The 53,277-nt window shown below is 63.2% G+C and carries 54 protein-coding genes and 1 tRNA gene; 32 read left to right on the forward strand and 23 right to left on the reverse strand.

The annotated features are described in order from the left end of the window. The first annotated feature begins 153 nt into the window (after window positions 1-153). The 9 genes from sseA to NCHOL11_RS11630 all read left to right on the forward strand — a co-directional run bounded on the left by sseA (window position 154) and on the right by NCHOL11_RS11630 (window position 7,891). On the forward strand, window positions 154-1,002 hold the full coding sequence (gene sseA, locus NCHOL11_RS11590; RefSeq protein WP_097092433.1) for a 3-mercaptopyruvate sulfurtransferase: 849 nt from the start codon (window positions 154-156) through the stop codon (window positions 1,000-1,002). Next, window positions 999-2,207, forward strand: a complete 1,209-nt coding sequence (gene metC, locus NCHOL11_RS11595) for a cystathionine beta-lyase (protein WP_097092434.1) — start codon at window positions 999-1,001, stop codon at window positions 2,205-2,207. Before sseA ends, metC begins: the two co-directional genes overlap by 4 nt. After that, the gene (locus NCHOL11_RS11600) at window positions 2,204-3,490 is read left to right on the forward strand and encodes a mechanosensitive ion channel family protein (RefSeq protein ID WP_097092435.1); all 1,287 of its coding nucleotides are present in this window, start codon (window positions 2,204-2,206) and stop codon (window positions 3,488-3,490) included. The genes metC and NCHOL11_RS11600 overlap by 4 nt, the downstream gene beginning before the upstream one ends. Before the next feature lie 134 nt (window positions 3,491-3,624). Next, window positions 3,625-4,371 carry a TorF family putative porin gene (locus tag NCHOL11_RS11605; protein ID WP_097092436.1) on the forward strand — a complete coding sequence of 249 codons (747 nt, stop codon included), beginning with the start codon at window positions 3,625-3,627 and terminating at the stop codon, window positions 4,369-4,371. A 107-nt stretch (window positions 4,372-4,478) separates the two neighbouring features. Then, a complete protein-coding gene (locus NCHOL11_RS11610; protein WP_097092437.1) occupies window positions 4,479-4,991 on the forward strand; it encodes a sterol desaturase family protein in 513 nt (170 codons plus the stop codon). Window positions 4,992-5,038: 47 nt separating this feature from the next. After that, window positions 5,039-5,668, forward strand: coding sequence for a nicotinate-nucleotide adenylyltransferase (locus tag NCHOL11_RS11615; RefSeq protein ID WP_097092438.1), 630 nt, complete (start codon window positions 5,039-5,041; stop codon window positions 5,666-5,668). A gap of 12 nt (window positions 5,669-5,680) precedes the next feature. Beyond that, window positions 5,681-6,070 (forward strand): ribosome silencing factor, encoded by a 390-nt coding sequence (gene rsfS, locus NCHOL11_RS11620; protein ID WP_097092439.1) that lies wholly within the window; start codon window positions 5,681-5,683, stop codon window positions 6,068-6,070. A gap of 80 nt (window positions 6,071-6,150) precedes the next feature. After that, a complete protein-coding gene (locus NCHOL11_RS11625) occupies window positions 6,151-6,573 on the forward strand; it encodes a 23S rRNA (pseudouridine(1915)-N(3))-methyltransferase RlmH (RefSeq protein WP_097092440.1) in 423 nt (140 codons plus the stop codon). A gap of 82 nt (window positions 6,574-6,655) precedes the next feature. After that, window positions 6,656-7,891, forward strand: coding sequence for a murein hydrolase activator EnvC family protein (locus NCHOL11_RS11630; RefSeq protein WP_097092441.1), 1,236 nt, complete (start codon window positions 6,656-6,658; stop codon window positions 7,889-7,891). Between the two features lie 162 nt (window positions 7,892-8,053). Here NCHOL11_RS11630 and NCHOL11_RS11635 read toward each other — a convergent pair whose 3' ends face one another. The 9 genes from NCHOL11_RS11635 to coxB all read right to left on the reverse strand — a co-directional run bounded on the left by NCHOL11_RS11635 (window position 8,054) and on the right by coxB (window position 16,608). Then, window positions 8,054-8,923 (reverse strand): class I SAM-dependent methyltransferase, encoded by an 870-nt coding sequence (locus NCHOL11_RS11635; RefSeq protein WP_097092442.1) that lies wholly within the window; start codon window positions 8,921-8,923, stop codon window positions 8,054-8,056. Then, window positions 8,920-10,320: a threonine synthase gene (thrC, locus tag NCHOL11_RS11640; RefSeq protein ID WP_097092443.1), complete on the reverse strand. Its 1,401-nt coding sequence runs from the start codon at window positions 10,318-10,320 to the stop codon at window positions 8,920-8,922. Before thrC ends, NCHOL11_RS11635 begins: the two co-directional genes overlap by 4 nt. 44 nt (window positions 10,321-10,364) lie before the next feature. Beyond that, window positions 10,365-11,006 (reverse strand): SURF1 family protein, encoded by a 642-nt coding sequence (locus NCHOL11_RS11645; protein WP_097092444.1) that lies wholly within the window; start codon window positions 11,004-11,006, stop codon window positions 10,365-10,367. 297 nt (window positions 11,007-11,303) lie between these two features. Further along, window positions 11,304-12,134: a cytochrome c oxidase subunit 3 gene (locus tag NCHOL11_RS11650; RefSeq protein ID WP_097092445.1), complete on the reverse strand. Its 831-nt coding sequence runs from the start codon at window positions 12,132-12,134 to the stop codon at window positions 11,304-11,306. A 43-nt stretch (window positions 12,135-12,177) separates the two neighbouring features. After that, window positions 12,178-12,753, reverse strand: coding sequence for a cytochrome c oxidase assembly protein (locus NCHOL11_RS11655; protein WP_097092446.1), 576 nt, complete (start codon window positions 12,751-12,753; stop codon window positions 12,178-12,180). Next, window positions 12,753-12,884, reverse strand: a complete 132-nt coding sequence (locus NCHOL11_RS18610; protein WP_255254778.1) for a hypothetical protein — start codon at window positions 12,882-12,884, stop codon at window positions 12,753-12,755. Before NCHOL11_RS18610 ends, NCHOL11_RS11655 begins: the two co-directional genes overlap by 1 nt. After that, a complete protein-coding gene (locus tag NCHOL11_RS11660) occupies window positions 12,881-13,801 on the reverse strand; it encodes a heme o synthase (protein ID WP_097092447.1) in 921 nt (306 codons plus the stop codon). The genes NCHOL11_RS18610 and NCHOL11_RS11660 overlap by 4 nt, the downstream gene beginning before the upstream one ends. A gap of 114 nt (window positions 13,802-13,915) precedes the next feature. Next, window positions 13,916-15,583, reverse strand: a complete 1,668-nt coding sequence (gene ctaD / locus NCHOL11_RS11665; RefSeq protein ID WP_097092448.1) for a cytochrome c oxidase subunit I — start codon at window positions 15,581-15,583, stop codon at window positions 13,916-13,918. A 17-nt stretch (window positions 15,584-15,600) separates the two neighbouring features. After that, on the reverse strand, window positions 15,601-16,608 hold the full coding sequence (gene coxB, locus NCHOL11_RS11670; protein WP_097092449.1) for a cytochrome c oxidase subunit II: 1,008 nt from the start codon (window positions 16,606-16,608) through the stop codon (window positions 15,601-15,603). Window positions 16,609-16,884: 276 nt separating this feature from the next. Here coxB and pyrE point away from each other — a divergent pair, with 276 nt between their 5' ends. The 5 genes from pyrE to NCHOL11_RS11695 all read left to right on the forward strand — a co-directional run bounded on the left by pyrE (window position 16,885) and on the right by NCHOL11_RS11695 (window position 20,639). Next, entirely contained in the window at window positions 16,885-17,466 is a 582-nt protein-coding gene (gene pyrE, locus NCHOL11_RS11675; protein ID WP_097092450.1) for an orotate phosphoribosyltransferase, read from the forward strand. Window positions 17,467-17,471: 5 nt separating this feature from the next. Beyond that, the gene (locus tag NCHOL11_RS11680; protein WP_097092451.1) at window positions 17,472-18,209 is read left to right on the forward strand and encodes a pyridoxine 5'-phosphate synthase; all 738 of its coding nucleotides are present in this window, start codon (window positions 17,472-17,474) and stop codon (window positions 18,207-18,209) included. Beyond that, on the forward strand, window positions 18,206-18,607 hold the full coding sequence (acpS, locus tag NCHOL11_RS11685; RefSeq protein ID WP_097092452.1) for a holo-ACP synthase: 402 nt from the start codon (window positions 18,206-18,208) through the stop codon (window positions 18,605-18,607). Before NCHOL11_RS11680 ends, acpS begins: the two co-directional genes overlap by 4 nt. A gap of 47 nt (window positions 18,608-18,654) precedes the next feature. Next, window positions 18,655-19,536 carry a signal peptidase I gene (gene lepB / locus NCHOL11_RS11690; RefSeq protein ID WP_097092453.1) on the forward strand — a complete coding sequence of 294 codons (882 nt, stop codon included), beginning with the start codon at window positions 18,655-18,657 and terminating at the stop codon, window positions 19,534-19,536. A 68-nt stretch (window positions 19,537-19,604) separates the two neighbouring features. After that, window positions 19,605-20,639 (forward strand): AI-2E family transporter, encoded by a 1,035-nt coding sequence (locus tag NCHOL11_RS11695; RefSeq protein ID WP_097092454.1) that lies wholly within the window; start codon window positions 19,605-19,607, stop codon window positions 20,637-20,639. Window positions 20,640-20,686: 47 nt separating this feature from the next. On the opposite strand, the gene NCHOL11_RS11700 is transcribed toward NCHOL11_RS11695, so the two are convergent. Further along, the gene (locus NCHOL11_RS11700; protein ID WP_097092455.1) at window positions 20,687-21,247 is read right to left on the reverse strand and encodes an FKBP-type peptidyl-prolyl cis-trans isomerase; all 561 of its coding nucleotides are present in this window, start codon (window positions 21,245-21,247) and stop codon (window positions 20,687-20,689) included. A gap of 72 nt (window positions 21,248-21,319) precedes the next feature. Further along, window positions 21,320-21,526, reverse strand: a complete 207-nt coding sequence (gene rpsU / locus NCHOL11_RS11705) for a 30S ribosomal protein S21 (RefSeq protein WP_004208618.1) — start codon at window positions 21,524-21,526, stop codon at window positions 21,320-21,322. A gap of 221 nt (window positions 21,527-21,747) precedes the next feature. Between rpsU and NCHOL11_RS11710 the strand changes: the two genes are divergently transcribed. The 13 genes from NCHOL11_RS11710 (at window position 21,748) to NCHOL11_RS11770 (ending at window position 32,800) form a co-directional block, all read left to right on the forward strand. After that, window positions 21,748-22,506 (forward strand): class II aldolase/adducin family protein, encoded by a 759-nt coding sequence (locus tag NCHOL11_RS11710; RefSeq protein WP_097092456.1) that lies wholly within the window; start codon window positions 21,748-21,750, stop codon window positions 22,504-22,506. A 66-nt stretch (window positions 22,507-22,572) separates the two neighbouring features. After that, on the forward strand, window positions 22,573-23,823 hold the full coding sequence (locus NCHOL11_RS11715) for a putative DNA modification/repair radical SAM protein (RefSeq protein ID WP_097092457.1): 1,251 nt from the start codon (window positions 22,573-22,575) through the stop codon (window positions 23,821-23,823). Window positions 23,824-23,899: 76 nt separating this feature from the next. Continuing rightward, a complete protein-coding gene (locus tag NCHOL11_RS11720) occupies window positions 23,900-24,256 on the forward strand; it encodes a hypothetical protein (RefSeq protein WP_441339502.1) in 357 nt (118 codons plus the stop codon). A gap of 60 nt (window positions 24,257-24,316) precedes the next feature. Continuing rightward, window positions 24,317-24,781 (forward strand): hemerythrin domain-containing protein, encoded by a 465-nt coding sequence (locus tag NCHOL11_RS11725; RefSeq protein WP_097092458.1) that lies wholly within the window; start codon window positions 24,317-24,319, stop codon window positions 24,779-24,781. 7 nt (window positions 24,782-24,788) lie between these two features. Beyond that, window positions 24,789-26,192, forward strand: coding sequence for a UdgX family uracil-DNA binding protein (locus NCHOL11_RS11730; RefSeq protein ID WP_097092459.1), 1,404 nt, complete (start codon window positions 24,789-24,791; stop codon window positions 26,190-26,192). 74 nt (window positions 26,193-26,266) lie between these two features. Next, window positions 26,267-27,118 (forward strand): D-amino-acid transaminase, encoded by an 852-nt coding sequence (locus tag NCHOL11_RS11735; protein WP_097092917.1) that lies wholly within the window; start codon window positions 26,267-26,269, stop codon window positions 27,116-27,118. A gap of 246 nt (window positions 27,119-27,364) precedes the next feature. Then, window positions 27,365-28,363 carry a winged helix DNA-binding protein gene (locus tag NCHOL11_RS11740; RefSeq protein ID WP_097092460.1) on the forward strand — a complete coding sequence of 333 codons (999 nt, stop codon included), beginning with the start codon at window positions 27,365-27,367 and terminating at the stop codon, window positions 28,361-28,363. 83 nt (window positions 28,364-28,446) lie between these two features. Then, window positions 28,447-28,522, forward strand: a tRNA-Val gene (locus NCHOL11_RS11745). A 71-nt stretch (window positions 28,523-28,593) separates the two neighbouring features. Next, entirely contained in the window at window positions 28,594-28,821 is a 228-nt protein-coding gene (locus NCHOL11_RS11750; protein ID WP_217991067.1) for a zinc-finger domain-containing protein, read from the forward strand. 62 nt (window positions 28,822-28,883) lie between these two features. Further along, window positions 28,884-30,326, forward strand: coding sequence for a metalloprotease TldD (tldD, locus tag NCHOL11_RS11755; protein WP_097092462.1), 1,443 nt, complete (start codon window positions 28,884-28,886; stop codon window positions 30,324-30,326). Window positions 30,327-30,381: 55 nt separating this feature from the next. Beyond that, complete coding sequence (locus NCHOL11_RS11760) at window positions 30,382-30,957, forward strand: DUF924 family protein (protein WP_097092463.1); 576 nt, start codon at window positions 30,382-30,384, stop codon at window positions 30,955-30,957. Window positions 30,958-31,113: 156 nt separating this feature from the next. Then, a complete protein-coding gene (locus tag NCHOL11_RS11765) occupies window positions 31,114-31,452 on the forward strand; it encodes a P-II family nitrogen regulator (RefSeq protein WP_097092464.1) in 339 nt (112 codons plus the stop codon). Between the two features lie 13 nt (window positions 31,453-31,465). Then, window positions 31,466-32,800, forward strand: a complete 1,335-nt coding sequence (locus tag NCHOL11_RS11770; protein ID WP_097092465.1) for an ammonium transporter — start codon at window positions 31,466-31,468, stop codon at window positions 32,798-32,800. Window positions 32,801-32,908: 108 nt separating this feature from the next. Here NCHOL11_RS11770 and NCHOL11_RS11775 read toward each other — a convergent pair whose 3' ends face one another. The 4 genes from NCHOL11_RS11775 to crtY form a co-directional block, all read right to left on the reverse strand. Next, complete coding sequence (locus NCHOL11_RS11775; protein ID WP_255254813.1) at window positions 32,909-33,808, reverse strand: phytoene/squalene synthase family protein; 900 nt, start codon at window positions 33,806-33,808, stop codon at window positions 32,909-32,911. 95 nt (window positions 33,809-33,903) lie between these two features. Then, the gene (locus tag NCHOL11_RS11780; RefSeq protein WP_097092467.1) at window positions 33,904-34,485 is read right to left on the reverse strand and encodes a TIGR00730 family Rossman fold protein; all 582 of its coding nucleotides are present in this window, start codon (window positions 34,483-34,485) and stop codon (window positions 33,904-33,906) included. Beyond that, entirely contained in the window at window positions 34,482-35,963 is a 1,482-nt protein-coding gene (locus tag NCHOL11_RS11785) for a phytoene desaturase (protein WP_097092468.1), read from the reverse strand. Before NCHOL11_RS11785 ends, NCHOL11_RS11780 begins: the two co-directional genes overlap by 4 nt. After that, the gene (gene crtY, locus NCHOL11_RS11790) at window positions 35,963-37,114 is read right to left on the reverse strand and encodes a lycopene beta-cyclase CrtY (protein WP_097092469.1); all 1,152 of its coding nucleotides are present in this window, start codon (window positions 37,112-37,114) and stop codon (window positions 35,963-35,965) included. The genes NCHOL11_RS11785 and crtY overlap by 1 nt, the downstream gene beginning before the upstream one ends. 90 nt (window positions 37,115-37,204) lie before the next feature. Here crtY and NCHOL11_RS11795 point away from each other — a divergent pair, with 90 nt between their 5' ends. The 3 genes from NCHOL11_RS11795 (at window position 37,205) to NCHOL11_RS11805 (ending at window position 40,096) form a co-directional block, all read left to right on the forward strand. Beyond that, window positions 37,205-37,477: a metal/formaldehyde-sensitive transcriptional repressor gene (locus NCHOL11_RS11795; RefSeq protein ID WP_097092470.1), complete on the forward strand. Its 273-nt coding sequence runs from the start codon at window positions 37,205-37,207 to the stop codon at window positions 37,475-37,477. Next, complete coding sequence (gene dmeF, locus NCHOL11_RS11800) at window positions 37,474-38,496, forward strand: CDF family Co(II)/Ni(II) efflux transporter DmeF (RefSeq protein ID WP_097092471.1); 1,023 nt, start codon at window positions 37,474-37,476, stop codon at window positions 38,494-38,496. Before NCHOL11_RS11795 ends, dmeF begins: the two co-directional genes overlap by 4 nt. A gap of 166 nt (window positions 38,497-38,662) precedes the next feature. Next, complete coding sequence (locus tag NCHOL11_RS11805) at window positions 38,663-40,096, forward strand: porin (RefSeq protein ID WP_097092472.1); 1,434 nt, start codon at window positions 38,663-38,665, stop codon at window positions 40,094-40,096. Window positions 40,097-40,114: 18 nt separating this feature from the next. On the opposite strand, the gene NCHOL11_RS11810 is transcribed toward NCHOL11_RS11805, so the two are convergent. From NCHOL11_RS11810 to NCHOL11_RS11825, 4 genes are all read right to left on the reverse strand, one after another. Continuing rightward, window positions 40,115-41,308: an NAD(P)/FAD-dependent oxidoreductase gene (locus NCHOL11_RS11810; protein WP_097092918.1), complete on the reverse strand. Its 1,194-nt coding sequence runs from the start codon at window positions 41,306-41,308 to the stop codon at window positions 40,115-40,117. 2 nt (window positions 41,309-41,310) lie between these two features. Further along, a complete protein-coding gene (locus tag NCHOL11_RS11815; protein WP_097092473.1) occupies window positions 41,311-41,739 on the reverse strand; it encodes a TIGR01244 family sulfur transferase in 429 nt (142 codons plus the stop codon). A 336-nt stretch (window positions 41,740-42,075) separates the two neighbouring features. Then, window positions 42,076-43,845, reverse strand: coding sequence for a DNA helicase RecQ (gene recQ / locus NCHOL11_RS11820; protein ID WP_097092474.1), 1,770 nt, complete (start codon window positions 43,843-43,845; stop codon window positions 42,076-42,078). A gap of 128 nt (window positions 43,846-43,973) precedes the next feature. Beyond that, window positions 43,974-44,294, reverse strand: coding sequence for a hypothetical protein (locus tag NCHOL11_RS11825; RefSeq protein WP_097092475.1), 321 nt, complete (start codon window positions 44,292-44,294; stop codon window positions 43,974-43,976). 38 nt (window positions 44,295-44,332) lie between these two features. Between NCHOL11_RS11825 and NCHOL11_RS11830 the strand changes: the two genes are divergently transcribed. After that, complete coding sequence (locus NCHOL11_RS11830) at window positions 44,333-45,460, forward strand: serine hydrolase domain-containing protein (RefSeq protein WP_097092476.1); 1,128 nt, start codon at window positions 44,333-44,335, stop codon at window positions 45,458-45,460. Between the two features lie 119 nt (window positions 45,461-45,579). On the opposite strand, the gene NCHOL11_RS18200 is transcribed toward NCHOL11_RS11830, so the two are convergent. The 3 genes from NCHOL11_RS18200 to NCHOL11_RS11845 all read right to left on the reverse strand — a co-directional run bounded on the left by NCHOL11_RS18200 (window position 45,580) and on the right by NCHOL11_RS11845 (window position 51,124). Continuing rightward, a complete protein-coding gene (locus NCHOL11_RS18200) occupies window positions 45,580-45,870 on the reverse strand; it encodes a DUF5818 domain-containing protein (protein ID WP_255254779.1) in 291 nt (96 codons plus the stop codon). 6 nt (window positions 45,871-45,876) lie between these two features. After that, entirely contained in the window at window positions 45,877-46,176 is a 300-nt protein-coding gene (locus tag NCHOL11_RS11840; RefSeq protein WP_097092477.1) for a hypothetical protein, read from the reverse strand. A gap of 94 nt (window positions 46,177-46,270) precedes the next feature. After that, window positions 46,271-51,124 carry an autotransporter domain-containing protein gene (locus NCHOL11_RS11845; RefSeq protein WP_097092478.1) on the reverse strand — a complete coding sequence of 1,618 codons (4,854 nt, stop codon included), beginning with the start codon at window positions 51,122-51,124 and terminating at the stop codon, window positions 46,271-46,273. A gap of 486 nt (window positions 51,125-51,610) precedes the next feature. Here NCHOL11_RS11845 and NCHOL11_RS11850 point away from each other — a divergent pair, with 486 nt between their 5' ends. After that, entirely contained in the window at window positions 51,611-52,342 is a 732-nt protein-coding gene (locus tag NCHOL11_RS11850; RefSeq protein WP_141397854.1) for a hypothetical protein, read from the forward strand. Between the two features lie 13 nt (window positions 52,343-52,355). Here NCHOL11_RS11850 and NCHOL11_RS11855 read toward each other — a convergent pair whose 3' ends face one another. Further along, window positions 52,356-53,144, reverse strand: a complete 789-nt coding sequence (locus tag NCHOL11_RS11855; protein WP_097092480.1) for a PhzF family phenazine biosynthesis protein — start codon at window positions 53,142-53,144, stop codon at window positions 52,356-52,358. Window positions 53,145-53,277 lie beyond the last annotated feature (133 nt).

Consider the following 53,277-nt stretch of genomic DNA (forward strand, 5'->3'; position numbering starts at 1 on the left):
TGACCTCAGGCCCCATCACTCCACCCCTCCCGAGATCCCAGCTGCCGCTGGAATGACGCCCGAACAACAGCCGATGCTAAAAGCCCCAACACCCTTCCCACACCCCGATCCCCCTCCTAAAAAGGCAGTCACGCACCACTGAAAGAGGCCGCATTGGACATTCTCATCTCCACCGATTGGCTCGCTGCGGAACTGGGCAAGGACGACCTCAGGATACTCGACGCCAGCCTGTTCCTGCCCGGCACCCCTCGCGACCCGCGCGCCGAATTCGAGGCCGCCCACATCCCCGGCGCGGCCTATCTCGATCTGCCGAGCCTCGCCGATGCCGATGATCCGCGCCCCGGCATGCTACCCAGCGACGCCTTCATGACCGAACGCTGCCGCGCGCTCGGCATCGATGCGGACAGCCGTGTCATCCTCTACGACAACAGCCCGACGCACAGCGCCGCCCGCGCGTGGTGGATGATGCGCCTCTATGGCGTCGGGCGCGAGGCCGCGATCCTGGACGGCGGCCTGCCCAAGTGGATCGCCGAAGGCCGCCCTACCGAAAGCGGCTGGCCTGTCGTCCCGCGCGGCGACGCCACCGCCCGCCGCGGGGAAAGGCAGGTCCGCACCAAGGAGGATCTGCTGGCCAATCTCGACAGTCATGCCGCGCAGGTCATCGATGCGCGCGGCGCGGCCCGCTTCACCGGCGAGGAAAGGGAACCCCGCCCCGGCATGGCCTCGGGCCATATTCCGGGCTCACGCAACATCCCTTCCGCTTCGCTATTCAACGCCGACAACAGCATGAAGACGGGGGCGCAACTGCGGCAATTGTTTCTCGACGCGGGAACCGACTTTTCGCGCCCGATCATCACGACCTGCGGCAGCGGCGTGACGGCCGCCATCCTGCTCGCAGGGCTGGAGCTGCTCGGCAAGACGGACGTCACCCTTTATGACGGCAGCTGGTCGGAATGGGGGCTTGACCCTTCCACGCCCAAGGCGACGGGTCCAGCCGCATGAGCAAGGACCGCAAGCCGCTCACCCAGCTGGCGCAGGCCGGGCGCAAGGCGGAATGGACCGGCATGCCCGGTCAGCCCGGCGCGATCGTCAATCCGCCGGTCTGGCGCGCCTCGACCATCCTTTATGACGATGTCGCCCATCTGCGCAGCGCCGCGCGCAGCAGCACGCATGAGCGGCTCTTCTATGGCCGCAAGGGGACGCCCACCGCCTGGAGCCTCGCCGATGCGCTGACGGAAATGGAGCCCGGCGCGGAAGGAACGATGCTCTTCCCCTCCGGCGTCGCCGCCATCGCCTGCGCTCTGCTTTCGGTCCTGAAACCGGGCGACCAGCTGCTGATGGTCGATAGCGCCTATGATCCCACCCGCAACTTCTGCGAACAGATGCTGAAAAGTTACGGTATCGAAACGATCTACTATGATCCACTCGCCGATTCCGTTTCAATTGACCATTTCATCAACGAAAACACCCGCGCCATTTTCCTGGAAAGCCCCGGCAGCCTGACTTTCGAGGTTCAGGACATCCCCGCCATCACCGCCCTTGCGAAGGCAAAAGGCATCGTCACCCTCCTCGACAATACCTGGGCGACGCCCTTCTTCTTCCCCGCCCTTTCCCATGGCGTCGACATCACCATCCTCGCCTGCACCAAATATATCGTGGGCCACAGCGACGTCATGCTCGGCTCCGTCACTGCCACGCCCGATCATTTCCCGAAGCTCCGCCAGACCGCCTATCTGCTCGGCCAGATGGTCAGCCCCGACGACGCCTGGCTCGCCAGCCGCGGCCTCCGTACCTTGGGCGTCCGGCTGAACCAGCATCAGGAAAGTGCGCTCCAGATAGCCCGCTGGCTCTCCGACCAACCCGAAGTCGCCCGCGTCCTCCACCCTGCGCTGCCGAGCTGCCCCGGTCATGAGAAGTGGGCGCGCAACTTTTCAGGTTCCAGCGGCCTGTTCAGCTTCGTCCTCAACGGCGGGGACGAAGCTGCTCGCGCAGCCCTGATTGACGGCCTCGCGCATTTCGGCATCGGCTATAGCTGGGGCGGTTTCGAAAGCCTTGCCCTGCCGGTCGATCCAGCACGCTATCGCACCGCCACCACATGGCAGGCCGAAGGCCCGCTCGTCCGGCTCCAGATCGGCCTTGAAGACCCCGCCGACCTCATCGCCGATCTCGATGCCGGTCTCGCCCGCTTCCGCAAGGCAAGGGGATGACCCAAGGCTTTCCCGGCCTGCTTGCCTTGCTGCCGGGCAATCCGGCGATCGTCCATCCTGTGGTCGCGCTGACGCTCACCGCCATCCTGTTCCTGATCGCGGACGGCATTGCGCACATAGCGGCCCCACGCCTGCGCCGCCGCGTCCGGCCATTGGGCGATGCGCTCGCGGGCCATCTTCGGCCCATCCTCCGCCACGCGCTCTCGAGCAGTTTGTTCGCCCTCGCCGCCGCGCTCTGGCCAATCAGTGCCCTTGCCCATCTTATCCTGGGGGCCGCGCTCGCCCTTTCCGTCGCCCTGCTAGCCACGCATATTCTGCGCGGCCTTGCCATTCCCCGCTGGGCGGTCGTGCCGCTTGCCCTGCTGTTGTTCGTCACGGTTCTTTCGGGCAGCAGCGGCGGCTTTGCTCCGGTGGCGGACATGCTTGACGGCATCGACCTCGGCAAGCGGCGTGTAACGCTGCTCGGCCTGTTCAGCACCGCAGCGATTTGTGTCCTCCTCTTTGCATTGGTACGGCTCGCCAACAGACTGTTCGCGCAGAGCATCGGGCGCGCAAAGGGGCTGGATGCCACGCAAAAACTTCTCGCGCAAAAGCTCGCCGCCATCGGCGCCGTAGTCGCCGCCTTCTTCATCGGCATCGACCTTCTCGGCATCGACCTTACCGCCTTTGCGGTATTTTCGGGCGCGCTCGGCCTCGCCGTGGGTTTCGGCTTGCAGAAGACCTTCGGCAATCTGTTCGCGGGGATCATCCTGCTCATGGACCGCTCGATCAAGCCGGGCGACGTCATCGTGGTTGGCGACAGTTTCGGCTGGGTCAACAAGATCGGCGTCCGCGCCGTCTCCGTCCTCACCCGCGACGGCAAGGAGCATCTGATCCCGAACGAAAATCTGATGACGCAGGAGGTGGAGAACTGGTCCTATTCCGACCGCAACGTCCGTGTGCGCATTCCGGTGGGCGTGGGTTATGACAGCGACCTTAAGCTCGCCCAGGACCTCATGCTCCGCGCCGCACAGGAAAGCCCCCGCGTCCTGCGCAATCCCAAGCCTAATGTATGGCTGACCAACTTTGGCGAGAACCGTGTCGAACATGACATTCTCGTCTGGATCAGCGACCCGGAAAGCGGCGTTGGCAACGTAAAATCAGACGTGTTGAACCGCGTGTGGCAGTTGTTCCGCGAGTACGGCATCACCATCCCCTACCCCCAGCGCGTCCTGCATGACCCGCATCGATCTTTGTTGCAGAGTAGCAACATTTCAGAATTAAAAGATAAGAAACAGCAATAATCCCTTGTGCAGCGCGGTATGCGGCGGCATGCCCTCACCTGTTCAGGTCATCCGATCCGGCCCATCGCGGGAATAGAGACTCCGGGATCCTGACGCAGGCGGGACCATCGCAGAACACCATCAAGGGGAATCCCATGCGTAAGTCCATTCTCGGCCTCTCGGCCGTCGCTCTCGCTGCTCTGTCCGTTCCGGCGCTTGCCCAGGACGAGCCCACGTCCGAACTCACCGTCACCGGCAATGCCGCCGTGGTCAGCGACTATCGCTTCCGTGGCATTTCGCAGACGGACAAGCGCTTTGCCCTGCAAGGCGGCATCACCGTTACCCATGAATCGGGCTTTTATGTCTCGACCTGGGGTTCTTCGATCGATGACTATGTTGCCGCTGGCAGCGACCAGGAACTCGACCTGATCGCAGGCTATTCCAGGACCTTCGGGGCCGCGACGGTCGATGTCGGCGTACTCTATTACTACTATCCCGGCTCGGGCGGCGCCAACACCGACTTCGTTGAGCCCTACGCTTCGATCAAGGGCACCTTCGGCCCGGCGACAGCGAAGCTCAGCGCAGCTTATGCGCCAAAATCCCGCGCACTTTCCGTCGATGGCGGCCTGACCCGCGAAGACAATCTTTATGTCGCGGGTGACCTCGCAGCCAGCGTCCCCAATACGCCACTGGGCGTTTCGGCGCATCTCGGCCACAGCTTTGGCCCAAGCTACCTGACCATCGGCGACGAATATACCGACTGGAGCATCGGCGCGACCTACACCTGGAGCCACCTGACCTTCGGCGTCAGCTATGTGGACACCGACAAGTCGCTCTACAGCCCCAGCGGCCGCAACGTCAGCAAGGCTGGCGTGGTGGGTTCGATCACCGCCTCATTCTGATTTCCGATCATCAGTGGGAAGGCCACGGTCCCGGCGGCCGTGGCCTTTTCCATCTTTGCAGTTTTACAGGCTCGCGCAGTTTTATCCGCGCGCCTATATAGGGCGCCATGTCCGCGCTCCTGCTGTTCCTGATCTTCTTCGCCACTGTCGCTGCGATGGAAGGCTTTGCCTATGTCATGCATCGCTGGGTGATGCACGGTCCGGGCTGGTTCCTCCATGCCAGCCATCATCGTCCCCGCACCGGGATGTGGGAAGCGAACGACCTTTATTTCGTGATCTTTGCGCTGCCTTCGATCCTGCTGCTGCTGGGCGGCGTTCAATGGGGCTGGGGCGATTGGGCCACCGCATGCGGCGCGGGGATCGCCGCCTATGGGCTTATCTATCTCGGCTTTCACGATATCCTCGTCCATCAGCGGATCGCCCATCGCCATGTCTCCCGCTCTCCCTATATGAAGCGGATCGTTCAGGCGCACCGGCTGCACCATGCGGTCGAAACCCGCGAGGGCTGCGTCAGCTTCGGTTTCCTGATTGCCCCCCGCCCGGAAGAGCTGAAACGGCAGTTGGCGCGAGAGGGCCGAAAGGGCGTTCGGAAAGCGCGGGCGCTCGTGCAAGCAGAGTGAGTAGTCTGCGCTTTTCCGCCTTGCCTGTAATTCGCGTGGCCAGCTGAATGGCGCGCATCGGCCTTCTGGGCGGCTCCTTCAATCCGGCGCATGGCGGCCATCGCGCGATTTCGATGTTCGCGGCGAAGGCATTGCGGCTGGATGAGGTCTGGTGGCTGGTCTCACCGGGCAATCCCCTGAAGCCGCGCGCGGGCATGGCGTCTCTCGCCGCGCGGCTCGCCCATGCCCGCGCTGTCGCGCGGAGAGCGCCCATCCGCCCCACCGCGATCGAGCAAGCGCTTGGCACCCGCTATACCATCGATTCGATTAAAGTGGTCAGGCAGCGCTTCCCCCGCAACCAGTTCATCTGGTTGATGGGCGCGGATAATCTTGCCCAGTTCGGCCAGTGGAGGGACTGGCGCGGTATCGCGCGACAGATGCCCATTGCCGTCATCGCCCGTCCCGGCTATGATAGCGTTGCCCGTGGCTCTGGGGCCATGGCCTGGCTGCGGCGTTTCGTCCGGCCCGCGCGCCAGAGTGCAGACTGGACGGATTGGAGACCGCCGGCGCTTGTGCTTCTGCGCTTTCGCCCTGATCCAAGATCGGCGACCCTGCTGCGGCAGGCGAAACCCCTCTGGCATCGCGAATATGAACATGCACGCGTGCGCGATCCGCTCACGCGCCGGTTGATTGTCTAGAATGGAGCATTTTTGACCAGACCTAATCCTGCCAACGACCCGGCCCATGATGCCGACAGCGTTGCCGCCCTGCACGACCTTGTCCTCAAATCGCTCGACGATGACCAGGCGCAGGAAACCATCTCCATCCCTCTTGAAGGCAAGAGCAGCATTGCCGACCATATGGTGATCGCCAGCGGGCGTTCATCCCGCCAGGTCGCGTCGATGGCGCAGAAGCTGGCCGAGCGCATCAAGCAGGCCACTGGCCGCTCGGCGCGGGTCGAGGGGCTGCCGGTCGCCGACTGGGTGCTGATCGATGCGGGCGACGTGATCGTCCACCTGTTCCGGCCGGAAGTGCGCAGCTTCTACAATCTGGAACGGATGTGGGGCTTTGTCGACGCGCCGGTGGCTGGCACGGCCTGAAGGCGCGCCGCATCGGCTTCGTTTCGCCGATGCATGCAGACCTTCGACAAGCGCGCGCTGACCCGTTAGGAGCCTGATCCATGCTCCTCCACATCATCGCGCGCGGAAAGATCGGGCGTTCGGCCGAAGCGGAATTGGTCGAACGCTATGTGAAGCGGCTGACCATGCCGCACAGGATCACCGAACTGCCTGACCGCGGCGGCAAGCTGCCCCTTGCCCCGGCGGGTACAATCACCGTGCTGCTCGATGAAAAGGGCCGCCAGCTCACTTCCATGGACTTCGCCAAACGGCTGGAGGGCTGGCGTGATCAGGGGGCCCGCGAATGCCGATTCCTGATCGGCGCGGCAGATGGCTTTGATGATGAGGCCCGGGCAAGCGCCGACCTGCTGATCGCCTTTGGCGCCATGACCTGGCCCCACATGATGGCCCGCGCCATGCTGGCCGAACAATTGTGGCGCGCCTGTTCCATCCTTTCGGGCCACCCCTATCATCGCGAAGGCTGATGCCGCCACTGCTCGACAGGGAAGGCCCTTTTCGCCTAATCATATGTAGCCGGTCGCCAACCGATCCGGCAGGGGGCAAGGGGTGAAAAGGTCAGCGGCCTTGGCAGCGATCATCGGTAGCGCAGCGGTCTTTGCCGCCGCGCGCCTGGCTGCCACGCCCGGAGCGGGCATCATCCTGAGCGGCACGGGCGAGACCAGCCTGCGCCAGGAACAGGCGGCGCTGAAAGCCGCACGCATCCAATCCGAACAAGCCCGAGACCGTTCCCGGCGCCTTGAGCAACAGGCAACTGCCGCACGCGACGAGGCCGAACAGGCACGCCGCCGCGCCGCTGCCATGGCCGCGCGCATTCAGCAGGCTGAGGCCGATATTCAGGCAGCGCAGGCGCGCATCGCCATCATCGCCCGGATGCAACGCGCCCAGGCGACGCGCCTCGCCGCCCGGCAGGACCCGGTCGTCCGCCTGACGGCGGCCCTGCAGATGATGGCGCGGCGGCCGATCGCCCTTGCGCTTGTTCAGCCTGGGTCGCTGAGTGACGCTGTCCACATGCGCGCCGTTCTCGGCCAGATCCTGCCTGTCATCCAGGAGCGAACCGCTGGCTTGCGCGCCGAGCTGGAGCGCAGCCGTGCCCTGCGCGCCACCGCCGAACAAGCGACCGCATCACTGGCGCAGAGCCAGTCAGACCTGCGCACGGGCCAAGCCGCCTTGCGGACGCTCGAAGCCCAAAAGCGGCTAGCGGAGAAGGACTATCGCTCCAACGCCAATCTGGAGAGCGATCGTGCTTTGGCGCTGGGCGAGCGCGCGCGAGACATCGTCGACCTGATGGACCGGCTCCAGGCTGCGGGCGACCTGCGCGAGGAACTGGCGGCGCTCCCCGGCCCGCTGCTGCGGCCAGCACGGCCCGAGCTCGCCATGGCATCTTCGCCCGCCCGGCAGCGCGATCCCGGAGGGCCGCCGCCCTATCGTTTGCCGGTCATGGGTCAACTCGTCACGGGCATGGGAGAATTGTCGGAAAGCGGCGTGCGGTCGCGCGGTCTTACCATCGCGACGCAATCCGGCGCGCTTGCCGTCGCCCCAACGGCGGGACGCGTGGTCTTTGCAGGACCTTATCGGGGCTACGGCCAGATCATAATCCTTGATCATGGCGGCGGCTGGACGACGCTGATCACTGGCTTGCAGCGCCTCTCCGCCGCAGTGGGCGACAGCGTGCGGCAGGGTGATCCACTGGGCAACGCTGCCAGTCGCCGCCCGAGCATCACCGTCGAACTGCGCCGCAATGGCCGCCCTGTCGATATCGTGCCGCTGGTCGGGCTTGGCTGAAGCTGCCCATACTACCCTTCGCTTGGAGTTGAGAGCCTTCAATCTGAATCACCCAACCCGTTCGGGCTGAGCTTGTCGAAGCCCTTTTCTTCCTCCGCAAGTCCAGTCTCGCCGAGGAAAACGGCATTAGCGAAACACAATGCCTATTTGGCCGGCTAAATCTCAACGCCGCCAGCGCGCCCAAATAGCCGTGGGCAGCTCCAACCCTCTCGCCTCTTCGCGCACCGCCAATTCGCCCGCTTCCACCTTACCCGGAAGGTCGGCAAAGGCCTGCTTCAGCAATTCCCCGATCGCCAAAGCCGACATGCGCACGGCATAGACGGTCAGGAACAGGAACCGGCTGTCGGCGTCCAGCAGGCGGCGGCAATCCGCGATCAACCGGGGCAGATCCTCTTCCAGCCTCCAGACTTCGCCATCCGGCCCACGGCCATATTTGGGGGGGTCGAGCAATATGCCGTCATAGCGCCGCCCCCGCCGGACCTCGCGGGCCACGAACTTGGCGGCATCGTCGACGATCCAGCGAACCGGGCGGTCTTCCATCCCCGATGCGACGGCGTTGGACCGCGCCTGGGCGACCGATTTCTTGGATGCATCGACATGCACCATCTGCGCGCCGCTGGCCGACATCGCCAAGGTGCCGACGCCGGTATAGCCGAACAGGTTCATGATCTGCGGCTGATCCAGCCCGGCTGTCTGCTCGCGCATCCAGTTCCACACCGGCGCCATGTCGGGAAAGAAGCCAAGGTGCCGGAAGGGCGTGCAACTCGCCTGGAACGTCACGTCGTTCCAGCTGAGCGGCCAACCTTCGGCAGGCACCGGCCGATCATAGAACCAACGGCCGCCCCCTTCTTCGTCCGATCCCGGCACGAATTCGCCATCGGCTTGCCAGTCGGCGCTTGCGGGGGCCCACATCGCCTGCGGCTCGGGCCGGATGAAGCGATAGCGGCCATAGCGCTCAAGCTTGCGGCCGTGGCCCGAATCGATCAGGCCATAGTCGGCCCAGGGCTCGCCTATGAGCGTGTCGAGCTTCATGCTCGCGGCGTAGCGCGCTCCGCGACATAGGCGGTGATCGCCTCGAAAGTCGCGGGCAGCTTGGCATAGGCCTCCTCACGGGCGAACAGGTCACCCATGCGCGTAGGCAGAGGCGGGCGAAGCCCGGTGGCACGCTCCACGGCCTCCCGGAATTTGGCGGGATGCGCCGTCGCCAGCGTGACGATCGGCACGCCTGCCTCGACCTCCATGCCGCGCGCGGCGGCTAGGCCGACGGCGGTATGGGGGTCGATGACCTGACCTGCTCCATCAAAAGCCCAACGAATGGCCATGTTCATCGCGTCGCCATCAACGCGTGCCGAAGAGAACAGCTTCGCCGCTCCGGCTCTCTGCGCATTGGTAAGGCGCATCGCCCGGCTCGTTTCGAACCCCTTCATCTGTTCGGCCAGGGCCGGGCCGCCACGCCCACCGGCATCAAACAGCAGGCGTTCGAAATTCGAACTGATCTGGATATCCATGCTGGGCGTGGACGTCTGAACGACCTGGCCCTGGCTATAGTCACCGTCGGCCAGCGCGCGGTGCAGAATGTCGTTCACATTGGTGGCGACCATCAGCTTGGCAACCGGAAGACCCATCTGCGCCGCGACATAGCCCGCGAACACATCGCCGAAATTGCCGGTGGGCACGGAAAAGGCGACCTGCCGCTCCGGCGCGCCCAGCCTTACGGCGGCGTAGAAATAATAGACCACCTGGGCCATCAACCGCGCCCAGTTGATGCTGTTCACCGCCGACAGGTTGAATTTCGTCGAGAAGGCCGGGTCGTTGAACATCGCCTTCACGAGCGCCTGCGCATCGTCGAAGCTGCCTTCGATCGCGATGTTATGAACGTTCGGCGCGCGCACTGTGGTCATCTGGCGGCGCTGCACGTCAGATACGCGGCCTTCCGGATGCAGCATGAAGATGTCGATCTTCTCACGCCCGGCAACGGCGTCGATCGCGGCAGAGCCGGTGTCGCCGGAGGTTGCGCCGACAATCGTCAGATGATCGTCGCGGCGGGACAGGAACCGCTCGAACAACTGCCCCAGCAGTTGCAGCGCGACATCCTTGAAAGCCAGGGTCGGGCCGTGGAACAGCTCCAGCAGCCAATGCTGATGATCCAACTGCACCAACGGCGTAACCGCCTTATGGCTGAAGCGGCCATAAGCGGCGGTGCACAGCTCGCGCAGCTCGTCTTCGCTGAGCGAGCCCGCGACATAGGGCGCCATGACGCGGACGGCCGTCTCGACATAGGAGAGCCCGGCGAGCGCCCTTATGTCCGCTTCCGAAAAGCGCGGCCAACTTTCCGGAACATAGAGGCCGCCATCGGACGCCAGCCCAGCCAGCGTCACATCCTCGAAACCCAGCGCAGGCGCGCTTCCCCTGGTGCTCACATATTGCATGATGGGGAAGCGCGGTAACGAGCCCGGGGCCCGGGAGCAAGCATTTACGAAGGATCGGGCGGCGGAGTGGGCGGTCTGCGGAGGGCAAGCACGTAGATAATCACCGCGACGGCGGCGAAGAAGAACCATTGGATCGCGTAGGCCAGATGATTATTCGGAACATCCTTGACACTTGGCGGAGCGATCGGCTTCAGGCCTTGCGGCGCGCTCCCGGCAATCAGCATCGGGCGCAGCGGCAAGGCGTTGGCGGTGAAACGTGACAGCAATGTGCGGTGGTCCGGCTCCTCCGATATCCAGCCTTTAACTTGCCCGCCGCTCCAATCGGGCTTCAGGTCCGGCTGCTTGGCGACGCCCAGGGCGACGAGCGCTCCTGGGCCCTCTGCTCCTGTCGAACATTGCGCGATATAGCGATAGCCGACCGATCCATCGGCCGCCCGGCCCGCTTCGGTCTGCCAGCCGACGACATTCAGGCAGTGTAGGGATGACCGCCGAAAGAGCAGTTCGACGGGAACAGGCGCCATTTGCGGGAAGCTGACGGTCGGCTTGGTTGGATTGGCCGAGGCAAGGGCCAGCATCGCTTCTTTCTCGCCGCGGCGCTGCAACTGCCAGATGCCGAGACCGATCATGACCAACACGGCGCCCGCAACGATGATGCTGGCGAAAAGGGGAATGCGGCGCGAGGTCATAGTGTTGGACACTCCCAAAACCCCCATAGGAAGAGCGAAGCGAGAGACGAAGGTGTTCGACCGGCTACCCGCCAGCAGCTCGCCTGCGGCATGGTTTGTTCGACCAACACCAACGGGCCAGCTTTTCGTACAGCAACTCCGCACACAGAAGACATCTGGTCCCAAAGCCGAGGCAGGCAAGATGGAGCGGGCGGAGCGGAGCCGGATGGAAGCATAAGGGTAGGCATAATTATCTTCCGCCCAAAAGAAAACGGCCGGGTGATACCGGCCGTTCGCTTGATGAATAAGGTGCAGTCCTTAGCCGCCGTGCATCGGAGCGCCCCAGCCGCCCCATACATAGATGGCGACGAACAGGAACAGCCACACCACGTCGACGAAGTGCCAGTACCAGGCCGCAGCCTCGAAGCCGAAATGCTGGCGCGGGGTGAAGTGGCCCTTATAGGCGCGCACGAGATTGACGATCAGGAAGATCGTGCCGACCAGAACGTGGAAGCCGTGGAAGCCGGTCGCCATGTAGAAGGCCGAGCTATAGGGGCTGCCGCCGAACGGGAACGGGGCATGCGCATATTCATAGGCCTGGATCGAGGAGAACAGCAGGCCAAGAATGACGGTCAACCACAGCCCCTTCTTGAGGCCTTCACGGTCGCCGTGGATCAGCGCGTGGTGCGCCCAGGTCACGGTCGTGCCCGAGCAGAGCAGGATCAGCGTATTGAGCAAGGGCAGCTCGAACGCGTTCATCACCTCGATGCCCTTGGACGGGAACATCCCTTCGATCGGCGCGAGCTGGCTCGGGAACAGCGAGAAGTCGAAGAAGGCCCAGAACCAGCCGACGAAAAACATGACTTCCGAAGCGATGAACAGGATCATGCCATAGCGCAGGTGCAGCTGCACGACCGGCGTATGGTCACCCGCATGCGCTTCCGCGATAACATTGGCCCACCAACTGTACATGGTGAACAGCACGCCCGCGACGCCGATCAGGAATACCCATCCGCCACCAGCAGGCATGGCGTCGGGGTGCATCCACATGATCGCGCCCATCGCCATGACCAGCGCCGACATGGAACCGAATAGCGGCCAGATGCTGGGCGGTAGAATATGATAATCGTGCTGCTTGGCGCCTGCCATGACGTACTCTTCCCTGTTCGCGTTCGCGTTATCGTGGATTGCCTTAGCTCGGCTTCTTGTCCTGCTCAACAGGATAGAAGGTGTAGCTCAGCGTAATTTCCTGCGTGTCTCTATTGTCGGGATCATTCAGGATTTTCGGATCGACATAATAAATAACCGGCATGCGCACCTGCTCACCCGGCTGCAAAGTTTGCTGGGTAAAGCAAAAGCACTGGATTTTCGTGAAATAAGCGCCAGCCTGCGTGGGCGTCACGTTGAAGCTGGCCGTGCCGGTGACGGGCTTGTCCGACATGTTCTTCGCGATGAAGATCGCCATGTCGCGCGCGCCCACGGTGACGGTATCGGTGCGATGCTCAGGATAGAATTTCCAGGGCATGCCGGGTTGAACATTGGAGTCGAAGCGGATTGAAAATGTGTGACCAGCAACCGGCTGCAACTTGACATCAGCGGCTGCTCGCTGGGTCGTCCCTCCGAAGCCGGTCTGCTGGCAGAATATCCGGTACAGTGGAACCGAAGCGAACCCAAGTCCCAGCATAGCCAATCCCACCCCGGCCATCACGACCAGTGTACGCCGGTTACGCCGGTCGCGATCGAATGGCGAGGGCGGCAGACTGGCCATCAATGCCCTCCGCCGATTTTCACAATCGTGATCGCGTAAAAGAGAATCACAAGCGCGGCCAGCAGTAGCCCCGTCACAAGGGCACGCGACTTCTGTCGGCTGCGGACCTGCTTTTCCTCTTCAGGCGTCATGCGAACACCCAACGGTCAACGACGACCGCGCCGAACAGCGCAAACAGGTAAAGGATCGAATATTTGAACAGCCGCCGTTCAGGTCCCATCCGGCTGGGGTCTGTTTCACGACGCCGAAACACGTCAAACGCAAATATCACGAACAAACCCGTCCCCAGCAGCGCCGTGAGCCCGTAGATCAAACCAGTAAGGCGCAGCAGAACTGGCGCCATAGCCGCAGCCGCCATGATAGCTGTGTAGAACCAGATTTGCCGACGCGTTGCGACCTCGCCGGATACCACCGGCAGCATCGGAATATTGGCAGCAGAGTAATCGGTCTTCACAAACAGCGCGAGAGCCCAGAAGTGCGGCGGAGTCCAGAAGAAGGTGAGCATGAAGAGCGCGACCGGCAACGCGCCCACATCACCCGTTACCGCCGCCGAACCGATCACCGGAGGAAAGGCGCCAGCAGCGCCGCCGATCACGATGTTCTGGGCGGTTCGAGGCTTCAGCCAAATGGTATAGATAAAAACATAGTAGAGGATCGACACGGCCAGAATGGAAGCCGCGAGCCAGTTGGTCGCCACACCCATCAGCAGAACCGAAAAGAATGAGAGGCCGACGCCGAAGTGAAGCGCCGATTGGCGATCCATCCGTCCGGCAGGTAACGGCCTGTTCGCAGTCCTCTTCATCTTGGCGTCAATGTCCGCCTCATACCATTGGTTGAGGCTGGCAGCCGCTCCCGCTCCGAGCGCAATGCAAAGAATAGCCGTGAAGGCCAGCACGGGGTGAATATGGCCTGGCGCAGCAAGGAGTCCGCACAGGCCAGTGAAGACCACCAAGGTCATTACGCGCGGCTTGGTCAACGCGACGAAATCCCGCCAATGTGCAGGCATCGTGGAAGCGGCGCTCCCGGTCATGAACGGCGAACTTGCCATATGCTCCTCATGCGGCAGCCCGGCGCCATCAGGGGCGCCGGGACTGCTAACTTTGGGCCTGCGATCTTTATCGCTACCCGGCATCCTACTGGATGCTTTCCTTCTGACCAGCCGTCAGTCGATGACCGGCAGCGTTTCGAACTGGTGGAACGGCGGCGGGCTGGGCAACGTCCATTCCAGCGTCGTTGCACCTTCACCCCATGGATTGCCTTCCGCTTTCTTACCGAATGCAAGCGACCAGAAGACGTTCACGAAGAATATCAGCACGCCCACCGCCATGATCTCATATCCATGGCTCGCCACGCTGTTCCAGTAGGCAAATGCCTCCGGATAGTCAGGATAGCGGCGGGGCATGCCCGACAGGCCAAGGAAGTGCATCGGGAAGAACAGCAGGTTCACGCCGACGAAGAACACCCAGAAGTGCAGGTGTCCCAGGAATTCGCTGTACATGCGGCCCGACATCTTCGGGAACCAGTAGTAGAAGCCAGCGAAGAGACCGAAGACGGCACCCAGCGACAGCACATAGTGGAAATGAGCCACAACGTAGTAGGTGTCATGCAGCACGTCATCGACACCACCATTCGCGAGGACCACGCCCGTGACGCCGCCCACGGTGAACAGGAAGATGAAGCCCAGAGCCCAGACCATCGGAGTCTTGTAGCTGATCGAACCGCCCCAGATCGTCGCGATCCAGGAGAAGATCTTGATGCCCGTAGGCACCGCGATCACCATCGTTGCGGCCGTGAAGTACATCTTCACGTTCACCGACATGCCGGTGGTGAACATGTGGTGCGCCCACACGACGAACCCGACGACGCCGATCGCGACCATGGCATATGCCATGCCCAGATAACCGAACACCGGCTTGCGGCTGAAGGTCGAAACGATCTGACTGATGATGCCGAAGCCCGGCAAGATCATGATGTACACTTCGGGGTGGCCGAAGAACCAGAACAGATGCTGGTACAGTTCCGGATCGCCACCGCCGGCAGCATCATAGAAAGTCGTGCCGAAGTTGCGATCGGTCAGCAGCATGGTGATCGCAGCAGCCAGAACCGGCAGCGCGAGCAGCAAAAGGAAAGCCGTGACCAGCACCGACCATACGAACAGCGGCATCTTGTGCAGGGTCATGCCCGGCGCGCGCATGTTGAGGATGGTGGTGATGAAGTTGACCGCGCCCAGGATGGAGCTGGCGCCCGCGATGTGGAGCGACAGGATGGCCATGTCCACAGCCGGGCCTGCGGAGCCGCTGGTGGAAAGCGGAGCATAGACCGTCCAGCCCGTGCCCGCACCGTTGCCCGTACCGCCGGGAACGAAGGTCGAACCAAGCAGCAGCGCAAAGGCCGGGATCAGCAGCCAGAAGCTGATGTTGTTCATGCGCGGGAAGGCCATGTCCGGCGCGCCAATCATGATCGGCACGAACCAGTTGCCGAAGCCGCCGATGATCGCGGGCATAACCATGAAGAAAACCATGATTAGACCGTGCGCGGTGATCAGCACGTTCCAGAGGTGATAGGCTTGGTCGAGCGTGGCCGAAGGCCCGTCGGTCATCTGGGCCCAAGTATGAAGATACTGGATGCCCGGCTGAGCCAGTTCCGCGCGCATCAGGCCTGAAATCGCGCCGCCGATCACGCCGGCGAGGATCGCGAAGATCAGGTAGAGGGTGCCGATGTCCTTGTGGTTCGTCGACATGAACCAGCGCTGGAAAAAGGCTGGCTTGTGATCGGCGTCATGATGATCATGAGCATGATCGCCGTGATGATCTGCAGTAATCGTGGTCATGGCGTTATGCCCTTACATCAAAGCTTTTCGGCGGGGGCGGCGGCAGGTGCTGCCGGAGCAGCAGCGGCGGAAGCCGCCGGGGCAGCACCTTGCAGCTTGCCACCCTGCGAGAGGACCCACTGGTCGAACTGGGCGGGAGGCAGCGCCTCGATCGCGATCGGCATGAAGGCGTGACGCGCGCCGCACAGTTCGGAACATTGGCCGTAATAGACACCCGGCTTCTCAATGGTGAAGGTCTTCTCATTGAGGCGGCCCGGCACAGCGTCCATCTTCACCCAGAGCGAAGGCACGGCGAAGGCATGGATCACGTCGGCGCCGGTGATGATCAGCTTGATCGGGCGGCCGGCGGGAAGAACCAAGCGGGTATCGGACGCCAGCAGATAGGGCTCGCCATTCGCCTCGGCCTTTTCCTTGGGCAGCATGTTCGAGACGAATTCGGGGATGCCGTTGTCGGGATATTCATAGCCCCAGTACCACTGGTAGCCAGTTACCTTCACCGTAACCGCATCCTTGGGAGCAGGCTTGTACTGATCGGCCAGTAAGCCGATCGAGGGCACCGCGATCACCAGGAGGATGATGACGGGGACCACGGTCCAGAGCACCTCGATCAAGGCGTTATGCGACGTCTTGGACGGCACCGGATTGGCGCTGCGGCGGAATCGCACCATGACATAGAGCATCAGGAGCAGAACGAAGACCGAGATGATCGTGATGAGCGGCAGGAGCAGCACGTCATGCAACCAACGGGCGGTGTGGCCAGTCGGGCTGAACTGTTCCTGCAAGGTGATTTCACCCGGACGCGGCATGCCGATGCCTTCGGTCGGCTTCATCCGGGCAGGCGCGGCTACCTTCGCAGTTTCGGCAGCGGGGGCCGCAGCGTTGCCAGCCGATTCGGCCGGGGCGGCAGCATTGTCCGCAGCGGCAGCGACGGCAGAATTATCCTGCGCCAGCGCCTGACTGTTCAACGCCGATGCAGGCGCAAAGGCCAGCAACCCGGCGAGAACGAGCGATTTCACCATTTTCATAAGCGTCTTCTTACCCCGTAACCCCTTGGCGCCGCTGCAACGAAGGCGCGCGCATACACGTCCCCCTCCGCCCGGTCGGTCTGCCGCGGCTTATAGGCATGCTTTTTTCCTGCCTCAAGCGGGCAGGAGCAGATTTTCTTCGCTGTTGCAACGCCCCGGCCGTCCGCCTATCTCGCACCTCGCGCACAGGGGCGCGATCATGGTTACCCATGTTAGAAAATATGTGCCGGACGGCCCGAAGCGGCCGGGGCGAGTGCTGATGGATCGATAAACCGGATGACCGACGAGGAAGTACTGGCAGAATTCAGGGCGGCAGGAGCCTTGCTGGAAGGGCATTTCATCCTGTCTTCGGGCCGCCGCAGCGCCAATTACCTGCAATGCGCGCGCGTATTGATGAACGCCGAGCGCGCAGGCCGCCTCGCCCGGGCCGTCGTGCAGCAGCTGCCGCGTGAAATGCGGCAGGAGATCGACCTTGTCGTTTCCCCGGCGATGGGCGGCCTTATCATCGGCCATGAAGTAGGCCGCGCGCTTGATAAGGATGCCGTCTTTCTCGAAAGGCCGGAAGGCACGTTTGAACTGCGGCGGGGCTTCAGCATCACGCCGGGCCAGAAGGTGCTGATGGTAGAGGACGTCGTGACCACCGGCCTGTCGTCGCGCCAGGCGATTGAAGCCGTGGAAGCCGAAGGCGGTATCGTGGTCGCGGAAGTCGCGCTGGTCGATCGATCCGCAGGTGAAGTGGACCTGGGCGTTCCATTCTACCCGCTCGTCAGCATCAACTTCCCGGTCTATGAAGCCGAGGATGTGCCGCCCGAACTGGCGGCCATTCCCGCAATCAAGCCCGGAAGCCGGAAACAATAGGCATCATGCAGCAAGCCCCCGCCCACCTGCGCCTGGGTGTCAACATCGACCATGTTGCCACCATCCGGAACGCGCGGGGGGGAGAGCATCCAGACCCGGTCAAGGCTGCGCTGCTGGCCGTGAAGGCGGGTGCAGACGGCATAACGGCCCATCTTCGAGAGGACCGGCGGCACATAAGGGACGAAGACATCGCCACGTTGATGGCGGCGCTTACCGTGCCGCTCAACCTGGAGATGGCGGCGACGCAGGAGATGCTGGGCATTGCGCTCAAGCATCGCCCGCATGCCGCATGTATCGTGCCGGAAAAACGAGAGGAGCGGACGACCGAAGGCGGTCTGGACGCGGCGGGCCAGATCGAGATGCTGAGGCCGATCGTCGGCGCGCTGGGCGACGCCGGGATACGCGTCAGCCTTTTCATCGAACCTGATCCGGCCCAGATCGAAGCGGCGATGCGCCTTGGCGCGCCAGTCGTTGAGTTTCACACGGGTCGCTATGCCCATCTGTCGGGATCAGAGCGCGCCGACGAGTTGCGGCGCCTATCGGACGCTGCGGCATTGGCGGCCAAGAACGGGATCGAACCCCATGCCGGCCACGGGCTGACTTTCGACAATGTCGGCCCCGTAGCGGCGATTCCGCAAGTCGCCGAACTCAACATCGGCCACTTCCTCATCGGCGAGGCGATATTCAGCGGGCTGGAGAGCAGCATCCGAGAAATGCGGCGGCAGATGGACTTGGTGCGTTGATCATCGGCCTTGGCTCTGACCTCTGCAATATAGAGCGTATCCAGAATTCGCTGGATCGGTTCGGAGCGCGGTTCGAACAGCGGGTCTTCACCGAGGTTGAACGGGCCAAGGCGGACCGGCGGCCCTTCACCAAGGCGGGGACGCTGGCAAAACGGTTCGCTGCGAAAGAGGCCTTCTCCAAAGCCGTTGGCACTGGTTTCAACCGTGGCGTGTTCATGAAGGATATCGGCGTCGTCAATCGCGCAGGCGGCGCGCCCACGCTGGAGCTTACCGGGGGCGCGCTTCTACGATTGCAGGCGATGATGCCCGATGGCCACAAGCCAGTCATTCACCTGACGCTAACCGATGATCATCCATGGGCGCAGGCATTCGTCATCATCGAGGCCCTACCCCAGTGACGGCTATCCCGCCACTATCCGAACCGCCCACCACAACGGCAGCCCCCATGAGCGATAACGACCCGCTTGCCACAGAAGAATCAGCGGCGGCATCGCCGGTACGGACGGACAGGAGTTCCGTCGATTGGTGGCATGAGGTGAAGAGCATCGGGCTTTTGATCCTGGCGGTGCTGGCCTTTCACAGCTTCGTCGCCAAGCCTTTCTACATTCCCAGCGAATCGATGATGCCTGTACTGCTGAAGGGCGACAGGCTGGTGGTCAGCAAATTCCCATACGGCTGGTCCTATGTTTCCCCGAGCTTCCACCCCCTGCCCTTCCTGAAGGGCCGGATTTTCGGCCGATTGCCCGACCGTGGCGACATCGTCATCGTGTCGCCGCACAATCGGCGCGAGGATTACATCAAGCGCGTGATCGGCCTGCCGGGCGACATTATCGAGGTGCGGGGCGGACAAGTGATATTGAACGGCGTCGCGGTGCCGCAGAAGGCGATCAAGCCGATCCTGATCCCGATCGATGGCAATGCCCCTTGTTCCCCCACCCAGTTTCCCGGAGCGCGCACGACAGGTGCGGACGGGCGGGACTATTGCCAGTTGCCCGTGCGGCAAGAGACGTTGCCCAACGGCAAAAGCTATCTGACGATCGACATGGGACCCAGCGCACTGGATTGGTATGGTCCGGTGCGCGTGCCACGAAATCATGTGTTCCTGATGGGCGACAACCGGGACAACAGCGCCGACAGCCGCGCCCCGCTCGAAGAAAATGGGCTCGGCGGTCCTGTGCCCTGGGAAGCGATCGGCGGACGCGCGGAGTTCATCACCTTCTCGCTGGACGGTGATTCCAGCTGGAATCCCATGACCTGGGTCCACGGTTTCCGCAGCGGCCGCGCAGGGAACAGCTTGCGCCCGGAGAGCGTTGCACCCCCGAAATAATGTATTCGCAAAGGGGCTGGTGATTGAGCGGGAAAAACGTCCACATCGAGGAGCCAGGCCCAAGCGAGTTGCGTAGCCCGCTTGTCCAGCATGAGATAAAGCGGGCTGGCGTGTGGATCGCCATGGCCGTGGCGGTCGCACTCGTTGTCTTGCTGGCACAACCGATCATGCTGATACTGGGCGCGCTGGTGCTGACGACGATGATGGACGGAGGCACGCGCCTGCTCGGCCGGGTATTGCCGATTGGCCGCGGCTGGCGGCTGGCGATCGTGCTCCTCTCCGCACTGCTGTTCATGGGCTATACCTTCTACCTGACCGGAGCGAGCCTGGCGGCACAGGCGCAAGCCATGCGCACGATCGTGGAAGCACAGGTGACGCGCATCGGCGGCTGGATGCAGCAATTGGGTGTCACCACCACGCCTGATGACTTCAAGAGCCTGGCGACGCAGGCATTCAGTTCGATCGGCCGGGTGACCGCCGCCGTCAGCACGATGATGGGTGCAGTGACGAGCGGGGTCATGATGCTGGTGCTGGCCATCTTCATCGCCGTTGATCCGCGATTGTACGAACGAGGCGTCGCCTGGATGCTCCCCATGAACAGCAGAGTCAGCTTCTACAATGTCGCGGACAAGATGGGCTGGACGTTGCGCCGCCTGATGTTCGGGCGGCTGATCGGCATGGCTGTCGAGGGCGTGGGAACATGGCTGCTTCTGCTTGCCGGGGGCGTGCCGATGGCGGGGCTTCTCGGCATTCTGACGGGGCTCTTTGCCTTTCTACCGAATATTGGGTCGATCATTTCAGGCGTATTGATCGTGCTCGTCGGCTTTTCGGCGGGCGTGGATGCGGGCCTCTATGCATTCGGCGTTTATCTGGTGGTGCAGATCGTGGACGGCTATCTGATCGTCCCGATGGTGGCCAAGCGCGCCACCGATCTGGCGCCCGCACTGGTTCTTGCCGCGCAGATCATATTCGGCGCCTTGTTTGGCATTTTGGGCCTGTTCCTGGCCGACCCGATCATCGCGATGATCAAGGTTTACCTGGAGGAGCGGTCCAAAGCGATCAATGACAGCGATAACGCCAAGGCGATCGTCGTCGCTGAATGAAAAAAGGGCCCGACTAGCGGGCCCTTTTTGACTTCCATTCCAATCGATCAGTTGCCCGGCAGCGGCGGCGGCACCGCGCCCTGCTGCATCATCTGCTGCATGCGCATGATGTCGGCCTTCGACTTGAAATCATGCAGCTGCACATCGAAGACCAGCACGGAATTCGCCGGGATCGGACCGGCCGCCTGCTCGCCATAGCCGAGCTGCGGCGGAATCCACAGGCGATACTTGCCGCCCTTCTTCATCTTCTGCAGGCCTTCGGAAAAGCCCGGCACGACGCCATCTACGGGCATCGCGGTCTGGGCATTTTCATCGAAGACAGTGCCGTCGAGGAGCGTGCCCTTGTAGCCGACCAGCGCCACGTCCGCAGCGGTCGGGCTGGGACCGGTGCCCTCTTCCAGAACCTTGTACTGGAGACCCGAGTCCGTCGTGATCACGCCGTCTTCACCCGCATTGCTGGCAAGATAGCTGGCAGGTGACGGCTCCACGCCGCGCTGTCCGGCCCAGGCGAGGCCAGCGGCGGCGATCGCCACTGCGGCAACGCCGATCCAGAGACGCGTCAGCGACCCCTTGGCGATGGGACGAAGGGGAACAGCGGTCGTGGACATGGACCTAAGCCTCGCAGGTGCGGATGATCAGCAGGATGGAGCGGCAAAGCGCCGCCCCATGAAACGAACGCCTTAACGGACGCCGTCGCGCTCGGCGCGCTTCCGCTCCAGCTTGCGCGCACGGCGAACCGCAGCCGCCTTTTCGCGGGCGCGCTTTTCCGAGGGCTTTTCGTAGTGACGGCGCAGCTTCATCTCGCGATACACACCCTCACGCTGCAGCTTCTTCTTGAGCGCGCGCAGGGCCTGGTCGACATTGTTGTCGCGAACGATGATTTGCATAAGCCAGTCAAACTCCAGTCGAAAACGGGCGGTTCGCCGGGAAACAAACCCTTCCCGACGGGCCTACCGAAACTAATAGCGATGAGTCGTCGCAGGGCAGCCTGCGCCGTGTGGGGCGCGCCCTACCAGCAGATTCGGCCAAATTCAACCCCGAAGCCGTTTCACTCGACAGGAGCGCCAGTGGGGTGGATAGTCAGGGCAGAAGATAAAGGAGGATCGCCATGGCTACCGCCGTTCCTGTTGCCGGGATGTCAGCGGCCGAATGGGAGGCACGCCAGCAGCTCGCTGCCTGCTACCGCATATTCGACCATATGGGCTGGTCGGAGTTGATCTACAACCACATCACCTTGCGCGTGCCTGATGAGGATGGCGCATTCCTGATCAATCCATTCGGGCTGCTCTATTCGGAAGTGACCGCGTCCAACCTCGTCAAGATCGATATCGACGGCCACATATTGGACGGCAGCGCCTATCCGGTCAATCGGGCCGGGTTCACGCAGCATAGCGTCTTTCACCGGCACCTGCCCGACGCGCATTGCGTCATCCATACGCATACCACTGCCGCGATGGCGGTCAGCGCCACCAGAGAAGGGCTGCGGCCGACCAATTTCTATGCGGCAGCGTTCGCGGGCCGAATCGCCTATCATGATTTCGAAGGCATCACGCTGCGGCCGGAAGAGGGCGAGCGGCTGATCGCCAATCTGGGCGAACGGCGGCTGATGATGCTGCGCAACCATGGCTCGCTGGTCATGGCCGATACCCTGCCCAAGGCTTTCCTCCTGCACTGGATGCTCCAGCGCGCTTGCGAGATCCAGGTCGCCACGGGCGCGGCAGGGACGCCGGTCGATATTCCGGAAGAGGTGATTGCGGTCCATCAGCGCGATATCGGCGGGGTGCAATTGCCAGTAGGCCCGGGCGTACCCGACTTTCGAGCGATGGTTCGGTTGATCGATAGAATCGATCCGAGTTGGAAGACCTGAAGAAACAGGTGCGCCAGATCAATCTAGATCAAGGACATACGCAAACAAAGAACATAATGTGAACACATGGCTGTTCTTTCGATCCGGCAGAAACTGGAAATCCTCGCCGACGCGGCAAAATATGATGCGTCATGTGCATCGTCGGGGACGAAGAAGCGCGATAGCATGTCCGGGCGCAAAGGTGGCATCGGGTCGACCGAAGGAATGGGTATATGCCATGCTTATGCGCCTGACGGACGATGCATATCGCTGCTGAAAATCCTGCTGACGAATAGCTGCATCTTCGACTGCCATTATTGCATCAACCGCCGGTCGAGCGATGTTCGCCGGGCGCGCTTCACCGTGCGAGAGGTGGTCGACCTGACTCTCAGCTTTTACCGGCGTAATTATATCGAAGGGCTTTTCCTGTCCTCCGGGATCATCCGGTCGTCCGATTATACGATGGAGCAGTTGGTCGGCGTTGCCCGCGCCTTGCGGGAGGAGCATGATTTTCGCGGCTATATTCACCTCAAGACCATTCCCGATGCCGACCCGGAACTGACTCATCAGGCGGGGCTCTATGCCGACCGGCTCTCGATCAATGTCGAATTGCCGACAGAGCAAGGCTTGCGGCGACTGGCGCCCGAAAAGAATGGCGAGCGCATCGAGGGAGCGATGAAGGGGCTGCGCACGGCGATCGAAGATACGGTCGATGCGAAAAAACGGTATCGCCATGCACCGCGCTTCGCGCCTGCGGGGCAGTCGACGCAGATGATCGTAGGAGCCGACGAAGCGGATGACCGGGCCATCATCCGGCGTGCGCGCTCGCTTTATGACCGGCACGCGTTGCGCCGCGTCTATTATAGCGCGTTCTCGCCGATCCCTTCCGCCAGTAGCGTGCTGCCGCTCAAACGCCCGCCCCTGCTGCGCGAGCATCGGCTGTATCAGTCGGATTGGATGATGCGCTTCTATGGTTTTTCAGTGCAGGATCTGGAGCAGGCGACCGATCCACAGACAGGACATCTGCCGCTCGACATCGATCCCAAGCTCGCCTGGGCCTTGGCGCATCGGGGCATGTTCCCCGTGGACGTGAACTGCGCCCCCCGCGAATTGCTGCTTCGGGTGCCGGGACTTGGCGTCAAGGCGGTCGATCGCATCTTGGCCAGCCGCAGGGTGCGCCGTCTCCGGCTGGACGACGTTGCGCGGCTGACCAGCTCGATCGTGAAATTGCGGCCCTTTCTGATCGCGAGTGATTGGAGGCCGGTGCACCTGATCGACAAGGTCGATCTGCGGCGGCAGCTCACTCCTCCCGCGGCACAGTTGGAGCTTTTCGGCTGAACAGCCGTTTTCCCGGTTGATAAGTGCCGCGCTTCGTGATTTCTTGAGAACAATAAAGGTCGAGGGGACAGCGCTGGTGGCAACGGCATTCAATGGTGATTCAGTACGGCCTCATGGCGGGCGCTATGCCAAGCGCATGAGCAGCCATCTGGCCGCTGCTCTCGTTGTTTTCTGCCTCATTCAGATCGCTATCGTCGCCCGGATGGGCGGTTCGCTGGTACTGCACCTCGCTCTTATCGCCGCAATCGGCGGATATGCCGTGATCGCCCGTGGCATGGAGCGCCGCTGGGAGATGCTGGATCAAAGCGGTCTGTCGATGTCGGGTCTGGGCCTGCGCTTTCGCCGGGATGTGGCGCAGGTGTGGCTGAGCAGCATTGCCTGCAGCCTGTTATGGCTTCCTGTCGCCATTATCTTCCGCTTCCTGTTCGGCTGACCCGCGGACCCAAAGCGTCCTGCCTGTCGTTGTGCCCTCTAGACCAAGAGGAGCACGCCCATGGCCAAGGCCACGATTTTCGACAAATTGAAGCAGGATCATGATGCCCATCGTCAGCTGTTCGAGAAGATGGCTGACGCGCAGGATGATCATGACCGGCTGGAAAAACTGTTCGAGCAGTTTCGCGTCGAGGTGACCGCGCATGCGGCTGCCGAAGAAGAGACGCTTTACGCAACGATGCTCGCCCGCCCCGACCTGCGCGAAGATGCGCAGCACAGCGTCGCGGAACATAAGGAAATCGACGATTATCTGGAAGAATTGGAGGAGCAGACCTTCAACAGTCCGGAATGGCGTGAAACTTTTGCCAAGCTCAAGAAGCGCTATCTGCATCATATCGAGGAAGAAGAAGAGGAGATGTTCCCCGACGCAGCGGCTGAACTGACGGACGAGGAAGAAGTGAAGCTTGCCGCCACCTTTGCGCGGCGCAAGCCCGCCGAGCTGGAGCGGGCGGAATCGTCCGACTGATTTCGCCATGTTTCAGGCGCTGCTGAGCGGGCCGGACGATTTCGACGGGTGGCGCGATGCTGCCCGTCGTTTCGCTCTGGCTGGCGTGCCGCCTCAGGACATAGATTGGCGGGTCGAAGGAGATGCAGGATCGCTGCTGGCGTTCGACAAGCCGCCGCCTGCCGATCAAGTCGGCGGCGCATTTTCCGTTCCGCGCGCTTTTCTGGAGTTGGCGGAAAGCGCCATATTGCACCGCGATCCGGAGCGCTTTGCCCTGCTCTATGCACTGCTGCTGGATGTCCGCGAGCAGCGCACGCGCATGGATGACCAGGCCGATCCTCTGGTCCGCAGGGTTGAGGTGCTGGCCAAAGCGGTTCGCCGCGACATTCACAAGATGCGGGCCTTCGTCCGCTTCCGGGAGGTGCAGGATGATGACGGCGCGCGCTTTGTTGCCTGGTTTGAACCCGACCATCATATCGTCCGCGCGAATGCGGGCTTTTTCGTGCGCCGCTTTGCATCCATGCGCTGGTCCATCCTGACGCCCGAGATCAGCATTTTCTGGGATGGCGAAAGACTGAATGAAGGGCCAGGCGCATCGAAGACGGATGCCCCTGCGGGCGACCCGGTCGAGGACATGTGGAAAAGCTATTATGCCTCAATATTCAATCCAGCCAGGCTCAAGCAGCGCGCCATGCTGTCGGAGATGCCCAAAAAATATTGGCGCAATCTGCCCGAGGCGGCACTCATCCCCGGCCTGGTCGCCGGAGCGCAGGCGAGGGAGGCGGCCATGATCGCCACGCCGCCCAAAGCACCCGCCCGCCCCAGCAACGTGACAGCCGCCTGGGCGGCCCTGCGGGAGGAAGCGGCAGGCTGCACGCGCTGTCATCTATATCGCGATGCCACCCAGACGGTGTTCGGCGAAGGGCCGCTCGACGCTGCCCTCGTCATCGTCGGGGAACAGCCGGGCGATCAGGAAGATCTTGCGGGACGGCCCTTCGTCGGCCCGGCGGGACAGTTGCTTGACCATGCGCTGGAAGAGGCAAGGATCGACCGGGCAAGCATCTACGTCACCAATGCCGTCAAGCATTTCAAATATGAGAGGCGCGGCAAACGGCGCATCCACCAGACGCCGGACACGCCGGAGATCAACGCCTGCCGCTGGTGGCTGGATCAGGAGTTGGACCTGATCCGTCCGCGCGTGCTGCTCGCAATGGGCGCGACGGCGGCACGGGCCATCTTGGGAAAGACGGTGACGATCAGCCGAACCCGGGGCGCGCCCATCCCGCTTGAGAATGGCATTGAAGCCTGGGTAACAGTGCATCCCAGTTTCCTGCTGCGGGTGCCGGATGAAGCGCGCAAAGCGCAAGAAAGGGCCCGCTTTGTCGAGGATTTGCGTGACATCGGCGAGAGAGTGAAGGCCCTCGCCCGATGATCATCGCTTGACCAACGCCCCTGCCCCGGCAACATCGCCACCCACCGATGTTGGCCGAGGGATTTTGCCGCTTCATGTTGATCGCCTATCATAATGGTCAGTTTCTGCCCCTTGCCGAAACACGGATTTCGGTACTCGATCGCGGATTTCTTTTCGCCGAGGCAGTCTATGAAGTGACGGCCGTCATCGACGGACGGCTGATCGACAGCGCGTCGCATCTGGCAAGGCTTGAGCGCTCGGCAGCGGCCATCGGTCTTTCGCTGCCCCTTTCAACCGGACAGATCGAAGCCGCGCAGAAAGAACTGGCTGCCCGCAACGGACTTCAGGAAGGGCTGATCTATCTGCAATTGACGCGGGGTGCGGACTCCGGCCGGGACTTCCTTCCCTCGCCCGGTCTGGAGCCCACTCTGGTGATGTTCACGCAGGCGAAGCGCTTCCTCGACTCTCCGGCTGTACAGAGCGGGATCGCAGTGGTCACGACGCCCGACCTCCGCTGGGCAAGGCGCGACATCAAGAGCGTGGGCCTTCTGGCCCAAGCCATGGCGAAACAGATTGCGGCCGAAGCGAGCGCGCAAGAAGCCTGGATGGTGGAAGATGGCTTCGTCACCGAAGGCGCGTCGTCCACGGCTTTCCTGGTGACGGATGAAGGCATTATCACGCGCGCATATTCGCAAGCCGTGCTGGCGGGGTGCACCGGCTCTGCCATCACCGCGCTGGCGGAGGAAAGTGGACTGACGGTCGTTCATCGCCCCTTTACAGTTGCCGAAGCGGTGGGAGCACGCGAAGCTTTCATCACCAGCGCATCCACGCTCTGCCAATCCGTCGTGCGTATAGACGGGCGCATTATCGGCAATGGCAGCCCTGGGCCGATCGCGACCCGCTTGCGCGAACTCTACATCGACTTTGCCCGGCGGACGGCAGTCTGAAATCAAAAAAGCGGAAAGATCATCCGTTCCGGATGCGGTTTCCTTAGGCCTGTCATCCGCCATTTCGGGGAAAAGCCGGACCATTTTGGCGGTAGCCGTACTCAACTCTGTGAAATTCAACGGCAAAACCCACCATCAACATCAGGAACAAGCTTGCATGCTCCGATTTGGAGGAGAGAGAAGCGGCACGGCCGAAATATTGCGGTAGGTTAGGAACAAAGCAGGGACAGGAGTTAACAGGTGGAAATGGATCGATCCCGGACTGACTTTGTTGCCGCTGGTGAAGATATATATGGGGTGCGAGACACGCGTGCGGGCCTGCTCATTCTCGCCGACGATATCTTCCTCGACGATGTCGCCGGGATCGCGCAGGCGGCACAGTTCAGGTTGTTAGACATAGTAACGCTGGACCAGGCCATGCGGCGGCTCGACATGCAGGTGGGCTGCGATGTCATCCTGCTCTTCTGCACCCATCCATCTGTCATGCTCGAGCGGCTGCTGGTGCAAGTGGAGACGCTGGCGGTGCAGAATGACATGGCCGTCATTCTGGTCGCAGGTCTTGACACCGTGGACTTAGCCTTCGCCTGCATGCGAAGTGAGCGGACGCAGCTGCTCTGTACACCCGATCATGCCGATCTTGCCGCCGCGCTGCTGACGGCGGGCGGCACTACGCCGCAGCGGACACTTCATGAGGTGAACCAGGAAAGCGAAGGCGTTCGCCTGCAGCAACTGAGCGAAGAAGTCAGCCGCCTCGCCCGGACGTTGGAGGCGCTGACGGCGCGCCCGCGCCATGCCATGCCTTCCTTTGCCCTGGGCCCCCGAATATCGGATCGTACCAGCGACTATATCGGCATGCCCGCTGTCGAACCGATGGGCGAGCAGCAAGCGCCCGCCAAGGAAGCGACGCCCGGCGCGGCGCAGGTGCGGGACATGCTGCGCGCGCGGCGGCTGCGGGAGGATTTCCTGCCTGCCGACCTTTTCGCAGATCCTGCATGGGACATGCTGCTCGACCTGTTGGCAGCGCGTCTGGAGCAGGAGCGCGTGTCGGTCTCTAGCCTCTGCATCGCTTCGGCCGTGCCGCCGACGACGGCGCTCCGCTGGATCCGCACGCTGACCGACAAGGGCATTGTCCACCGGCAGGCAGACCCGCATGACGGCCGCCGCGTGTTCATCGCGCTGACCGACGATACCGCCGAAGCGCTGACAAGATGGTTCACCGCGAGCCGCCGTTTCCTGTGCGGGTAAAGGGGCCGCTATCATCAAGGCTTGACCGGCGCGCGGATTGGCCTAGATAGCGCGCTCCGGCTGCATCGCCATGATGCGGCATCGGGCGATTAGCTCAGTTGGTAGAGCGTCTCGTTTACACCGAGAATGTCGGCGGTTCGAGCCCGTCATCGCCCACCATTTTCCCATCGCTGCCAGAAAGCCGTGCCGGATATTGCGGTGCGATGGAGCCGCTGCTAATCGAACGCGTCATGATACAGCCGCCTGAAATTCTTCGAGTCACCAAGCCCCGCGTCGCGTGCGACGGTTCGGGCGACATCCCCGCTGCTCTGGGCCACCCCCGCGTGTTCCTGGAGATTGACGAACATGGCTATGTCGATTGCGGCTATTGCGACCGGCGCTTCGTCTTGATCGGCGGTCCGGCTGACACGCCCGAAGTCGCGGGGCTGCCTGACATCCCATCCGGCGCCAGCATCTGAAACGGGTTTCGCCATCGCGAATTTGATTGGGCTTGGGAAGCTGCGCACCTATATCGGGCGGCATGACGGACATCGCTTCCCAGTTCACCGATGCGCGCGACCTTCTTTACCGGCCGGGCTTGCTTGATCCCGATGGCGCGCGGCAGCTGACCGCGCAGGCACTCGCCAATTGCGATGATGGCGAGCTTTATCTCCAATATCGGGCGAGCGAGAGCTTCGGGTTCGACGATGGGCGGCTGAAGACCGCCGACTATTCGACCGATGCGGGCTTTGGCCTGCGGGGCGTGTCGGGCGAGATGACCGGCTTTGCCCATGCCAACGACATCAGCGAGGCGGCCATCCGTCGGGCTGCCGAGACGCTGACCTTGCTGGATCCGGCCAAGGGTCAGCCTGCCCCGCCGCCGCAGCGGACGAACCGGCATCTCTATACGGACGCCAATCCTCTCGAGATCGTGCCTTTCGCCGAAAAGGTTACGCTGTGCGCGGCCATTGACGCGGCGGCGCGCGCGCGTGATCCGCGCGTTGCGCAGGTTTCCGTCAGCCTTGCGGGCAGCTGGTCGGTGGTCGAGATCGTGCGGGCCGACGGATTCACCGCATCCGATATCCGCCCGCTCGTGCGCCTCAACGTCTCGCTGATCCTCGAAGAAAATGGCCGCCGTGAAACGGGTAGTTTCGGCATAGGCGGGCGCTATCTCTATGATCAGGTCATGGACCCGGCCATCTGGAACCGGGCGATTGACGAAGCGCTCGCGCAGGCGCGGGTCAATATGCGGTCGGTGGCTGCGCCTGCAGGCGAGATGACGGTGCTGCTGGGGCCTGGCTGGCCGGGCGTGCTGGTGCATGAGGCGATCGGCCACGGCCTTGAAGGCGATTTCAACCGCAAGGGCACCAGCGCCTTTTCCGGCCGGGTTGGCGAACGCGTCGCGGCGCCGGGCGTCACGGTGGTGGATGATGGATCGATCCTCAATCGCCGGGGGTCGCTGTCGATCGATGACGAGGGCACGCCGACGCGCGAGAATGTTCTGATCGAAGACGGCATTCTCAAGGGCTATATGCAGGACCGGCTCAATGCCCGACTGATGGGCGTTGAACCCACGGGCAACGGCCGACGCGAAAGCTACGCCCATGCCCCTATGCCGCGCATGACGAACACGTTCATCAAGGGTGGTGAGGACGATCCCGCGGAACTGCTGTCCCGTGTGAAGTCGGGCATCTTCGCCAAGAGCTTTGGCGGCGGACAGGTGGACATCGTGTCCGGCAAGTTCGTCTTTTCCTGCACCGAAGCCTATAAGGTCGAGAACGGGAAACTGGGTGATCCGATCAAGGGCGCGACGTTGATCGGCGATGGACCTTCGGCGCTGACCAAGGTGATCGGTGTCGGCAATGATTGGGCGCTGGACGAAGGTATCGGCATGTGCGGCAAAGGGGGCCAGAGCGTCCCTGCCGGCGTCGGGCAGCCTACCCTGCTGATGGAAGGCTTGACGGTCGGCGGCACGGCGACCTGATCTCAATGCGCCACGGGCTGCGGAACCGGCAGCCTGCATGATCTTTTCTTCCTGTATGAACATGCTCACCGACAGCCATGACGCGGTGACCGCCGACTGGGCGGCTGCTCTGCTCGACTTCTGGTTCAATCAGGTTGGGGAGGAGGGATGGTGGAAGCATGATCCGGAGCTGGACCGGCAATGCACCAGCCGCTTTCGCTCCTTGTGGGAGGAGAAGCGGACCTTAGCCTCTGAAACGTTCCTGGAGCGAGCCGACGATGCGCTGGCAGCCGTGCTCCTGTTCGATCAGTTGCCGCGAAATATGTTCAGGGGCACGGCCAAGGCATACCAGACCGATGAGCTTGCCCGGGCTGTTGCGCGCGGCGCGATTGCCCATGGCTATGACATCCAGATTGGCGGGGCCGGACGCAGATTTTTCTACATGCCGTTCCAGCATAGCGAAGAGCTTGAGGATCAGGCGCTATCGCTTAGCCTGTTTGAGGCGGCGGGCGACGAACGGTCGATGGAGTTTGCGCGTCAACATCATGCAGTCATCGCTCGTTTTGGCCGATTTCCTCATCGAAATGCCGTGCTTGGCCGGGCCACCTTGCCCGAAGAGGAAGATGCGATCCGCGCCGCAGCCGACTGGTAACAGGGGATGCTCAATTTTTAGGCAGCGCCCCTCACCTGCCCATTTTTTTAGCGACTGAACGATCGCGCCTGTGGAAAAAGCCCAGATCACGGCTGGTTTTCCGATTTGGCACGGCTCTTGCTGACATGTCGTCGCACACCATTAACAGGGGGCGACATGAAACTTGTCATGGCTATCATCAAGCCGTTCAAGCTTGACGATGTCCGCGAGGCACTCTCCTCGCTGGGCATCGCCGGTATGACGGTGTCCGAGGTGAAGGGCTTCGGCCGCCAGAAGGGGCAAACCGAAATCTATCGGGGCGCCGAATATTCCACGAACATGGTTCCGAAGATCAAGATCGAGGTCGTTTGCGACGACGATCTTGCACCGCGCGTAGTCGAGGCGGTTCAGACAGCCGCGAATTCCGGCGCGATCGGCGACGGCAAGATCTTTGTCCTCGATGTTGGTCAGGCCGTGCGCATTCGCACCGGCGAGACCGGCGAAACCGCGCTGTAAGAAGGGGGGAATAATGACCTTTGCCAAGAAATTCTGCGGCGCGATGGGAGCGGCTGGCCTCTCCCTCTTCGCCGCGCTGCCCGCCTGGGCACAAACGGCGGCGGCCGCTGCGCCGACGCCTGACAAGGGCGATACTGCCTGGATGATGACCTCCACCGTGTTGGTGCTGGCCATGATCCTCCCCGGCCTGGCCCTCTTCTATGGCGGCCTGGTTCGTACCAAGAATATGCTGTCGGTCATGACGCAGATCGGCGCGGTCGCGTGCCTCGCGATGCTGATCTGGGTGATGTACGGCTACAGCCTCGCCTTCGCTGGTCCCAGCAACGGCTTCATTTCCGACCTGTCCAAGGCCTTCCTGAAGGGCATCACGCCGGATTCGACGGCTGCCACCTTCACCGACGGCGTCGTCATCCCCGAATATGTGTTCGTCAGCTTCCAGATGACATTCGCCGCGATCACCGTCGCGCTGGTGCTGGGTTCGGTTGTCGAGCGCATCAAATTTTCGGCGGTCATGGTGTTCGCAGCGGTCTGGCTGACGATCGTCTATTTCCCGATCGCCCATATGGTTTGGGCTACGGGCGGCCTGTTCTTCGAAATGGGCGCACTGGACTTCGCTGGCGGCACTGTCGTGCACATCAACGCGGGTGTATCGGCGCTGGTCGCCTGCCTCATCCTCGGCAAGCGCATGGGCTTCCCCAAGGAACCGATGCCGCCTCACTCCCTGACGCTGACCGGCGTCGGCACCGGCCTGCTGTGGGTTGGCTGGTTCGGCTTCAACGCAGGCTCGGCTCTGGAAGCCAATGGCTCTGCGGCTCTCGCGATGATCAACACCTTCGTTGCAACGGCTGCTGGCGGCCTGTTCTGGATGATCGCCGAGCGCATCAACGGTCACAAGGGTTCGGCCCTCGGCTTCTGCTCGGGCATCATCGCCGGTCTGGTTGCCGTGACGCCTGCCGCGGGGAATTCTGGCCCGTTCGGTGCCATCGTGCTGGGTGCGGTCGCTTCGATCATCTGCTTCTACATGGTTACGGTCATCAAGCCCAAGCTTGGCTATGACGACTCGCTGGACGCCTTCGGCATCCACGGCATCGGCGGCATGATCGGCGCGATCGGCACCGGCATCGTCTACTCGCCGTCGCTGGGCGGTCCGGGCGGCGCTGACTTCTCGATGAGCAGCCAGCTCGTCACGCAGCTGTTGGCCACCGTCACGACCATCGTCTGGGCATCGATCGGCACCGCGATCGCCATCTTCGTCGCCAAAGCGGTCACCGGCCTGCGGGTCAGCCGCGACGTCGAACTGGAAGGCCTCGACCTGGGGGAGCATGGCGAGCGCGCCTACAACCCCTGATCCTATTCGGAAGAGCGGGCCGCAAAGAATGGCCCGCCCGCCACACGATGTTCCTCCTGCGAACACACCTTGGGTCCGGTACGAAAGTGCCGGCCCTTTTTTTGTGGATCAGCCTCTAGGCCGGGTCCAGAGATGCGGTGGGCGAGGCGCGGATGCGGGCCAGCGGGACGAGCGGCCGAACATCTGAAATCCCCCCCGGCACACCCATCCCAGCTTCTCGCTCTTGGGCGTTATCACCCGGTCGTCCCAGGCGCGTTCTCCACGCCTTGCGACTTCCCGCGCTATGTCGCCATAAATGCCTGCCGCAGCCAGAACCGCCCAGGCGGCGCGCGGCGGCAAGGATCCGGTGCCATGGCGCGCGCTTGCTTCATAGTCAGCGGCAAGGTTCGTGAGGCGGCCCGCCAAAAGGGTGAGTTGCGGGCGGAAGGCTGGCTCCATCTGGCTTCCCGGCGGGATCGCCATTTCCGCTAGCCATTGCTGGGGCAGGTAGCAGCGGTCGGCCTGCTGATCCTCGGCGATGTCGCGGGCGATATTGGCCAGCTGGAATGCCAGACCAAGGTCGCAGGCCCGGTCCAGCGTGGCTTCATCCTCAGGGCTCACGCCCATGAGCACAGCCATCATGCAACCCACTGCGCCAGCGACATGATAACAGTAGCGCAGCATATCGGCTTCGGTGACGGGCCGCCAATCCTCCGCATCCAGGGCAAAGCCTTCTAGCAGGTCATGGGCGTAGCGCGCAGGAATGGCGCATTCGCGCATGACGAGGCCAAAGCCGTCGAAGGCAGGGTCTCCGGTAGCTTCGCCGCGTAAGGCTGCATCGGTCTGCGCTCGCATGGCGGCCAAACGGACCTGCCCATCGGCCACGCCCGTCATCACACCCCCATGATCCTGCCCATCGGCGATGTCGTCGCATTTGCGGCACCAGGCGTAGAGGAGCCAGGCCCGCTCCCGGGTTTGCCGGTCGAACAGCCTGGACGCCATGGCAAAGGATTTGGAGCCACGGGCGATGCTGTCGCGCGCATGGGCAACGAGGGCGGGACGATCTAGATGGGTCACGCCGCCGACATGCCTCGCGACGGTGATTGCCGCAAGGGTGGCGGCTATTACAGCTTATCCGCCTTCATGGCGAAAATCGGCTCGTGCGCCTCATAGGCTGTCATTTTTTCGAGCAGTCCATTGATCGTGTCGGCATGGGAGAGGATGCCGGCATGTTGTGGCCGGATGAACCCGGTGGCGATCATATGCTGGTTGAAGGCGATAAGCTGGTCATAAAAGCCCGCAACGTTGAGCAGACCGACAGGCTTGGCATGGTAGCCAAGCTGCGCCCAGCTGATCGCCTCCCATAGCTCATCCATCGTGCCGACGCCGCCAGGCAGCGTGACGAAGCCATCCGACAGGTCAGTGAAGAGTGCCTTGCGCTGATGCATGGTCTGGACGACATGGAGCTCGGTGCAGCCCTGATGCGCGACTTCGGCCCTGACGAGGGCTTCCGGGATGACGCCGATCACCTCCCCGCCTGCTTCGAGGGCAGCGTCGGCCACCGCACCCATCAGGCCGAGCCTTCCGCCACCATAAACGACGCCGATGCCTCGCCCGGCAAGGGTACGGCCGACCTGGCGAGCCGCCTCCACATAAACCGGGTCCGCAGGCAGAGCCGAGCCGCAATAAACGGCGAGGCGCTTCACAGCAGGTCTTGCAGCATCAGCGCGGCGGTCGCCTTTGCGCTCCCGACGACGCCGGGGATGCCTGCGCCCGGATGGGTGCCCGCGCCGGTGAGGTAGAGGTTGGGGATCACGTCGTCGCGGTTATGAGCGCGGAACCAGGCGCTCTGGGTCAACAGCGGCTCAAGGCTGAAGGCGCTGCCGAGATGAGCGGACAGATCGGTCTGGAAATCAGGCGGCGCGTAATGGAATTGCGTGACGATGCGAGAGCGGATGTCGGGGATGAGGCGATGCTCGATCTCGTCCAGGATGCGCTCGGCATAGACGGGGCCGAATTGCTTCCAGTCGATCGGCAGCTTGCCCATGTGGGGCACGGGCGCAAGGGCGTAGAAGGTCGAATGACCATCGGGCGCCATCGACGGATCGGTGACGGTCGGATGATGGAGGTAGAGCGAGAAATCCTTCGGCAACACGCCATGATCATAGATGTCGGTCAGAAGCCCATCATAGCGCGGACCGAACAGGATCATGTGGTGCGGGATGCCGGGCCAGCTGCCCTTGATCCCGAAATGCAGGACGAAGAGGCTGGGCGACCAGCGCTTTCGGCCAAGCTTGTCGGCCTGCTTCTGGCCGCGGGGATGGTGGCCGAGAAGATCGCGATAGCTGTGCATGAGGTCGCCGTTGGTGGCGACCGCATCGGCCTCTCCGCGCCAGCCTGAAGCAGTAGACACGCCGACGGCGCGGTCGCCATGGGTCTCGATCCGCACAACCGGGTCACCCAACCGCAGCGTGCCGCCAAGCCGTTCGAAATGCGTCGCCATGCCCTGCACGAGGCGGTTGGTGCCGCCCTTGGCGAACCAGACGCCGCCATCCTTTTCCAGCTTGTGGATGAGCGCATAGATCGCGCTGGTCTGCATCGGGTTGCCGCCGACCAGCAGCGTGTGGAAGGACAAGGCCTGGCGCAGCCGCTCATCCTTCACATAGGAAGAGACGATCGAATAGACCGACCGCCATGCCTGATGCTTGGCCAGCGCCGGAGCGGCGCGGATCATCGACGCGAAATCGAGGAACGCGACGGAGCCGAGCTTGCGATAGCCCTCCTCATAAACGCCGTCGGAATAGTCGAGGAAGCGCTGGTAGCCTGCGACGTCCTGCGGGTTCAGCTTGGCGATCTGGGCGCGGAGGGAATTTTCGTCGTTCGAATAGTCGAAGTTCGTGCCGTCGCGCCAGTTCAGCCGGTAGAAGGGCGTGACGGGCACTAGGGTGACATCCTCGGCCATGTCATGGCCGGACAAGCGCCATAGCTCGGCAAGGCAGTCAGGATCAGTAACGACCGTGGGACCGGCATCGAAGACGAAGCCGTCCCGCTCCCACATATAGGCACGGCCGCCGGGGCGGTCCCGCGCTTCGACCAGCGTCGTGTCGACACCCGCAGACTGAAGGCGGATCGCGAGAGCCAGGCCGCCAAAGCCCGCTCCTATGACTATCGCTTTGCGGTTCATCAGGCGGAGGGGGTCAACAAGGCGCGCATGGCGCTCCTTATGGGCACGGGCGGGCGTCCACACAAGATGCGGATGCGATCGGCCCAACTGGACTGCCCGGCATAGAAGCGGCCGATCAGATGCGGGTTGAGCCGGTAGAAGCGTTCGAAGATGCGCCAGCGCTGATGCGGCTGGGCGGCGCGGAAAAGCATCTTGCCGAGCAGCCGGTAATAACCCCCTGCCTGCCAGTGCGCCTTGGCGCGTTTGCGGGTCGCGGGGCCAAGCGTTTCAAGCGGCTGACCGCTGAGCCAGAGCGCGGTGGAGATCGCGTCGGGAAGTGAATAGCCGGTCATCGGGTGGAACATCGCGGCGCGGACGCCGGCGCGAGCGACGGCATCCTGCGCTGGCCAGAAGCGATCGAAGTCGCCGCCATGCACCACTGGCAGGATGCCACTTTCCTGATGGACGATTTCTTCGACCTGCCAGTTCTGATCCTGGGCATAGCTGGCAATCCGGCTGGCGAGCGCTGGGACGTCGAGTGAGGCGTCGTTGCTGTAATAGGTATCTTCGACGAATATCGTCTGTTGGTCGAAGGGAAGCAGATAGACGAAGCGATAGCCGTCGATCTGGGGAACGGTCGCGTCCATGATGACGGGGCGTTCCAGGCCGTGCGGTTGAGCCAGGCGGAGGACCTGGCCGACGAACTTCTGCCAGCCGCAATCAAGCGCCGACAGATCGCCGCCGCCGCGCGTGTCTAGGACGGCGCGGGCTTTGATCTGGCTGCCGTCGCTCAAGGTGACGCAGGTGGATGTGACGCTGACCGCATCGGCGTTGAGGAGGGCGCGCTCCCCGAGCAACGGGCGAGCATGGGCGTGCAATTGGGCGGAGGAGATGCTGTTATAGGCGGTGTCGAGGTGCCGCTGATAGGCGGGGAAGCGGACCTGGTGTCCCTGGGGCCAGCGATGGGTGACGAGCGGGTCGATCAGCCAGCGATCGGCGGGCCGAACATCGCTGTCGAAGAAGGACCAGAGATGGTTTCCGCCGAGCGTTTGGCCGCTTTCGATTAGGAGGACATTCACGTCGGGGCGCAGGCGGGTGAAGGCTAGAGCGGTGAGAGTGCCGGAAAGGCCGCCGCCCAGAATCGCGAGGTCGCAGTCGAAGCTTTTGGCCATGCTGTTCTGTTAGGAAGGGCGAATTCATGAAGCAAATGGTGAATTGGCGGCGTTTGACGAAAAAGACATGATAGTATAGGGGGGTATCCTATGCATATCATCGAGAACAGGGACAAGCTGCTGGCGCGGGTGCGGCGCATTGCAGGACAGGTGAGCGCGATCGAGCGGCAGTTGGGCGGCGACGCGGACTGTTCCGAGACATTGCAGCTGGTTGCATCGGTGCGCGGCGCGGTGGGGAGCCTGATGGAGGAGTTGATCGAGCAGCATATGCGTGATCATGTCGCCCGCCCCGGCCTGACCGACGCGGAGCGGCAGGCTGCGTCGGAGGAGATGCTGGCACTAATCCGGCGATATGGGAAATGACGATGCACGACCATGGCCACCATCATCACAGGAACCATCACCACGGAGACCATGCGCCAGCGAGCGCCCTCCCCCCTTCTCCCGTCAATGGAGACGAGGAGGAAAGCCATTATTTCGACCATATTTACCTCAGCGCAGGGCATGACAAGAATGCGCGGCGGACATTGTGGGTCGTATGGCTGACTGCGGCGACCATGGTGGTCGAGATCGCTTTCGGCTGGATCACCGGGTCGATGGCCCTGCTGGCCGATGGGTTCCACATGGCGACCCATGCCGGCGCGCTGGCGGTGGCGGCGGCGGCCTATAGTTATGCCAAGCGCCATGCCCGCAATCCCCGCTTCACCTTCGGCACGGGCAAGGTGGGCGACCTGTCGGGCTTTGCGTCCGCCCTTCTGCTGGGCGTGACCGCGCTGTTCATCCTGGTCGAATCCGTCCTGCGCTTCTTCGAGCCGGTGCCGGTGAAGTTCGGGGAAGCGACGCTGGTTGCGGTGGTCGGCCTGGCCATCAACCTGATCAGCGCGCTGCTGCTGGGTCATGACCATAGCCATGATCATGGTCACGGCCATGATGGGCACCGCCATGATCATCAGGACGGACATGCCCATAAGCATGGCCATGAAGATAATAATCTGCGCGCGGCCTATGTGCATGTGCTGACCGACGCATTGACATCGGTGCTGGCGATCGCGGCACTGCTTGCCGGGCGTTATATGGGCTGGTGGTGGCTCGATCCGGCGGTCGGCATCCTGGGCGCGGTGGTGATCGCCCGCTGGGCCTGGGGACTGATGAAGGACACTGCCGCCATCCTGCTGGACAGCGCGGAGCCCGCGCTGATGAAGCGGATCAAGACGCTGGTGGAGGCGGAGGGCGGCACCATTCGTGACCTGCATGTCTGGCGGATCGGGCCGCATGCCCATGCGGCGATCATCAGCCTGGCGCCCGGCAGTGATGCGGCGGCGGTTCGCGCGCGGGTGCGCAGCCTGCCCCGGATGGAGCACGTCACGGTGGAGTGCGGTTGACGGGATCTGAGATCCGGGCGTTCGCTGGGATGACGTTGATTGGGGCGGGTGATACATTGTGTCACCCAATCGAAATATAGCTGTCACTTGTTTGTCATCGAAATTTCATAGGCCGCACCTCGATTGAGACAGGGGATTCGTGGTGACAGGTTCAAACAGGAAGCGCATGGCTCTGGCAGTGAGCATGCTGGCGTTGATGCCGGAGGTGGCGCAGGCGCAGAGCAATGAGGAGTTGCAGCGCCAGATCAACGAGCTGAAGGCGCAGATACAGGCGCTGACCAGCGCACTGGCAAACAATGGCGGGCGCGGGAGCGCGAGTGCGAGCAATGCCGCGTCCCCTGCCCCCTCAGCGAGCGCTCCAGCGCCGGCACCGGTGGCTGTCGCCGCTGCGCCCGGACAGCCGGTGGTGACGCAGACTGCGGCTCCCGAGAAGAAGTCGAAGCCCTGGTATGAGCGGCTGTCGCTGCGCGGTTACACGCAGATGCGTTACAACGCCTTCCTGTCGGGGGATGACACGGCTCCGGCAGGCCAATCGCGCCTGCGGTCGGTGCATGACAGCTCCATTTCCGACAAGAGCAGCTTCTCGCTGCGCCGGGCGCGCCTGGTCGTCCAGGGCGATGTTTCCGATCGGGTCTCGCTCTACCTTCAGTCCGATTTCGCTGCCGCGGTCAACAACCAGGCGGGTAGTGAACGGCGGGAAGGCTTTGTGCAACTGCGCGACGCCTATGCCGACATCTTCCTGGACAAGGCCAAGACATTCCGCCTGCGCCTGGGCCAGTCGAAGGTGCCCTATGGCTGGGAGAATATGCAGTCTTCGTCCAATCGCCTGACGCTGGATCGCAGCGATGCGATCAACAGCGCCGTGCCGGGCGAACGCGACCTGGGCATCGTCGGCTACTACACGCCGGCGTCGGTCCAGAAGATCTGGGACCGGCTGGGGCATGACGGACAGAAGCTGTTCGGCAATTATGGCGCATTTGGCTTCGGTGTGTTCAACGGTCAGGGGATCAACAGGACCGAGCAGAATCGAGGCCTGATGAAGGTCGCTTTCGCAACATGGCCGTTCGAGCTGGATGGTCTGGGCGGCATGTTCGAGGATCAGGTATTCGAAATCGGCGGATCGGCGATGATGAACGATGTGCAGCCGGAGGTGCGCAGCGGATCGACGACTGTGATCAGCTCGCAGGCTTATGACGATGATCGGGTCGGCATCCATGCGATGCTCTATCCGCAGCCCTTCGGCATTCAGGCGGAATGGAATTGGGGCAAGGGGCCTGAGTTCGATCGGGTGAGCCGGTCGATCGAGACGAAGAAGCTGAACGGCGGCTATGTCCAGATGATGTATCGCCTGCCTACCGATTCAATCGGCGTGCTGATGCCCTATGGTCGGTGGCAACATTATCGCGGGGGTTGGAAGGCATCGACCAACGCGCCGCGTCTGGAAACGGATGAGTTCGAACTGGGGCTGGAATGGCAGCCGTGGAAGGCGCTGGAGATCACGCTGGCCTATGCGCGGATGAAGCGGGCCGAAGCGGACGAGCGGCGCACGGGCCGTGCAACCGGCGATTTGATCCGCACGCAGGTGCAGTGGAATTATTGAGCTGGAAGTTGCGGGCGGTCAGCCTTCGCCGATCGCCTGCCCCGCCGCCCAGCCGCTGGCCCAGGCCCATTGGAAATTATAGCCGCCCAGCCAGCCGGTGACATCGACCGCTTCGCCGATCGCGTAGAGGCCGGGGACGCGGCGTGCCTCCATCGTGCGGGAGGAGAGTTCGGCGGTGGAGATGCCGCCAACCGTGACCTCCGCCTTGGCGAAGCCTTCGGTGCCATTGGGCGTGAAGGACCAGGACGCGAGGCGGCGCTGCGCCTCTTCCAGCTTGCGGTCGGCGATATTGCCAAGATCGCCGGGAAGCGCGAGGCGTTCGGCAAGGGCGTCGGCGAGGCGTGCTGGCAGAGAGGCGCGCAGCAGGCTGACCAGCGAGGCGCGGGGCTTGCCGCGCTTGGCTTGCGCCAGCCAGTTGGCAGGCATGTCGGGCAGGAAGTCCAATGCGACTTCGCCGCCATGACGCCAATAGGAGGATATTTGCAGGATCGCCGGGCCGGACAGACCGCGATGGGTGAGGAGCGCGGCTTCGCGAAAGGCGGTCTTGCCGTGGCGGGCGATCACCGGGGTCGAGACGCCGGATAGTTCGCGGAACAGCATGTCCTCGCCGCCAAGGGTGAGCGGAACCAGTGCGGGGCGCGGCTCCACCACCTTGAGGCCAAACTGGCGGGCAAGGTCATAGGCGAAACCGGTCGCGCCCAATTTGGGGATGGAGGGGCCGCCGGTGGCGATGACCAGCGCGGGCGCCTCTGCGGTCCTGGCTCCATGAGTGACGCTGAACCGGCCATCGGCGTGGGTGATGGGGCCGAGCGCATGGCCGAGGCGGATGGTGACGCCGCCCGCCTCGCATTCGCCGAGCAGCATGGCGACGATCTGCCGCGCGGAATGATCACAGAAAAGCTGGCCAAGCGTCTTTTCATGCCAAGCGATGGCATGGCGTTCGACCAGCGCAAGGAAATCGGACGGCGTGTAGCGGCCAAGCGCGGACTTGGCGAAATGGGGATTGGCGGAGAGATAGCGGTCCGGCGCGGTGTGGATATTGGTGAAGTTACAGCGCCCACCGCCCGAGATCAGGATCTTCTTTCCCGGCTGGTCGGCATGGTCGAGGACGAGGACGCGCTTGCCGCGCTGCCCGGCCGCTGCCGCGCACATGAGGCCCGCTCCGCCAGCGCCGAGGACGATGGCGTCGAATGGATCAGCAGGGCCGGACAAGATCAACCTGCGGCGAGCGCATCCATGATCTGGCGAATGGGAGCGAGATCATAGCCCGCCGCTTCCGCCTTTTCGCTCAAGACCGTGGGGTGATCACCGGCGCGGGCGCGCGTCAGAGCCCAAAGGAGCGTGCTGCGGGTGCCGGAGCGGCAATAGGCGAGCACCTTCCCCTCGCCTGCTTCGTTGAACGCCGCCGCCATCGCATCGAGCTGCCATGGGGCGAAACCGCCATGGGCTACGGGAACGGCAGCGTAGGCGAGGCCAGCCGCTTTTGCCGCTGCTTCGATTTCCGCGCCGTTGGTCTGGCCCGCTTCCTCGTCATCGGGGCGGTTGTTGATGATGACGGTCACACCCAATGCCCTGGCTTCTTCTACCTGATCCACGCTGATCTGGGGGGAGACGTAGAGGCTGGGGGTGATCTGACGGAACATGGGACGGGGACTCCTTCTGCCGCGAGCCATGCGCTTGTGGGGGGAGGGTTTCAAGGGGTTTTGGCAGGCGGAGGCGCACGGGCCGCTGGGGGGATGAATTATGGTTCACGCGGAGGCGCGGAGACGCGGAGGTGGATTGAGGTGAGGGTATTCGTGTCTTGGTGGATTTGCGGGAGACGGGCTGGTTTTACTGCGCTCCGCGCGCGAACGGCAGACGCGTCTCTGGGCAGTCTTCTCTCCGCGGCTCCGCGGCTCCGCGTGAACCAAGCTCTGCTTCCAAATAGGCCTAGCTGCTGAAGCAACAAGGCTCCCTGGCCTCTCCGCTGAAGGAGAGGATTAGAGGTGCGGGCGGATGGCGGCGAGGAAGGCGTCGCCATATGCGTCGAGCTTGCGCTGGCCGATGCCGCTGATGTGGCCGAGTTCGGCGAGGCTCGACGGGCGCTGTTCGGCCATTTCGCGCAGGGTGGAATCGTGGAAGATCACATAGGGAGGCACCCCCTGTTCCTGCGCGAGTTCGCGGCGGCAGGCGCGCAGGGCATCGAACAGCGGATCGCCTACGGGGTTTTCCGCCTTTCCGTTGCGTGCGTTGCGGCGGCGCTCCCGGCGGGGCGGGAGGACGAGGCTGACCGCCTCTTCTCCACGCAGGATGGGGCGAGCGCTCGGGCCGAGTTCGAGGCCGCCATGTTCATTAGTTTGCAAAGCATCTTTTACCAGAAGCGCGCGGGAAACCGGGCGGAGGAGCGGCGTTTCTTCTCCCGACACGATGCCGTAGACCGAGATTTTGTCATGGCCGCGTTCGCGGATGCGGTCGGTTACGGCACCGGTCAGCACCTGTTCGATATGGCCGACGCCGAAGCTCTGGCCGGTGCGATAGACGGCGGAGAGGAATTTGCGGGCCGTCTCCGTCGCGTCGATGCTGGCGGGGGGATTGAGGCAGTTGTCGCAGTTGCCGCATGTGGCAGGCGGATGCTCGCCAAAGTGGCGGAGCAGGATGGCGCGGCGGCAGGTGCCTGTTTCGACAAGGCCGCCAAGTGCGGTGATGCGGGTACGCTCGCCCTGCTGGCGGGCGGGATCGAGTTCGGCGACGCGCTGGCGGGCGCGGGCGAAGTCGTCGGCGCCCCAGAAGAGGTGCGCTTGCGCGGGCTCGCCGTCGCGGCCTGCGCGGCCGGACTCCTGATAATAGCCCTCGATCGATTTTGGCAGCGCGGCGTGGGCGACGAAGCGGACGTCGGGCTTGTCGATGCCCATGCCGAACGCGATGGTCGCGACCATGACCATGTCTTCGCTGGCGATGAAGGCGGCCTGACTGGCGGCGCGGACGGCGGGGTCGAGCCCGGCATGATAAGCGCGGGTCGGGCGACCGGTGCGGGTCAGTGTCTCGGCCAGCTTTTCCGTCGCCGCGCGGGTGGGGGCATAGACGATGCCGGGGCCTTCGCTGGCGGCGATGAGCGCGGACAGCTGACGGGGCAAGCCGTCGCGGGGATGCACGGCATAGCGGATATTGGGCCGGTCGAAGCCCGCGATGATCAGGCCTTCGCGCGGGATGCCGAGCTGGACGAGGATGTCGTCGCGGGTGTGATGGTCGGCCGTCGCGGTGAGCGCCAGGCGGGGGACTTGCGGGAATTCGTCGAGCAGCGGGCGCAGCAGGCGGTAGTCGGGACGGAAGTCATGGCCCCATTCAGAGACACAATGCGCTTCGTCTATGGCGAAGAGGGCGACTTTCGTGGCGCGCAGGAGATTGCGGAAGCCCTCTCCGCTGGCGCGTTCGGGCGCGACGTAGAGGAGGTCGAGGTCACCATTGCGCAGGCGGTCCTGCGTCTCGCGCCAGTCGGCATCGACGCTGGTGAGGCTGGCGGCGCGAATGCCGACCGCCTGGGCCGCGCGGAGCTGGTCATGCATCAGCGCGATGAGCGGGGAGATGACGACGCAGCAGCCATCGAGCGCGACGGCGGGCAGTTGATAGCAGAGCGACTTGCCCGCGCCGGTCGGCATGATGGCGAGCGTGGGCTGGCCCGCCATGATGCGGCCGACGACCTGTTCCTGCACGCCCCGGAAGGCCGGGAAGCCGAAGATGTCGTGGAGGAGAGTGGGGATGTCGGGGCGCATCCGAGGGCTGTAGCGGTTGTGGCTGGAGAGGCAAATAATGGGTTCACGCGGAGGCGCAGAGGCGCGGAGATTTTGAGATGCGCTGCGCGCGGGCTTTTTGCCTCTGCGCGCTCTGCGCCTCGGCGCGATCAGTCCAGCGGGTCGAGCAGGCAGCCCCAGCCCTTGCGGTAGCGTGCGGTGCGGGAGGCGAGAAGCGGGACGCTGGCTTCGACGCTGCGCGATTCGGGGTCGTCGGAGAGGGTGACGAGGGCCATGCCTGGTTCCTTGTCATGTCTGCAGCTGTCCATGCCGCGCCCCTCCACATAACGGCAGGAGCAGGTGATCCGTGCGCCATAACCCGCGCCCACGGCGGCGCGGGCGCGCATGCCGCTCCAGTTCCACGCCAGCAGCAGGACGAGCAGCACTGCAATGGCGGCGAGCGCATAAATCCATTTCGGGCGTGCGGACATGCTCCCCTTTCCGATGAGCCGTGCTAAGGGCGCTGCTTATGAAGCTCGAGCGGAAAAGCGTAAAGCCTGTTGGCATCGGCGTCGCCATTTTGTCGCTGCTGGCGCTTGCTGGCGGACTGGCGGTGCGCGCGGCGGACCCGGCGCCCGGCTATCAGGTGACGGCGCCTTCGGGGGTGAGCGAAGCGGATCTGCGCGCGGCGATCGATCCGCTGTTCGAGGGCGAGGAGGATGTCGGCGAGACGCGGGCACTGATCGTCATGCACCGGGGCGAGATTATCGCGGAACGCTATGCGGTCGGGTTCGGGCCGGAGACGAAACTGCTCGGCTGGTCGATGGGCAAGAGCGTAACGGCGGTGCTGGTCGGGTTGATGGTCGCGGATGGGCGGCTGGCGCTCGATTCGCCTGTGCCGGTCGCGGCGTGGGGCCAGCCGGGCGATCCGCGCGGGCGGATCACGCTGCGGCAACTGCTCGCCATGACGTCAGGGCTGGACCATGTCGAGGACGACGAGCCGCTGGCGCAGGCCGACACGGTGCGCATGCTGTTCACCGATGGCGCGCAGGACATGAGCAGCTTTGCCGAGGCCAAGCCGCTCGCCCATGCGCCGGGGTCGCGCTTTTCCTATTCGACCGGCAACACGCTGATCCTCGGCGACCTGATGGCGCGGATGCTGACGAGCAATCCCGATCCCGATGCGCGGCGGCAGGCGATGCAGACCTTTATCGACGGGCGGCTTAAGATCCCGGCAGGGATCAGGAGCCTGACGGTGGAATATGACGCGGCGGGCACGATGATCGGCGGCAGCTTCCTGCACATGACCGCGCGCGATTATGCGCGATTTGGCGAACTGCTGCGCAACCATGGGCGTGGCCCCAATGGACATCAGATCGTGCCTGAGAAGTGGGTCGATTTCATGCGGACCCCCTCTCCCCGCAATCCCGCCTATGGCGCGCATCTCTGGCTGAACCGGGAGAGCGACGAGAGCGCACTGATGCCGGGAGACGCGCCGCGCAGCCTGTTCGGCTGTGTGGGGCACGGCGGGCAATATATATTGGTGTCGCCGGGGCAGTCATTGACGGTGGTGCGGATTGGGGCGTCACCGGACAAGGAACAACGCGCAGCGCTCAAGCAGGCGCTGGCGAGATTGATGCGGCTGTTTTCGGCGTAAGGTTTAGACGTGTACGGGTGCCGCTATATTCTGACGGCCGGAGCGGCACTGCGGCCTGAAAGGCAAGTGAGGGGCCTCGACAAGCTTAGCCCGAACGGGGTGGCCGAAAGTCGGCTAATTTAGGTCGATGCGCGAGTGGTCAAAGGTCGAACCAGGCCAAAGCGGCCGAGCAGTTGCCACCATCGGCGAAGCGGTTGCTTTAGAGGCGGGTCGATCGGCGATATGCGATGCACGTCCAGCAGGTCGAAGCCCGACCGCCTTCCTTCGACCTTCACTCGCATTCCCAGATAGCGCCGGGCAGATCGAGGCGCGTCCAGCTGCCAGATGCCACCGCCATCCGTTTCCAACGCACAGCCCCATCGGCCCGGGCGCAATATTCCGGTTTCCACATGACATAGGCCTCTAGGCATCCGGGTTCATCCCGGAAGCCGATGGCGGCGCAGTTCGGCAGTGCCATCTAAGGCTGACAGGCGATCGAAGATGGCGCGCTTGAGCAGCGGCGATGCGTGGATCAGATGTTGAAGTTCGCGGATCGCGCCATCGATCACGCCCTTGTCATAGTCACTGACTACGGTGCGGCGCGTGGATGGCGGCGTTGGATCGACGAAGAAGCATATGCTGTCCTGTTCGCCCGCCAAAAGCTCTACATGATGCTGCCTGAGCCGATCGATCAGCATGTCGGCGACATATTGTTCCCATTTCATATCCGTGCCCATCTTCCAACGCTGGAGGTCTGTCCCGCACTCAACAGGTGAGCCCAAAAAAAGGGCGCGCCGAAATCGACGCGCCCAGTGCATGAGGAGAGTTGGATCAGAAACCGAAGCTGATACCGCCGCGGATCTGAGCCAGGCTGTTGTGCCCGCCGAAGCCGTAGCCACCGGACAGGAACAGGTTGACGCGCTTGTTCACAGAAGCGTCGATACCCAGTTCGATCAAGCCATGACCATCGGGGTCGACGCCCTTCAGGTTGAAGGCGTTGCCGCCGCCCACATATTGGACGGTGCGGTCGCTGCCGATGTTGCCCTGGAAGCTGTACTGCACCTTGGCATAGGGGCGGTATGCGACGCCTTCGACGTCGCCCAGCAGGGCACCCGCCTTCACACCGATGACCGGCGAGAAGACCGTCTTCGACGCATCATCCACACGCAGACCGATGCCTGCGCCACCTTCTTCGGTGAAGCCGTTCATCGACCAGCGGCGCAGAGCCAGCTTACCATAGGGCGTCACGACCAGACCGTTGCCAGCCGCGAAGTCATAGCCCAGTTCCAGGCTGGCATCCCATTGCGAGCCCTTGAAGTCGCCTTCGATGGTGCGGGCAAGCAGGGTCAGGTCGCGTTCGACTTCGAACTTCGAGAAGCCGTAGGCGAACTGGAAGCTGCCGTAGAAGGGACCAAAGCCCTGGGTCGCATAGGCACCGATGGTGTAGGTGCGGACCTGCGCTTCTTCCGGCGAACCCTTGGCCGAAACGTCATGCTGACCATAGCCGAAGCCGATGCCGAAGGCGCCGTCTTCCTGATAAGCGACGTCGATACCGAAGGCGCCACCATAGCTGTTGGTCTTGATCTTCGACGCGCCCGAGCGGGTGCCGCCCGTCTTGGCGAAGTTGGCCGAGGGGTTGAACCAGATTTGGGTGCCCAGAGCCTCTCCATAACCGCGACGCGCCGCCAGACGGCTGACCGTGGTGTTGAAGACGGCGTTCTGATCCACCGCAGCAAGCGAACCGTAGATTTCCGCCGAGGAAAGCTCGTTGAAGACCTGCGCCGCCTGTGCGCTGTTGAGGCGCCAGTCGAGGCCAGCCGCGATGTTCGCGATGTCCTGCGCATTGGCGATCTCGGTCGCGGTGGCAAAGCCGTTGCCGCCGGCAGCGTCCGTTTTAACGCGGGCGATGACGTCAGCAAGCGCGCTGTCCAGACCCACAGCCGCAGCAGCCGCGTTGCGGTTGGTCGCGCCAACAGCATAGCTGTTGCGGGTCGCTTCGATCGACACGGTCTTGGCAGCCGTGTCATGCGTCAGGCCGAAGGTCACGAACTGCGAGTTCAGCGACGAGGTAGCCGTTGCCGTGACATCACCCGTACCCGTGTAGGTGAACAGCGTGTAGCCGTCGCCCGTGGAATAGAGGCTGTCCTTCGACACGGTCACCGCGACCTTGCCAGCGAGGTTCAGGTTCCCGTCCACCGTGACGAATGACGGGGTCGAGAAGACACCGGCATTTTCCGGAGTGGTGAAGTAGGGAATGCCCACGCCGCCAGTGATCGGGCCCAGAACTTCCGGAGCCGTGCCGCCATTGGCAATGGTGAGGCCGTTGCGGATCAGCGAAGGATTGACGCCCACGACCGTCGTGCCGGTGGCACTCTGGGTGTAGTTGCCCTGCTGATAGACTTCGATGCCCTTGATCGCTTCCGGACCCGAGCTGACGATGCTGTTGCCGACCGTGCGGATGACGGTGGGCTCGCGACGGCCGATGACCAGGGTCGCATCATTGTTGATGTTGCCCTTGATCCCGAAGACCGCATCGTCCGAAGCCGTGCCCAGCTGAAGCTCGCCAGCCTGCACGTTGAGGTTGCCGACGTCCATCGTCCAGGCAGCAGGCGTGGAGCCTTCAGCCGGGACATATTCGGCACCCGTCACGACGAAGGTGCCAGCACCGGTCTTGTTGACGGTATTGACGCCAAGCACGCGAACCGCCGTCGGACCGAACAGGCCTTCAGCATCTTCCGGCAGGGTCGCGACCGGCGTGAAGTCGGCCGCTGCGGTCGAACCCGCGAGCTTGAGTTCGCTGGCCCCCAGGAAGCCAGCGCCGTTCAGGTTGACCGTGGTGTTGGTCAGGAACGCACCGCTGTCATCGCGCTGGGCGTCGATGTCGCCGAGCGTGATCGAGCCATTGTTGAGGTTGATCGTGGCGTTGATGTCAGCCGTTTTGACGGCGGCTTCGCCACCGACAGTCAGGTTGAATGCAGCCGGATCGACCTGTGACGAGTCAAGCGGAACGCCCGCGCCCGAAACCAGCGAGGCAAGATCAGAGGCAACTTCGCTCTGTGTCGATACAGCACCCGTCACGGTGAAGCCGCGGGAGATGCCGTTCTGGTCAACCGTGTAGGTTTGAGCAGACGGAGCGGCGGTGACGGTGACGGCCGTCGTATTGACGGTCGCATCGACAGTGGCCGTGCCGCTGAACACCGACCCGCCGAGCGTCGTGGTGCCCGTCAGGATGCCGTTGTTCGTGACAGCACCGGTGACGCCTTCCAGTTCTACGTCACCGAACGCGATACCGTTGTTGGTGAAGCTGGCGTTGCCGCCGACCGGAGCCGCCGTGATGCTTGCCGCGATGGTGCGTGTGCCAGCATTGGTCGGGTTGGTGTCGGTGATCGTCGCCGTGCCGCCCTGATCCAGCGCGGAAACGCTGAAGACATTGCCTGCGCCGAGTGTACCGGCTGAGCCATTGTTGACGAACGAGGCAGAGGTGAGGCCTTCAACATCGACATCGCCAAGGACGGTTCCGTCGTTCGTGACCGAGGCCGCCGCGCCGACTGGCTGATCAGTGAGCGTCCTCACGATGCTGACGGGAGTGAAGCCGTCCGCCGCATAGGTGGTGACGACTTCCTGGCTGCTGTCGAAGCCGACGCTGCGGGCAGACAGGGTGCCGCCAGAGCCGTTGTCGGCGTCGCCGATGACACTGCCTTCGCCGATCGCGATCGAGGCACCGCCCACGCCAAAAGCCGAGACGTTGCCCGCTACGCTGGGCACGCCCTGCTGCGACGGCGCGTCCACGACAACCGAAGCCTGGCCGCCTGCCGAGGTCAAGCTGCTGCTGTCGCTGCTGGTGGTCAGCGTGTCGATGCCGCCAGCGACGGTGTAATTGTCAACGCTCTCGCTATTGGAGAGGTCGGTGCGGGACGAGGCAGATACCGATCCACCAACCGAGCCGGTGATGTTGGCGCTTGCGTTGCCGAACGCCGAAACGACGGTGGCACCGAGATCGATGCGTCCGGCATTGTTGAGCGTTGCGTTGCCAGCAACGGCAGGTGCTGCTTCCGTCGAGGTGGTGGTGACAGTAGCTGTACCATCCCCAGCGGCGTCCACCGTGCGCGTTGTGGAGGTGGTGAATGCCACGTCAGCGGGCGTCGAGACGAAGGGCCCTATCTGCGCGGTGCTCACGAAGACGTTGCCGCCAACGGACGCGTCGGCGCCGATGTCGGCAGATGCCGCAGCGCCACCCGAGACATTCACGCTGCCGCCCACATTGGCCGCACCCTGAAGCGCCACGGAAGCTGCGCCGCCGGTCTGGCTCTGGGTGAACTGCGTGCTCGCGGACGAACTGGTCCCCTGCAGGACGCCAGCGTCGTAGGTATCGGTGCTTTCCGAGTTGGTCGTCACATTGATGGCGAAACCCTGGCTGGTCGAGCTGACATTGCCGGAGATCTGGCCGCCATTGACGTTCACCACGCTGCCAGCGTTGCCAAAGGACGTCACATCGCCATTGCGGCCGGAATCGCCAGGAGCAACCGTGCCGCTGACGTTTACGGTGCTGGTGCCGCCGGTGGAGGCGAAATCAGTGGTGTCGACGCTGGTGGCGACCACCGTGCCGGTGCCCGCGCCATCGCGCGAGTCGGTAGCAACGTCCGTGCTTGCAGTGGCCTGCGATATGCCCTGCGCGGTGGACGACACGTCGCCATAGACGCTGCCGCTGACGGTGGCCGTGCTGTTGGCGGCGGAGAACTGGCTGACGCTGCCGTCATTGCCGGTGCCGAAGTTCAACGAGCCGTTGATGCCTGCATAGGTGCCAGTGACATCGCCGCCGATGATCTCGCTCGAGCTGCTGGACTGCGTGGTCGTGGTCGTTCCCGAGACCGTCACCGTGGGTCCAGTGCTGGTCGAGACCGTGCTGCCGCTCGAAGCGGTGGTCTGACCCAGGACCTGGCCATTGTTCCCGACGGTGACCGCGCCTGTGCCCGAAGCAGCATCGACGTCGCCGCTGATACGTCCAGCGGCCGCGTTGGTGATCGAGATCGCGCCATCCGTGGTCGCAGTCAAGGCGTCGCCGCCGACCAAGCCGCTGTTGGCCAAAGTGACAGAACCGGTCGTTGCCGCGCCGACCAGGTCGCCAACGACAGAACCGTTGTTGGTGACCGCGACGTTCGCGGTGCCCAGGGCCGAGCCAATGAGGCTGCCGCTCACTTCGCCCGCCGGGCCATTCACCAGCGCCACATCGCCATAGGCCGAACCGACGACGTTGCCGTCCACGACAGCATTGTTGGTGATCGAAGCCGTGCCGCCGAAGCCGTTCGCGCTGATGCTGCCTGCTACTTCGCCATTATTGGTGGCGGTGAAGCTGTTCGCGGCAGCCGTGCTTCCGACGCCGCCAAAGGCAATACCTGTCACCCGGCCGTCATTGGTCAGCGAAACCGCACCGTCGCCTTCGCCAGCCGCATAGCCGCCCGCGACGAAATCATAGCCGACGGCGCCGCCAGTGATGTCAGCCCCAGCGGCGATCGTGACGTTCAGATCGGGATTGGCAGGCGTCGGGATCGCTGCATCGATGTCGGCGTTCACTGCAGCCGCCGTACCTGCGCCGGTTGGCACATTCACAGCGGCAGGAGCGGCAGAGGCTCCGCTGGCGTTGGCGAGGAGCGCCATCGCCGGCATCGAGGCTGACAGTAGCAGCATCCGATGCAGTTTCGAGTTAGTTCTCATTCGTCTTTCCCCTAGTCATCGTGCAAAGCCGCGAAGCCAAGCGGCGCAGGGGAGAAGGCCCGGGGCGACACCAGCCCGGCCTTTCCGCATCTAAATGCGCGGTGAAAAATCCCCTTCACCCCCTGCACAACGCCAGACGCACTTCGCGTGCGTGTGCGCAACTTGCGCAAACGTCCTATGCGCAATCCCTTTTCTTCGCAACGGCTTTTTGCGGTAGCGCAAACAGAAGCGCAAATGACTCCGAATTTATGAGCTTTTGTCTCCGCATCGGAGGGATTTGGATGAATTTTCTAGATATTCATGTGCGCAAATTGTATAGATGTTCAATATGCAATTGGCAGGTTTGCAGCGGAAATGTGAAGCCCTCTAAAAACCATTGATAGGAGGCCGGGCGTTTGCGCGGCTGCCGTTTCTATCGAAGTGGTCACACCGGTGTGCCCAGAGCAGGCGCGGAACAACATGCCTTTTGACTATGAATGGGATCAGCAGAAAGCGCGCGGGCTGATCAGTTGCCTGATCGAGGAAACCGGCCTTTCCGCGACCGAAGTCGCGCGGCGATCAGGCTTGTCACCATCGACGCTCACTCGGATCTACCCCACGCCATCGGTCGGCTATTCCCTCTCCGCCCGAAGCATTGCCAAACTCAGGGAAGCCTTTCCCGAGCCGTTTGCCATGTGCGAGGCGCGGGGCAGCGTGGCTTCGATCCCGAGCCACAGCCATATGGTGAAAGAACGGCCGCTGCCCTTTGCGATGCCTGGTGATCGATCGATACCCGTCTATGCCGCTTCGCTCCTGTTCCCCGACGACGACAGCATATCGGTCGCAAATGATCTGGAAATCTGGGAAGGCGACTTTACGCAACCGGCTGCCTACATGCCTGCTCCGTTCGGCCGTGGCGACGCCAACCGCTATTTCGCCATCTACATCCCCAGCGAGGCCATGGAGCCACGCTTCCGGGCTGGTGAGCGCGTGATATTGGACAGGATCAAGCCTGCGTCCATCGATACAGATGTGATCGTGCAACTGCGCGACGACGACGAACGGTCCTTATGGACGATCGGCAAGCTGAGCGCCCGGGACCGCAACCTGATCGGCCTGACGCAATATAAGGATCGGGTGACCGCCTCCATTCACCGCAGCAAGGTGCGGCATATCTTTCCCATCATAGCGATGCTCGACGACGAAGCCTGAGGTCAGCGCGGCTCTACAGCAAAAATTGCCCCTCTATTACCGTGCGGCAGGCTCCGGTCAGGGTGACGCGGTCGTCTTTCAGTTGGCAACTCATACTGCCGCCGCGTGGTGAGGCTTGAACGGCGCTGAGCTTCGTCTTGTCGAGCCGCTCGGCCCAGAAGGGAGTGAGCAGGCAGTGCGCTGAACCCGTCACGGGGTCCTCGTCCACGCCGCCGCCCGGCACGAAGACGCGGCTGATGATGTCGCTGCCTTCGCCTGGAGCCGTCGCGATGAGCATGATGTCGCCCAGCGCTTTCAGAGCCGCATAGTTGGGCTGGAGCGCGCGGATCGCCGCAGCATCGGGGAAAAGGAAGAGGCTATAGCCGCCGCCGCGCCAGTGGGACTCGATGGGGGCGCCGCCTAGCCCGGCGGCAAGGTCAGGCAGCGCTCGCGGCTCCATGTGCCAGGCGGGCAGCGAGAGGGCATAGCCGTCGCGATCCCTTGCCACCGTGAGGACGCCTGCATGCCGGGTGCGGAAGCGAAGCGCGGTGCGGCCGCCCATCAGCACATGGCCGCTCGCGAGGGTAGCGTGGCCACACAGCTTTACCTCGACCGTGGGCGTGAACCAGCGCAGCGCATAATCGGCGTCCGGATCATCAGGCAAGGGAACGGTGAAGGCGGTTTCCGACAGGTTGTTTTCCGCCGCGATCGCCTGAAGCGTCGCATCGTCGAGCCAGCGGCCGAGCGGCATCACAGCGGCCGGATTGCCAGTGAAAGGCGCGTCGGCGAAGGCGTCGACCTGGGTGAAAGGAAGGCTGGTCATGAAGATTGTCCTGGCTGGTGACGCCATGATGGCGGGATGCGGGGCGGGAAGACAGGGCCAGCGGAGACATATTGGTCTGGGTTCGAATATTGGGTGGGGAGCGACGTGGCGTTCGGTGTAGAGGCCCGAGATG

This window comes from Novosphingobium sp. Chol11 (assembly GCF_900218065.1).
Classification (GTDB): domain Bacteria; phylum Pseudomonadota; class Alphaproteobacteria; order Sphingomonadales; family Sphingomonadaceae; genus Sphingobium; species Sphingobium agri.

Bases quoted from the DNA above. Each gene is read 5' to 3' on its own strand.
- metC (WP_097092434.1), top strand. From the start codon at position 999: ATGAGCAAGGACCGCAAGCCGCTCACCCAGCTGGCGCAGGCCGGGCGC.
- NCHOL11_RS11600 (WP_097092435.1), top strand. From the start codon at position 2,204: ATGACCCAAGGCTTTCCCGGCCTGCTTGCCTTGCTGCCGGGCAATCCG.
- NCHOL11_RS11605 (WP_097092436.1), top strand. From the start codon at position 3,625: ATGCGTAAGTCCATTCTCGGCCTCTCGGCCGTCGCTCTCGCTGCTCTG.
- NCHOL11_RS11610 (WP_097092437.1), top strand. From the start codon at position 4,479: ATGTCCGCGCTCCTGCTGTTCCTGATCTTCTTCGCCACTGTCGCTGCG.
- NCHOL11_RS11615 (WP_097092438.1), top strand. From the start codon at position 5,039: ATGGCGCGCATCGGCCTTCTGGGCGGCTCCTTCAATCCGGCGCATGGC.
- NCHOL11_RS11625 (WP_097092440.1), top strand. From the start codon at position 6,151: ATGCTCCTCCACATCATCGCGCGCGGAAAGATCGGGCGTTCGGCCGAA.
- NCHOL11_RS11635 (WP_097092442.1), bottom strand. From the start codon at position 8,923: ATGAAGCTCGACACGCTCATAGGCGAGCCCTGGGCCGACTATGGCCTG.
- thrC (WP_097092443.1), bottom strand. From the start codon at position 10,320: ATGCAATATGTGAGCACCAGGGGAAGCGCGCCTGCGCTGGGTTTCGAG.
- NCHOL11_RS11645 (WP_097092444.1), bottom strand. From the start codon at position 11,006: ATGACCTCGCGCCGCATTCCCCTTTTCGCCAGCATCATCGTTGCGGGC.
- NCHOL11_RS11650 (WP_097092445.1), bottom strand. From the start codon at position 12,134: ATGGCAGGCGCCAAGCAGCACGATTATCATATTCTACCGCCCAGCATC.
- NCHOL11_RS11655 (WP_097092446.1), bottom strand. From the start codon at position 12,753: ATGGCCAGTCTGCCGCCCTCGCCATTCGATCGCGACCGGCGTAACCGG.
- NCHOL11_RS18610 (WP_255254778.1), bottom strand. From the start codon at position 12,884: ATGACGCCTGAAGAGGAAAAGCAGGTCCGCAGCCGACAGAAGTCGCGT.
- NCHOL11_RS11660 (WP_097092447.1), bottom strand. From the start codon at position 13,801: ATGGCAAGTTCGCCGTTCATGACCGGGAGCGCCGCTTCCACGATGCCT.
- ctaD (WP_097092448.1), bottom strand. From the start codon at position 15,583: ATGACCACGATTACTGCAGATCATCACGGCGATCATGCTCATGATCAT.
- coxB (WP_097092449.1), bottom strand. From the start codon at position 16,608: ATGAAAATGGTGAAATCGCTCGTTCTCGCCGGGTTGCTGGCCTTTGCG.
- pyrE (WP_097092450.1), top strand. From the start codon at position 16,885: ATGACCGACGAGGAAGTACTGGCAGAATTCAGGGCGGCAGGAGCCTTG.
- NCHOL11_RS11680 (WP_097092451.1), top strand. From the start codon at position 17,472: ATGCAGCAAGCCCCCGCCCACCTGCGCCTGGGTGTCAACATCGACCAT.
- lepB (WP_097092453.1), top strand. From the start codon at position 18,655: ATGAGCGATAACGACCCGCTTGCCACAGAAGAATCAGCGGCGGCATCG.
- NCHOL11_RS11700 (WP_097092455.1), bottom strand. From the start codon at position 21,247: ATGTCCACGACCGCTGTTCCCCTTCGTCCCATCGCCAAGGGGTCGCTG.
- rpsU (WP_004208618.1), bottom strand. From the start codon at position 21,526: ATGCAAATCATCGTTCGCGACAACAATGTCGACCAGGCCCTGCGCGCG.
- NCHOL11_RS11710 (WP_097092456.1), top strand. From the start codon at position 21,748: ATGGCTACCGCCGTTCCTGTTGCCGGGATGTCAGCGGCCGAATGGGAG.
- NCHOL11_RS11715 (WP_097092457.1), top strand. From the start codon at position 22,573: ATGGCTGTTCTTTCGATCCGGCAGAAACTGGAAATCCTCGCCGACGCG.
- NCHOL11_RS11725 (WP_097092458.1), top strand. From the start codon at position 24,317: ATGGCCAAGGCCACGATTTTCGACAAATTGAAGCAGGATCATGATGCC.
- NCHOL11_RS11730 (WP_097092459.1), top strand. From the start codon at position 24,789: ATGTTTCAGGCGCTGCTGAGCGGGCCGGACGATTTCGACGGGTGGCGC.
- NCHOL11_RS11735 (WP_097092917.1), top strand. From the start codon at position 26,267: ATGTTGATCGCCTATCATAATGGTCAGTTTCTGCCCCTTGCCGAAACA.
- NCHOL11_RS11740 (WP_097092460.1), top strand. From the start codon at position 27,365: ATGGATCGATCCCGGACTGACTTTGTTGCCGCTGGTGAAGATATATAT.
- NCHOL11_RS11750 (WP_217991067.1), top strand. From the start codon at position 28,594: ATGATACAGCCGCCTGAAATTCTTCGAGTCACCAAGCCCCGCGTCGCG.
- tldD (WP_097092462.1), top strand. From the start codon at position 28,884: ATGACGGACATCGCTTCCCAGTTCACCGATGCGCGCGACCTTCTTTAC.
- NCHOL11_RS11760 (WP_097092463.1), top strand. From the start codon at position 30,382: ATGAACATGCTCACCGACAGCCATGACGCGGTGACCGCCGACTGGGCG.
- NCHOL11_RS11765 (WP_097092464.1), top strand. From the start codon at position 31,114: ATGAAACTTGTCATGGCTATCATCAAGCCGTTCAAGCTTGACGATGTC.
- NCHOL11_RS11770 (WP_097092465.1), top strand. From the start codon at position 31,466: ATGACCTTTGCCAAGAAATTCTGCGGCGCGATGGGAGCGGCTGGCCTC.
- NCHOL11_RS11785 (WP_097092468.1), bottom strand. From the start codon at position 35,963: ATGAACCGCAAAGCGATAGTCATAGGAGCGGGCTTTGGCGGCCTGGCT.
- crtY (WP_097092469.1), bottom strand. From the start codon at position 37,114: ATGGCCAAAAGCTTCGACTGCGACCTCGCGATTCTGGGCGGCGGCCTT.
- NCHOL11_RS11795 (WP_097092470.1), top strand. From the start codon at position 37,205: ATGCATATCATCGAGAACAGGGACAAGCTGCTGGCGCGGGTGCGGCGC.
- dmeF (WP_097092471.1), top strand. From the start codon at position 37,474: ATGACGATGCACGACCATGGCCACCATCATCACAGGAACCATCACCAC.
- NCHOL11_RS11805 (WP_097092472.1), top strand. From the start codon at position 38,663: ATGGCTCTGGCAGTGAGCATGCTGGCGTTGATGCCGGAGGTGGCGCAG.
- NCHOL11_RS11815 (WP_097092473.1), bottom strand. From the start codon at position 41,739: ATGTTCCGTCAGATCACCCCCAGCCTCTACGTCTCCCCCCAGATCAGC.
- recQ (WP_097092474.1), bottom strand. From the start codon at position 43,845: ATGCGCCCCGACATCCCCACTCTCCTCCACGACATCTTCGGCTTCCCG.
- NCHOL11_RS11825 (WP_097092475.1), bottom strand. From the start codon at position 44,294: ATGTCCGCACGCCCGAAATGGATTTATGCGCTCGCCGCCATTGCAGTG.
- NCHOL11_RS11830 (WP_097092476.1), top strand. From the start codon at position 44,333: ATGAAGCTCGAGCGGAAAAGCGTAAAGCCTGTTGGCATCGGCGTCGCC.
- NCHOL11_RS18200 (WP_255254779.1), bottom strand. From the start codon at position 45,870: ATGCCTAGAGGCCTATGTCATGTGGAAACCGGAATATTGCGCCCGGGC.
- NCHOL11_RS11840 (WP_097092477.1), bottom strand. From the start codon at position 46,176: ATGGGCACGGATATGAAATGGGAACAATATGTCGCCGACATGCTGATC.
- NCHOL11_RS11845 (WP_097092478.1), bottom strand. From the start codon at position 51,124: ATGCTGCTACTGTCAGCCTCGATGCCGGCGATGGCGCTCCTCGCCAAC.
- NCHOL11_RS11850 (WP_141397854.1), top strand. From the start codon at position 51,611: ATGCCTTTTGACTATGAATGGGATCAGCAGAAAGCGCGCGGGCTGATC.
- NCHOL11_RS11855 (WP_097092480.1), bottom strand. From the start codon at position 53,144: ATGACCAGCCTTCCTTTCACCCAGGTCGACGCCTTCGCCGACGCGCCT.